Annotated in this window: 49 protein-coding genes (2 of these 49 running past the window's edge); 27 read left to right on the forward strand and 22 right to left on the reverse strand. The window is 70.5% G+C overall.

Going from position 1 to position 57,671, the window contains the following annotated elements; translation table 11 throughout:
• The 22 genes from K8640_RS08375 to K8640_RS08480 all read left to right on the forward strand — a co-directional run.
• Positions 1-641: the 3' portion of a type III secretion protein gene (locus K8640_RS08375; RefSeq protein ID WP_141333049.1), read on the forward strand. 175 nt of this gene lie to the left of the window's left edge; 641 of the gene's 816 nt are visible here — the last part of the coding sequence; the start codon falls outside the window, past its left edge; it ends in the stop codon at positions 639-641.
• Between the two features lie 75 nt (positions 642-716).
• Positions 717-3,095 carry a hypothetical protein gene (locus K8640_RS08380; RefSeq protein WP_223746591.1) on the forward strand — a complete coding sequence of 793 codons (2,379 nt, stop codon included), beginning with the start codon at positions 717-719 and terminating at the stop codon, positions 3,093-3,095.
• 24 nt (positions 3,096-3,119) lie between these two features.
• Complete coding sequence (locus K8640_RS08385; protein WP_141323013.1) at positions 3,120-3,794, forward strand: FliH/SctL family protein; 675 nt, start codon at positions 3,120-3,122, stop codon at positions 3,792-3,794.
• Between the two features lie 25 nt (positions 3,795-3,819).
• On the forward strand, positions 3,820-5,133 hold the full coding sequence (gene sctN / locus K8640_RS08390) for a type III secretion system ATPase SctN (protein ID WP_141323014.1): 1,314 nt from the start codon (positions 3,820-3,822) through the stop codon (positions 5,131-5,133).
• Between the two features lie 86 nt (positions 5,134-5,219).
• Positions 5,220-5,708: a flagellar assembly protein FliH gene (locus K8640_RS08395; RefSeq protein WP_046712706.1), complete on the forward strand. Its 489-nt coding sequence runs from the start codon at positions 5,220-5,222 to the stop codon at positions 5,706-5,708.
• 33 nt (positions 5,709-5,741) lie between these two features.
• Positions 5,742-6,638 carry a flagellar hook-length control protein FliK gene (locus K8640_RS08400; protein WP_223746592.1) on the forward strand — a complete coding sequence of 299 codons (897 nt, stop codon included), beginning with the start codon at positions 5,742-5,744 and terminating at the stop codon, positions 6,636-6,638.
• Complete coding sequence (sctQ, locus tag K8640_RS08405) at positions 6,635-8,059, forward strand: type III secretion system cytoplasmic ring protein SctQ (RefSeq protein ID WP_223746593.1); 1,425 nt, start codon at positions 6,635-6,637, stop codon at positions 8,057-8,059. Before K8640_RS08400 ends, sctQ begins: the two co-directional genes overlap by 4 nt.
• 87 nt (positions 8,060-8,146) lie before the next feature.
• A complete protein-coding gene (locus K8640_RS08410; protein WP_223746594.1) occupies positions 8,147-8,785 on the forward strand; it encodes a flagellar biosynthetic protein FliO in 639 nt (212 codons plus the stop codon).
• Positions 8,786-8,798: 13 nt separating this feature from the next.
• Positions 8,799-9,626, forward strand: a complete 828-nt coding sequence (gene sctR / locus K8640_RS08415) for a type III secretion system export apparatus subunit SctR (protein WP_223746595.1) — start codon at positions 8,799-8,801, stop codon at positions 9,624-9,626.
• 13 nt (positions 9,627-9,639) lie between these two features.
• Complete coding sequence (fliQ, locus tag K8640_RS08420) at positions 9,640-9,903, forward strand: flagellar biosynthesis protein FliQ (RefSeq protein ID WP_223746596.1); 264 nt, start codon at positions 9,640-9,642, stop codon at positions 9,901-9,903.
• Positions 9,900-10,718, forward strand: coding sequence for a flagellar biosynthetic protein FliR (locus K8640_RS08425; RefSeq protein WP_046712712.1), 819 nt, complete (start codon positions 9,900-9,902; stop codon positions 10,716-10,718). The genes fliQ and K8640_RS08425 overlap by 4 nt, the downstream gene beginning before the upstream one ends.
• 22 nt (positions 10,719-10,740) lie before the next feature.
• Positions 10,741-11,823 carry a type III secretion system export apparatus subunit SctU gene (gene sctU / locus K8640_RS08430; RefSeq protein WP_223746598.1) on the forward strand — a complete coding sequence of 361 codons (1,083 nt, stop codon included), beginning with the start codon at positions 10,741-10,743 and terminating at the stop codon, positions 11,821-11,823.
• A 46-nt stretch (positions 11,824-11,869) separates the two neighbouring features.
• Positions 11,870-12,151: an EscU/YscU/HrcU family type III secretion system export apparatus switch protein gene (locus tag K8640_RS08435; RefSeq protein WP_141323021.1), complete on the forward strand. Its 282-nt coding sequence runs from the start codon at positions 11,870-11,872 to the stop codon at positions 12,149-12,151.
• Positions 12,152-12,204: 53 nt separating this feature from the next.
• On the forward strand, positions 12,205-12,684 hold the full coding sequence (locus K8640_RS08440; RefSeq protein ID WP_141323022.1) for a hypothetical protein: 480 nt from the start codon (positions 12,205-12,207) through the stop codon (positions 12,682-12,684).
• Between the two features lie 4 nt (positions 12,685-12,688).
• Entirely contained in the window at positions 12,689-13,153 is a 465-nt protein-coding gene (locus K8640_RS08445; RefSeq protein ID WP_074957228.1) for a SycD/LcrH family type III secretion system chaperone, read from the forward strand.
• A 122-nt stretch (positions 13,154-13,275) separates the two neighbouring features.
• The gene (locus K8640_RS08450; RefSeq protein WP_223746599.1) at positions 13,276-13,869 is read left to right on the forward strand and encodes a hypothetical protein; all 594 of its coding nucleotides are present in this window, start codon (positions 13,276-13,278) and stop codon (positions 13,867-13,869) included.
• Between the two features lie 155 nt (positions 13,870-14,024).
• Positions 14,025-14,240: a hypothetical protein gene (locus K8640_RS08455; protein WP_223746600.1), complete on the forward strand. Its 216-nt coding sequence runs from the start codon at positions 14,025-14,027 to the stop codon at positions 14,238-14,240.
• 164 nt (positions 14,241-14,404) lie between these two features.
• A complete protein-coding gene (locus K8640_RS08460) occupies positions 14,405-14,863 on the forward strand; it encodes a hypothetical protein (protein WP_223746601.1) in 459 nt (152 codons plus the stop codon).
• 88 nt (positions 14,864-14,951) lie between these two features.
• Complete coding sequence (locus K8640_RS08465; protein ID WP_223746602.1) at positions 14,952-15,434, forward strand: tetratricopeptide repeat protein; 483 nt, start codon at positions 14,952-14,954, stop codon at positions 15,432-15,434.
• A 98-nt stretch (positions 15,435-15,532) separates the two neighbouring features.
• Complete coding sequence (gene sctV, locus K8640_RS08470; RefSeq protein ID WP_223746603.1) at positions 15,533-17,656, forward strand: type III secretion system export apparatus subunit SctV; 2,124 nt, start codon at positions 15,533-15,535, stop codon at positions 17,654-17,656.
• Between the two features lie 162 nt (positions 17,657-17,818).
• Positions 17,819-18,901, forward strand: a complete 1,083-nt coding sequence (locus K8640_RS08475) for a DUF1521 domain-containing protein (RefSeq protein WP_223746604.1) — start codon at positions 17,819-17,821, stop codon at positions 18,899-18,901.
• Between the two features lie 44 nt (positions 18,902-18,945).
• A complete protein-coding gene (locus K8640_RS08480) occupies positions 18,946-19,467 on the forward strand; it encodes a tetratricopeptide repeat protein (protein WP_370640324.1) in 522 nt (173 codons plus the stop codon).
• Between the two features lie 66 nt (positions 19,468-19,533).
• Here K8640_RS08480 and K8640_RS08485 read toward each other — a convergent pair whose 3' ends face one another.
• Positions 19,534-20,583, reverse strand: a complete 1,050-nt coding sequence (locus K8640_RS08485; protein WP_223746606.1) for an FHA domain-containing protein — start codon at positions 20,581-20,583, stop codon at positions 19,534-19,536.
• Between the two features lie 34 nt (positions 20,584-20,617).
• Entirely contained in the window at positions 20,618-21,679 is a 1,062-nt protein-coding gene (locus K8640_RS08490) for a tetratricopeptide repeat protein (protein WP_223746607.1), read from the reverse strand.
• A 100-nt stretch (positions 21,680-21,779) separates the two neighbouring features.
• Here K8640_RS08490 and K8640_RS08495 point away from each other — a divergent pair, with 100 nt between their 5' ends.
• Complete coding sequence (locus tag K8640_RS08495) at positions 21,780-22,298, forward strand: outer membrane beta-barrel protein (protein WP_223746608.1); 519 nt, start codon at positions 21,780-21,782, stop codon at positions 22,296-22,298.
• Here the strand turns inward: K8640_RS08495 and K8640_RS08500 are convergent.
• Positions 22,295-23,098: an RDD family protein gene (locus K8640_RS08500; RefSeq protein ID WP_370640325.1), complete on the reverse strand. Its 804-nt coding sequence runs from the start codon at positions 23,096-23,098 to the stop codon at positions 22,295-22,297. The genes K8640_RS08495 and K8640_RS08500 overlap by 4 nt on opposite strands.
• A gap of 151 nt (positions 23,099-23,249) precedes the next feature.
• Between K8640_RS08500 and K8640_RS08505 the strand changes: the two genes are divergently transcribed.
• Entirely contained in the window at positions 23,250-26,378 is a 3,129-nt protein-coding gene (locus K8640_RS08505) for a cyclic nucleotide-binding domain-containing protein (protein ID WP_223746609.1), read from the forward strand.
• A 246-nt stretch (positions 26,379-26,624) separates the two neighbouring features.
• Here K8640_RS08505 and K8640_RS08510 read toward each other — a convergent pair whose 3' ends face one another.
• A complete protein-coding gene (locus K8640_RS08510; RefSeq protein WP_370640326.1) occupies positions 26,625-28,589 on the reverse strand; it encodes a hypothetical protein in 1,965 nt (654 codons plus the stop codon).
• A gap of 204 nt (positions 28,590-28,793) precedes the next feature.
• Here K8640_RS08510 and K8640_RS08515 point away from each other — a divergent pair, with 204 nt between their 5' ends.
• On the forward strand, positions 28,794-30,353 hold the full coding sequence (locus tag K8640_RS08515; protein ID WP_223746610.1) for a bifunctional UDP-sugar hydrolase/5'-nucleotidase: 1,560 nt from the start codon (positions 28,794-28,796) through the stop codon (positions 30,351-30,353).
• 114 nt (positions 30,354-30,467) lie between these two features.
• Here K8640_RS08515 and K8640_RS08520 read toward each other — a convergent pair whose 3' ends face one another.
• Entirely contained in the window at positions 30,468-31,919 is a 1,452-nt protein-coding gene (locus K8640_RS08520; RefSeq protein ID WP_223746611.1) for a hypothetical protein, read from the reverse strand.
• A gap of 132 nt (positions 31,920-32,051) precedes the next feature.
• Between K8640_RS08520 and K8640_RS08525 the strand changes: the two genes are divergently transcribed.
• A complete protein-coding gene (locus K8640_RS08525) occupies positions 32,052-33,068 on the forward strand; it encodes a stage II sporulation protein M (protein ID WP_223746612.1) in 1,017 nt (338 codons plus the stop codon).
• Positions 33,069-33,107: 39 nt separating this feature from the next.
• On the forward strand, positions 33,108-33,548 hold the full coding sequence (locus K8640_RS08530; RefSeq protein WP_223746613.1) for an inorganic diphosphatase: 441 nt from the start codon (positions 33,108-33,110) through the stop codon (positions 33,546-33,548).
• Here the strand turns inward: K8640_RS08530 and K8640_RS08535 are convergent.
• From K8640_RS08535 to K8640_RS08615, 17 genes are all read right to left on the reverse strand, one after another.
• Complete coding sequence (locus K8640_RS08535; protein ID WP_223746614.1) at positions 33,505-34,044, reverse strand: N-acetyltransferase; 540 nt, start codon at positions 34,042-34,044, stop codon at positions 33,505-33,507. The genes K8640_RS08530 and K8640_RS08535 overlap by 44 nt on opposite strands.
• A 7-nt stretch (positions 34,045-34,051) precedes the next feature.
• A complete protein-coding gene (locus tag K8640_RS08540; RefSeq protein WP_223746615.1) occupies positions 34,052-35,359 on the reverse strand; it encodes a DUF58 domain-containing protein in 1,308 nt (435 codons plus the stop codon).
• The gene (locus tag K8640_RS08545) at positions 35,356-36,354 is read right to left on the reverse strand and encodes a MoxR family ATPase (protein WP_046712731.1); all 999 of its coding nucleotides are present in this window, start codon (positions 36,352-36,354) and stop codon (positions 35,356-35,358) included. The genes K8640_RS08540 and K8640_RS08545 overlap by 4 nt, the downstream gene beginning before the upstream one ends.
• Positions 36,351-37,634 (reverse strand): DUF4350 domain-containing protein, encoded by a 1,284-nt coding sequence (locus K8640_RS08550; protein ID WP_223746616.1) that lies wholly within the window; start codon positions 37,632-37,634, stop codon positions 36,351-36,353. The genes K8640_RS08545 and K8640_RS08550 overlap by 4 nt, the downstream gene beginning before the upstream one ends.
• A gap of 89 nt (positions 37,635-37,723) precedes the next feature.
• Entirely contained in the window at positions 37,724-39,613 is a 1,890-nt protein-coding gene (locus tag K8640_RS08555; RefSeq protein WP_223746617.1) for a DUF4129 domain-containing protein, read from the reverse strand.
• Between the two features lie 3 nt (positions 39,614-39,616).
• On the reverse strand, positions 39,617-39,886 hold the full coding sequence (locus K8640_RS08560; protein ID WP_223746618.1) for a hypothetical protein: 270 nt from the start codon (positions 39,884-39,886) through the stop codon (positions 39,617-39,619).
• A gap of 51 nt (positions 39,887-39,937) precedes the next feature.
• On the reverse strand, positions 39,938-41,497 hold the full coding sequence (gene rho, locus K8640_RS08565; protein WP_223746619.1) for a transcription termination factor Rho: 1,560 nt from the start codon (positions 41,495-41,497) through the stop codon (positions 39,938-39,940).
• A 262-nt stretch (positions 41,498-41,759) separates the two neighbouring features.
• The gene (gene sppA, locus K8640_RS08570; protein ID WP_223746620.1) at positions 41,760-44,237 is read right to left on the reverse strand and encodes a signal peptide peptidase SppA; all 2,478 of its coding nucleotides are present in this window, start codon (positions 44,235-44,237) and stop codon (positions 41,760-41,762) included.
• A 48-nt stretch (positions 44,238-44,285) separates the two neighbouring features.
• A complete protein-coding gene (locus tag K8640_RS08575) occupies positions 44,286-45,497 on the reverse strand; it encodes a PEGA domain-containing protein (RefSeq protein WP_223746621.1) in 1,212 nt (403 codons plus the stop codon).
• 56 nt (positions 45,498-45,553) lie between these two features.
• Entirely contained in the window at positions 45,554-47,077 is a 1,524-nt protein-coding gene (locus K8640_RS08580; RefSeq protein WP_223746622.1) for a PEGA domain-containing protein, read from the reverse strand.
• Positions 47,078-47,181: 104 nt separating this feature from the next.
• Complete coding sequence (locus K8640_RS08585; RefSeq protein WP_223746623.1) at positions 47,182-49,113, reverse strand: type IIA DNA topoisomerase subunit B; 1,932 nt, start codon at positions 49,111-49,113, stop codon at positions 47,182-47,184.
• A gap of 12 nt (positions 49,114-49,125) precedes the next feature.
• Positions 49,126-51,498, reverse strand: coding sequence for a DNA topoisomerase (ATP-hydrolyzing) subunit A (locus tag K8640_RS08590; protein WP_223746624.1), 2,373 nt, complete (start codon positions 51,496-51,498; stop codon positions 49,126-49,128).
• A gap of 375 nt (positions 51,499-51,873) precedes the next feature.
• Positions 51,874-55,008 (reverse strand): efflux RND transporter permease subunit, encoded by a 3,135-nt coding sequence (locus K8640_RS08595; protein ID WP_223746625.1) that lies wholly within the window; start codon positions 55,006-55,008, stop codon positions 51,874-51,876.
• A gap of 3 nt (positions 55,009-55,011) precedes the next feature.
• Positions 55,012-56,556 (reverse strand): efflux RND transporter periplasmic adaptor subunit, encoded by a 1,545-nt coding sequence (locus tag K8640_RS08600; protein ID WP_223746626.1) that lies wholly within the window; start codon positions 56,554-56,556, stop codon positions 55,012-55,014.
• The gene (locus K8640_RS08605; RefSeq protein WP_223746627.1) at positions 56,557-56,829 is read right to left on the reverse strand and encodes a hypothetical protein; all 273 of its coding nucleotides are present in this window, start codon (positions 56,827-56,829) and stop codon (positions 56,557-56,559) included.
• 159 nt (positions 56,830-56,988) lie between these two features.
• Positions 56,989-57,294 carry a hypothetical protein gene (locus K8640_RS08610; RefSeq protein ID WP_223746628.1) on the reverse strand — a complete coding sequence of 102 codons (306 nt, stop codon included), beginning with the start codon at positions 57,292-57,294 and terminating at the stop codon, positions 56,989-56,991.
• 35 nt (positions 57,295-57,329) lie between these two features.
• Positions 57,330-57,671, reverse strand: the 3' portion of a protein-coding gene (locus K8640_RS08615; RefSeq protein WP_223746629.1) for a TlpA disulfide reductase family protein. Its footprint extends 174 nt past the window's final position; 342 of the gene's 516 nt are visible here — the last part of the coding sequence; the start codon falls outside the window, past its right edge; the stop codon is at positions 57,330-57,332.

A 57,671-nucleotide genomic window follows, 5' to 3' on the forward strand; every position in this document is an offset into this window, starting at 1 on the left:
TCCGGTTCATGATCACCGTGCCCAAGACGGATGCCGCCGAGGCCGCGGAGCTGCTCAAGCTCAACTCGCTTCCGCGTCCGGTGGAGAAGGGCCTGTCCCACTTCGCCAAGGGAAGCATGGTGCCCACCGCCACGGAGGAGCGCGCCATGCTCCTCAAGGCGATGGGCGGCGAGGTCTCCAACGCGCTCAACCAGATCGACGGCGTGCTGGAGGCGCGCGCGATCGTGAGCGTCCCGGAGAACAACGACCTGACGCAGCCGGAGAACAAGCCGATGCCGTCCGCGTCGGTGTTCATCAAGTTCCGGCCCGGCGCGGAGGGCAAGCCGCCCATCGACGTCAACGCGGTGAAGGCGTTCGTCGCCACGGCGGTGCCGGAGATGAAGCCGGACGCGGTGACGGTGCTGATGACGCCCGCGCTGGGACCCAAGGCGGAGAAGACCGACGAGAACCGGCAGCAGGACGTGCTGGGTCTGCGCATGACGGCCTCCAGCGCCAGCCAGTTCAAGGTGATGATCGCCGGAGCCTTCGCGCTCATCCTGGGGATGATGGGCGTCACGGCGTGGTCCATCATGCGCGGGGGCGGCGGCAACGCCCCCACGGCGCGTGGCCCCCGCCCCCGGGTCCGCCCGCCCGAGGCCTGACCGGTTCCGCGCCCCCCTTCGAGGGGGCGCCTTCTTTCCTCCCAGCGGGCGTCGGTGGGGCCCGCGAGGTGACGTTTGGACTCGTTCTTCACCTCGCTCAACAAGCGCCAGAGCATGCTGCTGCTGACCGCCGTGACGTTCGGCGGGCAGGAGAGCCTGGGCGCGATGGAGCACCTCCCGACGGAGGAAGGTGAGCTCCTGCGCCACCGCGCGCAGGAGATCCTCCAGATTCCTCGCGACAAGCGCATCCCGGCGCTGGTCCAGGAGATCAAGCGGCTGGTGAAGGACCGCCGCGGGCAGCTGTGGACCGCGGAGCCGGAGCGGCTGGCGGCGCTGCTGCAGCGCGAGCGCGGGGCGCTGGTGGAGATCGTCCTGCGCGCGCTGCCCGCGCCCCTGGCGGAGGCCGTGCGAGGCCACCTGCCGCCGCCTCGGGTGAAGCTGACCCGCGAGGTGCGGCCCCAGGTGCTGGACATCGTCCGGTGGAAGCTCGAGGAGGCGCTGGCGCGCGAGACGGGCGACTCGCAGTCCGCGGGGTTCAAGTTCTCCGACGTGCTCCTGCTGACGCAGCGCGAGCTGTTCACGGTGTGCGACCGGTTGGGCGCGCGCGTGCTGGGGCCGGCGCTGGCGGGGCTTCCCGACGCGGAGCGCGAGGCCCTGTTCGAGCCGCTGCCTCCGGACCTGAAGCTGCTCGCCTCCAAGTCGGTGGCGGCGAACGCGCCGCGCAAGCTGCCCGAGGAGGACGCTCGCGCGCAGCTGGAGCAGCACGATGCGCTGAGGAATCCGGCGGGCTCCATCCGCAGCGCGGGCGTGCAGCGCCTGGTGCGCGCGTGCGTGGCCCAGTCCGCGGAGTTCGCCGCGCGCATGGTGGAGAAGTACCGGGGCGAGTTCGGCGGGCTCATCGCGAAGTGGCTGCGCGAGGAGCGAAACCGGCAGCCGGCGCGGGGCGATGGTGGCCGCACGGACATCGTCATGGACCTGGAGCGGCTCGCCTCGCGCGGGCTCATCGAGCGCCCGGTGCGCCTGGCCACGCCGCCCCCGCCGCGTCAGTCCGCGGTGCTGCCGCCTCCGCCCGGCGCGCGCAAGGCCGCCGCTGCCGCCGCTGCCGCACGTCCCGCCGCGCCGTCCTCGGGGCGGGATGCCGCGCCTCCCGCGGGGCGGGAGGGTGCGAGTCCGCCGCCCCGCGAGCCCGCTGCCGCGCGCCCCGCTCCGGGGGCTCCCAAGGCCGCGCCCGGACAGGGTGGGACGGTCTCTCGTCGTCCTCCTGGCGCGGCGCCCGCCGTGCGTCGCGACTTCATGGCCGAGCGCGCCGCAAGGAACGCGGGCGCCATGTCCAGCCGCGAGGGCTCGCGTGTCGCGCGCCCCAAGGACGGGGCCTCGGATGGCTCGGCGATGCATCGGCTTCCGCCGCGCCGCGACCCTGGGGCCTCCCCGGAGGCCACCGGGGACCACCGGGAAGCCCGGCGAGACCCCGCGGCCCCGGCGGCCCGCAGGGAGCCGTCCGGAGCCGACCCCCGGTCCGCTCGACCTGGAAGGGTGGATCCGGAGGGTGCCCGCATCGGACCGCCTCCGTCGCGCCTGGGACAGGGGGGGGCTCGTCCTCGTCCGTCGAGCGCTGCCGCGGGCTCGCCCGAGGCCCCGGCGCGTGCTCGCATCGGACCGCCTCCGTCGCGCCTGGGAGGCCCTCGCCCCTCGAGCGCGGCCGCTGGTGAGCCCCTGCCTCCCGGTGCCCGAGAGCGTTCCCGTGTGGCGCCCGACGCCGAGGGCTCGCGGGTGGCGCCCGCGGGGGATGGCTCGCGGGTGGCGCCCGCCGGTGATGGTTCCCGTGTGGGGCCAGCCGCCGGGGGCTCGCGGGTGGGGCCTGCCGGGGGCTCGCGCGTGGCGCCTGCCGGTGATGGCTCGCGAGTCGGGCCCGCGGGTGATGGCTCTCGTATCGGGCCCGCCGGGGGCTCGCGCGTGGCGCCTGCCGGTGATGGCTCGCGAGTGGGCCCCGCGGGAGATGGCTCTCGTATCGGGCCCGTCGGGGGCTCGCGGGTGGCGCCTGCCGGTGATGGCTCGCGAGTGGGGCCCGCCGCTGGGGGCTCCCGGGTAGCGCCCGCGGGCGATGGCTCACGCGTGGCGCCCGCGGCCGGCGGCTCGCGCATCCAGCGCCCCCCCGAGGCAGGGTCCCGCGTGCGGCCTCGTCCCGAAGCCCCCGAGGCCCAGGAGGTCTCGCGCGTGTTCCGCTCGCGCTCGTCGGTCTCCATCGCGGCGGTGCGCCCCGAGCCCCCCCGTGAGGGTGGGCCGGAGCGGCCTCCTCGGGTGCTGGTCGGGCGGGCTGGCACCTCCGCGGGGCAGGCGCCCGCGGGCGGGCAGGAGGGGACGTCCGTGCAGCGCAGGCCACGTTCACCGTCCGGGACGGACGACTCTTCGTCCTCGGGCTCGGGCGGGCGTGGACCTCGCGGCGGAACGCGCTAGCATCCGGCCCGCAAGGAGCGGCGCATGGCGATCGGCAAGGTGATCAAGGGAGACGGGACGGCCGAGCCGTCCGTCGTGTCGGAGCGGCCGGTGTTGCGGCCTCCGCGCGCGGGGGTGATGAACGCCGAGGTCTTCGAGGCGCGCCAGGGCGCCCAGGGCATCCTCGAGGAGGCGCAGCGCGAGAAGGAGCGCATCCTCGCGGAGGCGCAGCGGGAGCGTGAGGCGCTCCTCGTGAAGACGCGCGAGGAGGGACGTCAGGAGGGGCTCGCCCAGGCCACGGAGATCATCCTCCGGGCGAAGATGCAGGCGGGGGAGATCCTGGCCACCTACGAGCAGGACGTCATCGCCCTGGGGCTGCGCGTCGGGGAGAAGATCATCGGCCGGAGCCTGGAGAAGGACCCGGACCTGATGCTGGAGCTGTGCGCGGCGGCCATCGACAACCTGCGCAGCGCCCGCTCCATGGTGCTGCGGGTTCATCCCAAGACGGCGGCGGTGCTGCGCGCGAAGAAGCCGGTGTTGATGGAGCTCATCGGTCGCGCGGTGGACCTGGCCATCAAGGAGGACCCCGAGGTGGCCCCGGTGGGCTGCATCGTCCAGACGGAGTTCGGCACGGTGGACGCGCAGCTGCCCACGCAGTTGGAGATGCTCCAGAGCGTGCTCTTGCCCGACCAGAACGGCCCGAAGGAAGGCCCGGCGTAGCCGGGACGGGAAGGAGCCCACGTCCATGGCCATCGACCTCTCTCGTTATCTCGACCTCATCAAGGACGCCCAGACGGTCCGCGTCCGCGGCCGCGTCACCGAGCTGACGGGCCTCATCATCAAGGCGAGCGTCCCCAACGTCCGCGTGGGCGAGCTGGTGCTCATCAAGAGCCGCGCGCGCGGCGCCGTGAAGGCCGAGGTCGTCGGCTTCCAGGGCGACGAGGTCATGCTCATGCCCCTGGGTGAGCTGTACGGCATCGGTCCGGACAGCGAGGTGATTCCCACCGGCAAGCCGCTGAGCATCAAGTGCGGCGAGGCGCTCCTGGGCCGCGTGCTCAACGGCATCGGCGAGCCGATGGACGGCAGCCCCCTGCCGGACGAGGGGCTCATCGACTGGTCCGTGGACCGCGACTGTCCGGACCCCTTCACGCGTCAGCGCATCGAGCGGCCGCTGCCCCTGGGCGTGCGCTGCATCGACGGACTGCTCACGGTGGGCGAGGGCCAACGCGTGGGCCTCTTCGCCGGCTCCGGCGTCGGCAAGTCGACGTTGATGGGGCAGATCGCGCGCAACACCAAGGCCGACCTGTGCGTCGTCGCCCTCATCGGCGAGCGTGGTCGCGAGGTGCGCGAGTTCATCGAGGACGCCATGGGCGAGGAGGGCATGAAGCGCTCCGTGCTCGTGTGCGCCACGTCCGACCAGCCCAGCCTGGTGCGTCTGCGCGCCGCCTACGTGGCCACGGCCATCGCCGAGTACTTCCGCGAGCGCGGCGGCAACGTGCTCTTCATGCTCGACACGGTGACGCGTCTGGCGCGAGCCCAGCGTGAGATTGGCCTCGCGGTGGGCGAGCCCCCGGCGCGTCAGGGCTATCCGCCGAGCGTGTTCTCCATGCTGCCGCGCATCCTGGAGCGCACGGGCAACTCGCAGAAGGGCAAGTGCACCGCCATCTACACGTGCCTGGTGGCCGGCGGTGACATGGAGGAGCCCATCGCGGACGAGGTCCGCGGTATTCTCGACGGTCACTTCATCCTCAACCGCGCCCTGGGCGAGCGAAACCAGTGGCCCGCCATGGACGTGCTCGCCAGCCTCAGCCGCGTGATGAGCGGCATCGTCTCCAAGGAGCACAAGAAGGCCGCGGGCAAGCTGCGCGAGACGCTCTCCACGTACGAGAAGCAGCGCGACCTCATCCTGCTGGGGGCCTACCAGTACGGCACGGACCCCCGCACGGACTACGCCATCGACAAGTACGACTCCATCATCGACTTCCTCAAGCAGGACACCCACTCGAACTCGGACTTCGAGGACACGGTGGGCCAGCTGGTGGGGCTGTTCGACGAGTGAGGTCCACCCTGGAGGGTGGGCTTGGGGCCCCCTGGTCCGCTGGACGGGGGTGCACCTCCGGGAAACCGGGGTAGGATGGGGACACCATGCCCCCGTACCGGTTGCAGACCCTGCTGGACATGCGGACCCGGGCCAAGGAGGAGGCCGAGCAGGCCTTCTCCGACGCCATCAAGGCCCTGGAGCGCGAGAAGGTGGAGCTCCAGCGTCTGATGGACGAGCTGGAGCGGCGCAAGCGCGAGCGCAAGGAGAAGGTCGCCGCCTACCTCAAGGAGATCATGGCCAAGGGTGCCGGCATCAACGGCATGAACATGATGGGCCGCTTCGAGGAGCGCCTGAAGGACGAGGAGGCGCAGGTGGCGCTGGAGGTCGAGCGTCAGCGTGAGGCGGTGAAGGTGGCCGAGCGCCTGGTCGAGCAGCGGCGCCGGGAGATGGCCGAGGCGGCCAAGGAGCTCAAGGCCATCGAGAAGCACAAGGAGACCTGGCAGAAGCAGGTGAAGCATGAGCGCCAGCAGCGCGAGGAGTTGAGCCAGGAGGAGATTGGCAACGCCTTGTTCCTGGCTCGGCAGCGCAAGTAACCTGCCGCCACCCCATCCCTCGGGAAAGATGTCATGAGCCGTGTCGACGACGACCGTGAAGCAGCGCGCCTGGCCGAGCGCATCATGCAGGAGAAGAAGCTCGCCGAGGGCCAGGCCAAGAAGCGCCAGGAGGGCACGTCCGCCTTCCAGAAGCTGATGCAGCCGCAGGCGCAGCCCCAGGCGACGGCCCCCACCCAGACGCCGCAGACGCCGGGAGGCCTGGCCCGTCAGGTGCTGGCCAAGGCGACCCAGCAGGGGAAGACCTTCGGCGAGGCCCTCCAGCAGCCGCCCCAGATGGGCGGCAACCCCGCCTCCACGCTGGCCCAGACGCAGCGTCGGGCGGACACGAACACCTCGGAGGCCCGCTCCGGCTCGCGCGCCTCGGACGCCAAGGAGACCCAGCGCACCTCCGAGGGGCGGGAGAAGGACCTGGACAAGGCCGACTCGGCCCTGGGGCAGGTCAGCTCCGAGCGCGGCGCGGCCATCCGCGCGGACGCGGACGCGGGCGGCAAGGGCAGCGGCGGCGGTGGCAAGGAGGACAAGAAGGGCGGCGGTGGCACGGAGATGGGGGCGGGCTTCCGCTTCAACCCCGCGCTGATGGCGCCGGTGCCGGTGGCCAAGCCCAAGGACACCGCGGGCTCCGAGCGGCTGCGCGCCATGGCGAGCGAAATCGCGCAGAAGATCGTCGACCGCGTGCGCGTGGGGACGAACGCCGCGGGCCTGGCCGAGTTCCAGATTGATCTGCGCGGGGACGTGCTCAACGGCCTGTCCATCAAGGTCAGCGCGCGCAACGGGAAGATCTCCGCCACCTTCAGCGGCACCAACCGTGACGTGCTGAAGATGCTCGAGGAGCAGAGCGACGGGCTTCGCACCGCGCTCGGGGGCCGGGGCCTGAAGCTCGAGACGGTCCGCTTCGAGGCGAAGACATGAGCGTGGAGCCGGAGGACGAGTCTCCGGGCGTGCACGAGCGCACGATGCTCGTGGACCTGCGCAACCTCAAGCCCGTCCGTCCTCCTCCCGAGAAGGCCGGCGCGCCGGAGAATGCGGAGCCGCGTCCCGAGAAGGCCGAGCGGCCGGAGAAGGTCGCGCGGAGCGCCTGGCGTCCCTTCACGTTCAAGGGGCTGGAGAAGGTGTCGCGCGCCCAGGGGCAGCTCGCCGAGCGGCTGCGCTGGCTGACGCCCAACGAGGGGACGCTGACGGGCGTGTCCGCCCGGCTCAAGGGGCTCTTCGACGCGGAGGTCGGCCTGTCGCTGGAGTCCGTGCAGGTGCGGCCCATGGCGGAGCTGCGCCGCTTCCTGGGGGACCCGACGTTCCTCGCGGTGCTGGCGCCCGGGGCGCTGCCGGGGCGGGCGGTGCTCGAGGTGGAGCTGGCGCTGGCGCACACGGCGGTGGACCTGCTGTTGGGCGGCGCGGGCGAGACGGTGGGCTTGAGGCCCCTGACGGACATCGAGGAGGGCGTGATGGGCTACGTCATCCTGGAGGCGCTGCGGGTGCTGGTGCCCGCGCTCCAGGCCGGCGTGCCTCGCCCGAGGCTGGACGGGGTCGCCCGGGGCGTGGACGAGGTGTCCGCGCGCCTGGGGGACGACGGGCCGATGTTGACGGTGCACCTGAACGCCACGCTGGGACCGCACGGCGGCATGGTGCGGCTGGTGGTGCCGGCGGCGGTGCTGGAGGCGGCCGAGCCCGCGGTGGAGAGCGCCCAGCGGCGCGCCCGCGTCAAGGCGGACCTGGCGGCGAACGCGGGCCGGCTGTCGGCGGTGCGCGGGTGGCTGCGGGCGGAGATTGGCACGGCGGAGCTGACCGGCCAGGACCTGGCGAGCCTGCGCGTCAAGGACGTGGTCCTGGTGGACGTGCTGTCGGCGCGGCCGGACCGGGGCGAGCCGGGCACGGCGCAGCTGCGGCTGGGCGCGGGGCGCTCGGGGCACGCCGAGGCCGAGGTCTTCGTCGAGGACGGGCGCTACCAGGCGCGCATCACCCGCATCATCCCCGGGGAGTCGGGGAACCCGCGTTCGGCCACCGAGGAGGGTGGGGGGCGGGACGAGGAAGAGGATTTCACCAACCCGGAGCTGGACGTTCCTCCGGAGCTCGAAGGGGCGCCCTTGGACGACGTGAACAAGCCGGACGGAAGCGACCTGCTGGGCGACGTGCCGCTGCAGATCGCCGTGGAGCTGGCGCGCATCCCGGTCACCGCCGAGCAGGTGGTGGGCATGCGGGCCGGTCAGGTCATCGAGCTGAGCCGGGGCCCCGGCGAGCCGGTGGAGCTGTCCATCAACGGCAAGGTGGTGGCCCGCGGTGAGCTGGTGGAGATGGAAGGCCAGCTCGGCGTCCGCGTCACCACGTTGGCGAGCTGAGCACCTTCGCGAGGACTGGAAGCAAGCGGGCTGCCAGACGGGGCCCGTGGCGGTCCTCCGGCCTTTGAACTAGCCTCGCCCCCAGCCATGGCAGTCCTCCGCAACCCCCTCCCGCGCCTGACCCTGGGCGTCACGCTGCTGCTCGCGCCCGCGTCCGTGTGGGCGCAGGCGCCCGCGCCGAGCCCCTCGCCCGTTCCCGCCGCGCCCACTGGGGCCGCGGTCAGGGACGCCGTGGCGCCGCCACAGGCAGGGCAGGGCGCCCCGGCCGCGCCTTCTCCTGCCTCGCCCCCCGTCTGGGAGGACCCGTCCATCAACGCCGCCGCGGCTGCGGAGGCGGAGCCGGAGAGCATGGGCTGGATGCTCGTGCGCACCCTGATGGTCCTGGGCGCGGTGGTGGCGTCCATCTACCTGACGTTGAACGTGGGCCTTCGCCGGCTGATGGGCCTGCAGTCCACCTCGACGGGGCGGCAGACGGTGGTCTCCGTGGTGGAGCGGCTCCCCCTGGACCCCAAGCGCGCGCTCTTCGTGGTGAAGGCCGCGGACGAATACCTGTTGGTGGGCGGCGGCGAGGCGGGCCTGCAGTTGCTGTCGAAGCTGGATGCGGAAGCCGTCGAGCGCATCCGGGCACAGCGCCCGCAGACGAACGTGGTTCCCCTCAGCCCTTTCCTCCAGAAGCTCCTTTCCCGTCGCTCCGGGGGCTCGTCGTCCGAGCCCCCTGGCGCCTGATGGCCCCCTTCCCGTGAACGCCCTGACACCCGCCCTCCCTCGTCTTCCGCGCGTCGCGCCCTGGCTGTTCGCGGCCGTGGTGTCGCTGCATCCCTTCATCGCGCTCGCGCAGAAGAAGCGCCCGGGCGGCATCCCCGACTCCGTCGCCAACGAAGCGGTGAGCGCCGACACCTTCACCTCGCGCCCCCTCGTCCTCATCCTCGCGCTCGCCGCCATGGGCCTGGTGCCCTTCGCGCTGATGATGGTGACGAGCTTCGTGAAGATCTCCGTCGTCCTCTCCATCGTCCGCTCGGCGCTGGGCACCCAGCAGATTCCGCCCACCCAGGTGATTACGGGCCTGGCCGTCATCCTCACCGTCTACATCATGGCCCCGGTGGGCACCTCCATGTACCGGGCCTCCGAGGTGGACATCTGGGACACCGGCGGCGCGGGCAACTTCTCCTCCGCCAAGGTGGGCACGCTCCTGGAGGGCGCCGACCGCGCCAAGGAGCCCCTGCGCGCGTGGCTGATGAAGAAGGTCACCGTGAAGGACCGCTCGCTCTTCTACAACCTCGCCAAGAAGATGCGCACGGGTGAGGACCGCGACTCGGTGAAGAGCGAGGACTTCATGGTCATCATCCCCGCCTTCGTCGTGTCCGAACTGAAGGAGGCCTTCCAGATTGGCTTCCTGCTCTTCGTCCCGTTCATCGTCATCGACATGGTGGTGGCCAACATCCTGCTGGCGCTCGGCATGCACATGCTGTCGCCGACCACCATCTCCATGCCCTTCAAGCTGCTCCTGTTCGTGCTCGTGGACGGCTGGTACCTCATCGCCAAGGGCCTGGTCGTCGGCTACCTGTAAGAGGAAGGCACCCATGAACCAGCTCACGTTCATCACCCAGGAAGCGCTGTTCCTGGTGCTCGTGGTCTCGGCCCCGCCGGTGTTGATGAGCCTGTTGGTGGGCTTCATGATCTCCCTGTTCCAGGCGACCACGCAGATCCAGGAGCAGACGCTCACCTTCGCCCCCAAGGTCATCATCGTCTTCGGGGTGCTCGCCATGACGGGCCCGTGGATCGGCGGCCAGCTGGTGCGCTTCACGTTCCACGTCTTCGACCGGTTCCCCGCCCTCATCAAATGAACGCCGCGGAACTCGTGTCCGAGCTGGCTGCCCGGACCAACTTCTCCGCCGCCATCTTCACGGTCGCCCTGCTCATGTGCCGGGTGATGCCCGTGCTCATCTTCAGTCCGTTCCTGGGCGGTGAGGTGGTGCCCACGGAGATGAAGATGGGCATCGGCCTGACGCTGGCCATCGTCCTGTATCCGTCCATCGCGCACTCGGTGACGACCATCCCCCTGAGCGCGCTGCCGTACATCGCGCTGATGGCCAAGGAGATCTTCATCGGCTTCTCCATGGCCTTCGTCGTCAACGGCGTGTTCGAGGCCGCGCGCATCGCCGGCACGCTCGCGGACACCATGTCCGGCAGCAACAACGCCCAGCTCTACGTGCCGCAGCTGGGGCAGCAGGTCTCGCTCTTCTCCAACCTGAAGGTGCAGCTGTCCGTGGTGCTCTTCCTCACCCTGGACGGCCACCACCTGGTCATCCGTGCCCTGGCGGACAGCCTCACCACGGTGCCGCTGGATGGCTTCCCGCGCTTCAGCCAGGGCTCGTGGACCTTCTTCGACGTGCTCATCCGCGTCTTCGCGGACATGCTGCGCGTCAGCCTGGCCCTGGCGGCCCCCGCCACGCTGGCCGCGTTCCTCACCGACGTGGCGCTGGGCGCCATCAACCGCGTGGCGCCGCAGATCCAGGTGTTCTTCATCTCCATGGCCATCAAGCCGCTCGTCGGCGTGCTCATCACCTTCCTGGTGTTGGGGACGTTGATCGGCCGCATCCAGGACGAGCTGGCCCACATGCTGAAGGTGCTCCACGACGCCCTTCGGCTGCTGGCCTAGCGCCCACGGGAACCTCGCGCCCATGTCGGACGATAGTGGAGACAAGACAGAGGAGCCGTCGCAGAAGAAGCTCGACGACTCTCGCAAGAAGGGGCAGGTCTGGAAGAGCAAGGACCTGAGCGGCGTGGCGGTGCTCGTGGTGGGCCTGGCCGCCGTGAAGGCGACCTGGGACAACCTCGAGAAGGAGATCTCCAGTCTCTTCCTCTTCAGCTTCGACCACGTGGCGCGGGGCGGAGACCTGGCCGACGCGACGGGCCAACTGCTCTACCTGGGCGTGCGGGCGCTGCTGCTGGTGACGCTGCCGGTGCTCCTGGGGGGCGCGGTGATTGGCGGGCTGATGGAGTTCCTGCAGGTGGGCTCCCTGTTCACCATGGACCCGCTGATGCCCAAGCTGGACAAGCTCAACCCGCTGGCCGGGTTGAAGAACATGTTCAGCAAGAAGTCGCTGGTGGAGCTGCTCAAGAACCTCATCAAGATTTCCGTCACCGCCTACGTCGTCTACGGCGTGGTGCGCGACGCGATGCCCATGGTGCTGGAGACGGTGCGCCAGGACACTCACACCATCATGGTCATCATGGGGGAGCTGGTGACACGCGTGGCCGCGCGCGTGGCGCTGCTCTTCGTCATCTTCGCCATCTTCGACGTCTGGTGGCAGCGCAAGTCCTTCATGAAGGACATGATGATGTCCAAGGACGATGTGAAGAAGGAGTACAAGGAGAGCGAGGGCGACCCGCATCACAAGGCCAAGCGCAAGGAGTTCCACCAGGAGATCATGGAGGGCCAGCAGATGGAGGCCGTGCGGGACGCGGACGTCATCGTCACCAACCCCGACCACGTGGCCGTCGCCCTCAAGTACGACCGGGAGAAGGACGGCGCCCCTCGCGTGCTCGCCAAGGGCGTGGACCACAAGGCCGAGCGCATCAAGGGCATCGCCCGCGAGCAGGAGGTCCCCACGCTGCGCAACGTGCCGCTGGCGCACGCGCTCCTGCGGGTGGAGGTGGGCCACGAGGTCCCGGAGGAGCTGTACGACGCGGTCGCCGAGGTCCTCAACTTCGTCTACGAGCTGAAGAACGGCGCCCCCCAGGCCCCCGCGGCCCGCGCATGACGGGGTGGGGTGGGGCTACAATCGCCGGGACTTCGCGGAGCTGCCCATGAGTGACGACGCCGAAATCGCCATCGCGCTGAAGTACGACAAGGAGAAGGACGGCGCTCCGCGCGTGGTGGCCAAGGGCCTGCGGCTCAAGGCGGAGAAGATTCGCGCCATCGCCAAGGAGCATGGCATCCCCGTGATGCGCAACATCCCCCTGGCCAACGCGCTGTACCGGGTGGACGTGGGCCAGGAGGTGCCCGAGGAGCTGTACGACGCGGTGGCCGAGGTCCTCAACTTCATCTACGAGCTCCAGCGGGAACAGGCCGCCTCGGGCGGCAGGTAGGCGAGGGGGGCTGGACGGCCCCCCCCTGTCTGGGGTGTGCTCCGGAATCGACGATGGCCAGAATCAACAATCAGCCCCCCGGTGGACCCCAGTGGCCCTGGGGGGGACCCCGCAGCGTCCGTGAGCGGCTGGTCGACCCGTCCCAGGTCGACCGCAAGAAGCTGCGCAAGACGGGCAACCCCAAGAACCCGGCGCTCGCGTCCGCGGCGCTGCTGGACTTCATCGGTCCGGCGCACTCCTCGGAGGAGCTCCGCCTGCCCCTGCCGCCGCACCCCGGCGGACACGAGGCGGACCTGGAGGGCTTCAGTGACAGGCCCCACCTGGCCAGCGTGGCGGGGCGGGGGAGCGACGAGTCGCGCCACCTGCTGGAGCGCGGCCTGTCGCGCATCAACGCCTCGCCGGACCGCCTGGAGCGCCTCAAGGCCCTGCTCCAGCGCGAGGCCTCCATGCTCACCCTGGTGGACCAGGTGAACGAGGAGACCAAGGAGATCATCCGCCGGATGTGGGCGGAGCAGAAGGACGAGGGTTACTAGCGCCATGCCGGAGGACCCTCAGGACGAGGCGCAGCTGGCGGCACGGCTGCAGCGTTGGGCGGACGGCAAGTCCACGCTGCGCGAGGTGCGCGGCTACTCCAACGACGAGCTCTACGCCATCGCCAAGACGGCGTACTTCTTCTTCTACCAGGGGCGCATCAACGAGGCGCGCACGCTCTTCCAGGGCCTGTACGCCGTCAACCCCACGGACGGCTACTTCGCCAAGGCCCTGGGCGTGGTGGAGATGGCCGCCGGGAACGGGCAGGGCGCCCTGGCCGCCTTCGACGTGGCCGCCAAGCTGTCCCCGCAGGACCCCTCCGTCTACGTGGGCCGCGCCGAGGTGAAGCTGGCCCTGGGTCAGAAGCAGCAGGCGCTGGAGGACCTTCGCCGCGCCGCGGCGATGACGCCCCAGGATGATCCCGTGGTGCGCAAGGCCGGCGCCATGGTGACGGCGCTCACCCGACGTTGAGTCCAGCACGCTCCGGCGTCCGGCTTCGGCCAGACGCCGGGTAGGTGAGCCTGGAACAGTCTGCTAGGCTCGCCGGGTTCACTCACCCCAACCCTCTTTGTGGAGAGGTGGAGAGTCATTCGATGAGCACGCAGAAGGCGAAGATGGGCGCGCTGCCGCCAGAGCCCGCGGCGCTGGTGGAGAAGCGCGAGAAGCTGCTGGCGGAGCTGGAGACGCAGTCGAAGACGGCCCAGGGCACCTTCCTCCAGGTCGTCCGCACCATGAAGATGCTGGTGTCGTCCACCACGCCGGGCGCCCCGTTCGACGAGCGCCTCTACGGCGACGTGTCCAGCGCGCTCGAGCGCTTCATGGCCGACCCCATCCTCCCGGTGCCTCCCGCGTTGGGCATGGTGGTGACGTACCTGTCGGAGCGCCTGAACACCTACGGGATGACCATCCAGAACGCCGTCAAGGAGGCGAACCCGGAGATGCACGCGAAGCTCGCGTTCACGCCTCCGAGCGCCCAGCCGGCCCCCGCACCGGCGGCTCCGGCCGCCGCGGCCCGCGCCCCCGCCGCCAAGGATGGCTTCGAGAGCGGCTCTTCTCGCCGGGCCCTGGCGCTGGACCCCGAGGCCAACCCCCCTCCGCCCGCGGCGGACCCGAAGCAGGAGCAGCAGAAGCTGGAGGGTTTCAAGGCCTGGATGAAGAACCCGAGCCTTGGAAAGATCAAGGGTTAGGCCTGTTTCCGGAGGGGACCCGGGACGGGCGGATAAGCCGGAAATGATCCGGATAATTCGCAGGAAACTTCTGGCCCCCTCCCCCGATAATCTTTTTGTAGCCGCCGCTGCACTTCACCTCGCAGCACTCACGAATTAATCACAGGAGAACGTCCATGAGCATCTCTGCCAACTTCAACGCCGCTGCGAGCAGCATCCTGGCCGGTTCCAAGGCCTCCAACGACATGATCGCGGCGGCCCCGAAGGATCAGCAGCCGTTCCTCCGCGCGCAGGAGCAGATGCAGCGCGAGGCGAAGCTGGTGGAGCTCATCTCCAACTCGATGAAGGCCATCGAGAAGATGCAGAGCGCCATCACCAGCAACATGCGCTAATTCGGTTCAGCGCTGGTCGCAGCACCCTGGCCTCGCAACAGCTCTCCGAGCTGCTGCGGGGCCGGTTCATTTCTGGCCGCCGGTGGACACGCGGCCCTCGAGCGTCCGAAACTTTCCGCGCCGCTCCACGAGAATTCCTTCAACCCTACCTTTTGGAGAAATCCATGGTCGCTCCCGTCAATGGCGGTCCCCGCTATACCTCCTCGACGCAGAAGACCGCGTCCGAGTCTTCCACCCAGACGCCGTCGGATCCGGCCGCGGAGCGGGCCAAGCAGCAGGCCACCATGGATGGAATCCGCAAGAAGGACCCGAGCAAGCTGACCGGCGCGGACCGCGACAACTACGCGAGCGCCCTGGGCACGGACAAGATCCTGGAGAACAAGGCGTTCCTCGGCTTCTTCCCCGACTCCGTGTCGGAGACCATCGCCAAGAAGCTGGACGAGGACGTCGCCAGCTTCATGAAGCAGAACCCCAACGCGTCCCTGAAGGACATCGACAAGCACGTCGACGACCGCTTCAAGGCGCAGATGTTCAGCGCGGTGGTGGCCCAGAAGGGCGTGGACATGGCCATCGCCAACCTGAAGAAGCAGTTGCAGAAGACGCGCGACGGCTTCGACGATTAGCTCGCTCGGCGTCTCCTGACTGGTGGGCCTGCTGGAGGCGGGCTAGACTCCAGGCCGCCTCCATGTTCCGCCCCGGGAATGAGTCCAGATGACGACGACCCAAGCCAAGGCGCCGGTCTCCGAGAATGATGTGAAGCCGCTGTCCGGTCCGGCGCTGCTGGAGCGGGCCACGCAGGGCTTCGACCTGTTCCAGGAAGGCCGCTTCCAGGAGTCGCTGGCCCTCTTCGAGGAGCTGGCCGCGATGGATGGCTCGGAGGCGTACTTCCAGACCGCCCTCGGGGCCTGCCACCTGGCGCTGGAGAACCTGGACCAGGCGGAGGCCTTCTTCAACCGGGCCATCGAGCTGGACCCCTCGGACCTGACGCCGTTCGTCAACCGGGGTGAGGTCCATCTGCGCCAGGGCAAGGTGATGGAGGCGGCGCGTGACTTCAACCACGCGGTGTCCCTGGACCCCGAGGGCAAGGACCCCTTGAGCGCTCGCGCGCGGATGCTGGCGGCCGCCGCCCTGGAGAGCGTGGAGGAGGCCCAGTCCGGCGCCCCCGAGCGCGACTCCGGCTCCGAGCGTCCCTGAAGTCCCCCCGTCTCCCCCCTGGACGGAACACCCCCGCCCGGCTCGTGAGGCCCCCCTTGGGCCCGGGGCCGGGCGCGGACTAGGATGGGTATCCTCTGATGTCCGCCTCCAATCCGAACAGCTTCCTCTCGAAGTACTCCGACATCGTCCTGGCTGTTGTCGTGGTGGCCATCGTCGGGATGATGATCGTCCCGCTGCCGCCGCTGCTGCTGGACGTGCTGCTGACGCTGAACATCAGCATCTCGGTGGTGCTGCTGCTGGTGTCCCTCTACGTGCCAGCGGCGCTGCACCTGTCGGTGTTCCCGACGCTCCTGCTCATCACCACGATGTTCCGGCTGTCGCTGACCATCTCCACCACGCGGCTCATCCTGCTGACGGGAGATCCGGGTGAGGTGGTGGTCGCCTTCGGAAACTTCGTGGTGCAGGGCAACTTCGTCGTCGGCGCCATCCTGTTCCTCATCCTGGTCATCGTGAACTTCATCGTCATCTCCAAGGGCTCGGAGCGCGTCGCCGAAGTGGCCGCGCGCTTCACCCTGGACGCGATGCCGGGCAAGCAGATGTCCATCGACGCGGACCTGCGCGCGGGCTCCATCGACCAGGACCAGGGCAAGAAGAAGCGCCGCGACCTGGAGCGCGAGAGCCAGCTGTTCGGCGCCATGGACGGCGCCATGAAGTTCGTCAAGGGCGACGCCATCGCCAGCATCATCATCACCGTCGTCAACATCGTCGGTGGCCTCATCATCGGCGTGACGCAGAAGGGCATGTCCGCGGCCGACGCGGCCCAGAAGTACACGCTGCTCACCATCGGTGACGGCCTGGTCGGCATGATTCCCGCCATCCTCATCTCCACCTGCGCCGGCATCATCGTGACGCGCGTCGGCGGCGAGGAGGAGGGGGCCCACCTGGGCAAGGACATGGGCAGCCAGCTCACCGCCTACCCGAAGGCCATCGCCATCGCCGCGGGCATGCTCATCATCCTGGGCCTGGTGCCGGGTCTGCCGAAGATTCCCTTCTTCCTGTTGGGCTTCGGCGCGGGCTTCGGCGCGTGGACGATGCTCAAGAAGCAGAAGGAAGCGCAGATGGTGGAGGAGGCCGGGCCGGCCATGGAGTCGGACCTGGGCACGCCGATGTCGTCGGAGCCGGCGCCCAAGGAGCCGATGAACCCGGACTCCGAGCTCTTCATCCCCGTCGTCACGCCCATCGTCCTGGAGGTCTCCGACGCGCTGGTGCCGTACGTGGACTCGCGTCAGGACAACGGCAAGTTCCTCTTCGAGCTCATCCCGTTCATGCGCGATGGCCTCTTCGTGGAGCTGGGAGTCCGCTTCCCGGGCGTGCGCGCGCGCGGCAACTCGTCGCTGCCGCCGGGGGCGTACCAGATTCAAATCAACGAGGTGCCCGTCGTCACCGGGCAGGCCACGCTGGGCCACGTGCTCGTCAACGACACGGTGGACCGCCTGCGCCTGATGAACATCCAGGGCTTCGAGGCCATCAACCCCGCCACCCGCCAGCCGGCCGCGTGGGTGCCCGAGCAGCACCGCGACACGCTGGAGGCCGCGGGCCTGACGACGTGGGACGTGCCCGGCTACATCATCCTCCACGTGGCGGCCATCCTCCGGCGCAACGCGCGGGAGTTCGTCGGCGTGCAGGAGACGCAGACGATGCTGGAGCAACTGGAGAAGGCCTTCCCCGCCATCGTCAAGGAGGTCATCCCGAAGGTCGTCAACGTCCTGAAGCTCACGGACATCCTCCAGCGCTTGGTGGAGGAGGAGATCTCCATCCGTGACCTGCGCGGCATCCTCCAGGCCCTGTCGGAGTACGGCCAGGTGGAGGCGGACAACGTGATGCTCACCGAGCACGTCCGCGCCTCGCAGCGCCGCTACATCTCCCACAAGTACGCGCGCGGCAGCGGCACGCTGGTGGTCTACCTGCTGGACCCCAACATCGAGGAGGCCATCCGCGGCTCCATCAAGCGCACCTCGGCGGGCGCGCACCTGGCGCTCGAGCCGGAGCTGGCGCAGGAGATCGTCCAGGCCGTGCGCTCGGAGTGTGGCCACCTGCCGCCGTCCGCCCAGCGCCCCGTCATCCTCACCGCCATGGACATCCGGCGCTACGTGCGCAAGCTGCTGGAGTACGAGTTCAACCCCTCGTTCTCCGTGCTGAGCTACCAGGAGCTGTCCCCCGAGCTGAACATCCAGCCGGTGGCCCGCATCTCCACCCGGTAGTCCCGGGGCAGGGCAGGGCGCGGGGGCGTCACTTCCGACCCCCGCCGTCGTGATCGGAATCCTCGCGTTTCAACGCAACTCGCGAGGCAGGACACCGACAATGGAAGGAAGGCGGGAGTGCGTGCTCTCCAGCGCGGATTCCCCGAGATTCGGGAGGAAGTCATGACGAGTGTCAATCAGGCCGGCAACGCTTCCCGCACCCTCAGCACTGGCAGCACGAAGGTCGGGCTGAGCGATGCGGAGCTGACGAAGAACCTCGGTCTCATCGAGAAGACGGTGGAGAGCGCGTTCGCGGACATCGAGTCCGCGGTGAAGGCGCTCAACCAGCTCAGCGAGAACTCGTTCTCGACCGAGCCGGTCCGGGTGAGCGACCTGACCGCGACGGTGGACTCCGGCAACGTGTTCCCCACGGAGAAGCCGCTCATCGACGAGAACACCTTCCGCCCGGCGGACAAGCTGAAGGTGGACGACAAGGGCACCATCACCACGCCGGGCGGCTACAAGATCGAGCAGCTGGGCCAGTTCGAGTGGAAGATCTCCGGTCCGGACGGCAAGAGCACCCGCATCTGGGGCGACCCGCACGTCGACGAGAGCGACGGCGGCAAGTTCGACTTCAAGCGCAACACCACGTTCCAGCTGCCGGACGGGACGGAGATCAACTGCACCACCGTGCCCTGGGGCAACAACGGGATGACGGTGACGGGCAAGCTGGACATCACCAACGGCGCGGACCACATCGCCGTCACGGACATCGACAAGGGCAAGGGCAAGGTCGGTGAGCTGACCAAGGACGGCTACGAGACGACCGTCGCCTTCCAGTGGAACGATACCTTCCAGAACAACAGCCGGGACCTGCTCGTCATGGGCAAGGACTCCGACGACTGGGCCAACCAGGGCAAGGAAGTCCTGGGCGACGAGGGCGGCGGCGCCACCTTCAAGCACGGCAAGGACCTGGAGTTCCAGTACAAGGACACCCCCTCGGTGCTCAACCTGCTGCCCGAGCCGGCCAAGGACAAGAAGGACACGTCCAAGGCGGGGGACGTCACCCAGCAGCGCGACGCGCTGATGCAGAAGGTGAACGACCACATCACCCAGGCCCTCGCCGTGCTGGGCAAGCCGAAGGAGTCCGAGAAGGAGCAGCCCCTCGAGGACCGCTTCAAGTCCGTCGCCGACATGTTCAAGGCGCTGGATGAGATCAACTCGCTGAATGATATGGTCAAGCCGCGCAGCAACATCTTCATCTGACCCATGGCAACAAGAGGGGCCCTGCCCGAAGGGCCTCTCGCGAGGTGGTCTTGAGCGGCAAACCGGAGAGCGGTGGAACGCCGGACGTGCGGATTCCGAAGGCCCTGGTGGACAAGCTCGTCAAGGGCGAGCTCCAGCTGGGCCAGTTCCTGGGAATGACACGTGAGCGGCTCTTCGAGTACGCCGCCGTGGGCCACAAGATGCTCCAGGCCGGCCGCACCCGGCTGGCGCTGGACATCTTCCAGGGCCTGACGGCGGCCGCGCCCCAGGAGCCCGCCTTCCACACCCAGCTGGCCGCCACGCTGCTGACGATGGAGCGCGTGGACGCCGCGTTCGACGCCTACCAGCGCGCGCTCGCGTTGGATGGCTCGCACGGCGACGCGCTGGTGGGCCGCGGCGAAATCCTGCTGCGCCGGGGCAACGTCCCGGAGGGCCTCAAGGACCTGAGTCGGGCCATCGAGCTGGACCCGGGCCTGAAGAAGCGCTCCACCCAGCGCGCCAAGGGCACGCTGCTCGCGCTGAAGAAGCAGGCCGAGACGCTCAAGGCCGCCCGGCCGAAGCGCTGACGTGACGCCGTCCCCGCGGTGAGTGCGTGCGGGCGCGCATGTCGCGCCCGCGCCTCCCGTGCCCCCTCAGGCGCCGGCGACCACGGCGATGAGCAGCACCAGGAACACCAGCCCCACCACGCCCATGACGACGAGCGGGACGAGCTTCTGCTTGTCCTTGAGCATCGCCATGGCGCCGCCCGGAGCGACCTCGTCCGGGACGGAGTTCTCCTGGGAGGACTGGATGGGCTCCTCGATGGGGCCGGGCTCGGGCTCGGGTTCCGGCTCAGGGGGCGCGGGCTCCGGTTCCGGCTCCGGGGGAGCGGGCTCGGGCTCCGGCTCCGGAGGCTTCTCCTTGCGCACCGGCGCGGGGCGCGAGGGCGACGGAGGCGGGGCCTTCTTCACGTCGGTGGCGAGCTGGACGGGCTCCTCGGCGGGCTCGGCCGGATCGACGTAGAGGAAGCGCGTGCCGCCCACCTCCACCTCGTCGTTGTCCTTGAGCGCCTTGCGGTTCACCCGCTTCTTGTTGACCTTGATGCCGTTGCGGCTGCCCAGGTCCTCCACGTGGGTTCCGGACCAGTCGCGGCGGATCTTCGCGTGCTTGCGCGAGGTGAGGTCGTCCTTGAGGACGATGTCCACCTCCTTCTCGTCCCGGCCGATGACCAGCTCGGACGCGTCCGCGATTTCGATGCGCTCGCCCTCGCGGGGGCCGTTCATGATGCGCAGGTAGCGCTCCTCCGAGGAGGACAGTCCGCGCATCACGTCCTTCAGGTTGTCGCGCGCGATGAAGGACGTCTTCTCCGACGTGGCGTCCCCGTTGATGAGCTCCGTCACCTTGTCGAAGCGCACGTCGTACTGCGCGATGGCGATGACGTCGCCGTTGCGCAAGAGGCGCTTCTCGCCCTTGGGCAGGGGCTTGCCGTTGACCTGGGTGCCATAGGCGCTGCCCAGGTCCTCCAGGAAGAAGAGCGTGCCCTCCTGGCAGATGCGCGCGTGGTTGCGCGACACCGCCTGCTGGGCCAGCACCACCTGGCAGGACTTGTCTCGCCCCAGCGTGATGACCGATTCGGTGAGGACGTGCTCGGTGCCCTTGGCTCCGGCCTCGCTGCGCTGCGTGACGGTGAGACGGACGCTCATCGAGGGGGTGGTGCTTGCAGGGAACTGCGGGGCATCAGAACGTCGCGTTGCTCAGGTACTTCTCGCACGTCTGATACTCGGTGGGGAACTCTTCGGAAGTCGCATACTTCAGGAAGTTCTTGCAGGCCACCTCGGCGTGCTCGTGCTTGTTGGCGTCCTGGAAGAGCTCGAAGAGTCCGAAGTGGCAGGGGGCGTACTTCCCATCCAGCTTCACGCACTTCTTGTAGGTGGTCTCCTCCTCGGCCAGAAGCCCCTTCTCGCGGAAGGTGCGGGCGAGGGTGAAGAGCGCGGGGGCGGAGTTCTCCGCCTGCTGGGTGTCCTTGACCTCACGCAGGCCCGCGTCCGTGAGCGCCGCCTTGCGCTGGGCCAGGGCGAGGTTGTTGACGCAGCTGGTCAGCTTGGCGTCCAGCTGGATGCAGTTGGCGAAGGCCTCGCGCGCGTCGACGAAGCGGCCCAGCTCCATCAGCGTGTTGCCGTAGTCGTGCCAGACGTCGGGGTTGTTCGGGTCCGTCGCGGCGGACTGGGCCATGTGCTCGGCGGCCTCTTCGTACTGGTCCTCCTCGAAGGCGATGATGCCCAGCGAGTGGTGGGCGGCGGCCAGGTTCGGATTGATGGCGAGCAGGGTGCGGAACTCCTTCTTCGCCTCCGTGTACTTCTTCATCTTCATCATCGTGACGGCGAGGCTGTAGCGCGTGTCCAGGTTGTCCGGGTTCACCTTCAGGGCGCGCCGGTAGTTGTCGTGCGCCTTCCCGTAGGCTCCCTCCTCCGCGTAGAGGTAGCCCAGGTTCTGGTAGGACTGGAGGTGCTCCTGGTTGTAGCGCAGGGCCTTGATGAAGTGCTTCTTCGCGTCCTCCTTGCGGCCGGCCATCATCGCGATGATGCCCTTGTTGGCCCACAGGTCCGCGTACTGCGGCGAGAACTCCAGGCCCAGGTCGCAGTAGACCTCCGCCTTCACCAGGTTCTGGGCGTGCAGCTCCTGGGCGCAGAGCTCGTTGTTGATGAGCGCGCGCTCATGCGGCGGCGGCGTGGACAGACAGCCGGCGAGCGGAAGCGTGCAGACCAGGGAAAGCGCGGTGACGAGGCGGGCAAGACGCATGGCCGACCGAGTGTAGGAGAGCGCCTCCTTTGGCGCAACGCCTCGGCGGGGCCTGAATCCGGGCTGATTTCGGTGGGTTGCACGATTAGAGTGGCCGCCCATGCGTACCTTGCTCTGTGCTTTCACCTTCGCGCTGGCCCTGCTCGGGGCGGCCCCGGCTCACGCCCAGTTCGCCAATCGCAGCCTCGGGTTGTCGCTGGGTTACATGGACTTCAACCGCACCAAGGGGTTGGACGACGCCTTCTTCCTGGGCATCGACGCGAGCCTCTATATCGAGAACGGCTTCGAGCTGGTGTCCCTGTCGAAGGTGGCCTTCCCCCGCGACACGACGGACCCGGCGCGCAAGCGCGTGGTGGGCCTGGCCCCGTCGCTGGGCATCCGCTACCTGCTGATGGAGGAGAGCATCCGCCCCTACCTCGGCTCCGACATCAGCTACCTCATCGTCTTCAAGGAGAGCATGAGCAACTTCGTCGGCATCGGGCCCAATGCCGGCGTGGACTTCTTCATGTCGGACTCGGTGAGCGTGGGGCTCAGGGCGCAGTACAACTTCTACATCGCGCTCAACGAGAAGACGCAGAACTCGCTGACGTTGTCAGCGGGCGTGGCGGCGTACTTCTAGCGCTTGGGCAGGAGGGCCGCGGCGACGAGCAGCGTCCATTTCTCGTCGGACAGGTGGGCGGGCTTCTCCATCGCCAGCGCGTCCTGCAGCCGTGCGCCGAGCGCGGCGAACAGGCGCAGGCGGGCCTCCATGCGCAGCTCGTCCCGGCGGAGGACGGCGGTGAGCACCAGCTCCCGCTCCTCCGTGGACAGCCGCTTCACGCGTGAGACGAAGAGCGGATCCGCCAGCAGGCCCTCCTCGCCGGAGGCGTTGATGGCGGAGGGCACCTTCAGCCGCCGCTCCCGCACGACGATGGTGCCGGCGAGCATGTCCCCCAGCCGCTGCTGCGAGCCGGAGACGAGCGCCGTCACGCCACCCACCAGGTACAGCAGGGGGAGCCGGTCCACGGGACGGGCCAGGTTGCGCAGCGCCGCGTGGTAGAAGCCGATGCGCACGCCGCTCTCCTGGATGACCCGCAGGGACAGGGCGCGCTTGCCCACCGTCTGGCCGCTCCAGAGCGTCTCCAGGGTGATGCCGTAGCCCCAGTCCACCAGGAAGTACACGACGATGCCCAGCGCGCTCGCGACGCCGGGGAAGGCGGCCATGACCAGGCTCAGCCCCAGGATGACGGCGAGGCTGATGACCACGACGATGACCGAGTCCAGGAGCCACGCCAGGAAGCGCGAGTACAGGCCCGCGAGCGTGAAGCGGAACTCCACGTACTCCGGTGTGAGCACCGTGTGGGTGCCGTCCAGCAAGGTGTCGGTGGCCGTTGTCACGGCGGGCAGTGTAGCCGGCTCTCCGGGCATGCGGGGGAGCATGGGGGGATGCGGGTATTCCCAGGTGAGCCCTTCGGGGGCCCTGCCTGGCCGACCACCCGGCGAGTGCCCCGTGGGGGGCGCGGGCGGACGGGCGTCTGTGTTAATCATGGCTGTCGGGGTGGTGGGGTAGCCTCGCCGCCCCTCGCGCAACGTGCCCCCCTCCGCCACCTCATCCTGGAACCGCCGCCTCTTGCCGGCGGCCGCCTTTCAGTTCGCGCTCATCGCTGGGGTGACGCAGCTCAAGACGGCGGCCAACGCGCTGGTGTTGTCGCGTTTCGACTCGCAGGCGCTGCCCTACCTGTACCTGTTGGGTGCCCTCATCACCGCGGCGCTGACGGTGCTGCCGCGCTTCAAGCCGGGCTCGCCGTTCGAGTCGCCGGGCGTGCTGACGGGGCTGGGCGGTGTGGTGTCGATGGGGCTGGCGGTGGCGCTGTCGGTGGGCGTGAGCACGTCGGCGCTGGCGCTGTACCTGTTCGCGGACACGTTCTCGACGTTCGTTTCGTTCCGGTTCTGGGCGCGCATGGCGTCCGCCTTCGATGCGCGCGAGGCCCGGCGCGCCTTCACCGCGCTCAATGGCTTCGCCATGGGCGGCGGCATCGTCGGAGGTCTGCTGGTCCAGGGGCTGGCGGAGCGGCTGGGCACGCCGGCCATGGTGGTGAGCGGCGGGCTGGGGCTGTTGGCCGCGGGCGCCATCTTCCACCACCTGTATCGCGGTGAGCCGCCGCCTCCGCCCCGGGGGCGTCCGGCGCCCACGTCGTTCATGGCGTTCAGCTACCTGGCGGAGAGCCCCTACGCGCAGGTGCTCGCGGCGCTGGGCATCTCGTTCGCGGTGCTGTCGTCCTTCGTCGACTACCTGTTCCGCATCCGGCTGGAGGGCCAGCTCAGCGAGGACGCGCTGGCGGCGCTCTTCGGTTCGCTGCAGCTGTGGATTGGACTGTTCTGCGTCGCGTTCCAGCTGTTGTTGACGCAGCGGCTGCTCAAGCGCCTGGGGCTCCTGCGCTACGTGGCGCTGGTGCCGCTGGTGCTCGCGCCGTTGGCGGGGGCGACGCTGGTGACGCCCGACCTGTGGCCGGTGCACCTGTTGCGGCTGGTGGAGACGGCGGTGAGCTACTCCATCCTGCCGGTGGGCATCCAGCTGCTCTACGCGGCGGTGCCGGATGACCAGCGCGAGGGGCTGCGCGCGGCGGTGGATGGGCTCTTGCGCAAGAGCGGCGTGGTGGTGGCCGGTCTGCTGCTCATCGGCGCGGGGCGCGCGGCCACGGGCATGTCGATGGCGGTGGCCGTGGTGGCCATGTGCGCGGCGCTCGGGTTGCTCCTGGTGCGGCTCAAGCCCGCCTACGTCGCGGCGCTGGGTGAGCAGGTGGGCGCGCACGAGGAAGAGGAGGTGGAGCTGGAGGGGGAGGAGGAGCAGCGCCTGTTGACGGAGGCGTTGTCGGCCCCCATGCCGGACCGCGTGCTGCGCGCCGTGGATTTGATGGAGCAGGCGGATGTGTCGCTGCGGCAGCACCTGCCGGCGTTGCTGCGACATCCGCATGAGCGCGTGCTGGAGCGGGGCGTGGCCCTGGCGCTGGAGCTGGAGGCTCGCGAGCTGGCGCCGGTGCTGGAGCGATTGGTGGAGGAGGGGCCTCGTCGGCCTCGGGACCAGGCCGTGTGGGCGCTGGCGCGGCTGTCTCCGGAGCGGGCGGAGCGGCTGTTGCCGGCGCTGCTCAACCACCCGGACGTGGGGCTGCGGTGCGCGGCCATCGGCGCCCTGGTGAAGTCGACGGGGAGCGCGGCGGCGCTGGCGTCGCTGGAGGAGCTGCTCGCGCGCGGTGAAGGGGCTCCGGTGATGGAGCGCCGTGAGGTGGCGAAGCTGCTGGGGCGGCTCCAGGACGCGCGCTTCGCGGGGCCGCTCGCCCGGTATCTGGATGATGGGGACACCACCGTGCGGCGCGTGACGCTGGCCGCGGTGGGGGAGGGCGGCTACGTGGAGCTCGCGCCCCGGCTGTTGCCCTTCCTGACGTGGCGCGAGGAGCGCAAGACGGCCCGCGAGGCGCTCATCGCGCTGGGCGACGCGGTGACGCCGCTGGTGGAGGAGCACCTCAACAACAAGAAGGCGCCGCTGGCGATGCGGCTGCAACTGCCTCGCGTGCTGCGGGGCATCGGTACGCCCGCGGCGCTGGATGCGCTGCTGTTCTCCAACGTGCGGGATGATGCCTCGCTGCACTTCCGCATCGGCGCGCAGCTGTCGCGGCTTCGCGACGAGCACCCCGAGCATCCGGTGGACGTGGACCGCGTGCGCGAGGCGCTGGGCCGCCGTCGGGACACGTATCGGGCGCTGGTGGGGGCCTATCGCGACGTGCGCGCGGCGTTGGGAGATGGCTCGTTGCTCACCCGCGCGGTGGGCGACCGGCTGGACCAGGCGCTCGAGCTGTCGTTCTTCCTGCTGGGGTTGTTGGACTCGTCGCACCGCATGCGCGGCATCCACTACAACCTGGTGGGGCAGGATGCGCGGCGGCGGGCGCTGGCGTTGGAGTTGTTGGACAACCTGCTCTCCGAGGAGGACCGGGAGCTGGTGATGGAGCAGGTGGAGGCGCACCACCGGGAGCTGCCTCCCGGGGCGTCGGGGCGGCTGTGGCGCAGGCTGGCGGCGCTGGTGCAGAGCGAGGACGTGGTGCTGCGCGCGTGCGCCCGCCACATCGCGCGGGTGAACGGGCTGGACGTGCTCCCGCAGGAGGGTGAATTGAGCGACCGCATTGTCCAACGGATGTTCGAGCTGGAGGGCGTGAGCGTCTTCTCCCAGAGCGACGTGGATGACATCGCGGCCATCGCCGCGGTGGCCCGCGAGGGCTTCTTCCGCGCCGGTGAGCGCATCTATGCGCAGGGCGACCCGGGGGACGCGCTCTACGTCATCGTCGACGGCGCCATCGATGCGTTCCACGACGGCGAGCACGTGCTGCGCTTCCAGGGCAAGCAGGCCTTCGGCGAGGTGAGCCTGCTGGATGGCGCGCCGCGTCCCACGGACATGGTGGCCGCGGTGGACACGCGGGTGCTCATCATCGACCGGCGTGACTTCCTGGACCTGCTCGCGGACCGGCCCGAGCTGCTCACGGGGTTCTTCCGCGCGGTGAGCCTGCAGCTCCAGGCGCTCATCGCGCTGCCGGACTCGCGCGAGACGGGCGAGCGGCTGGAGATGACCGCGCCCGCGGCTCCCACCGCGCCGCCGCTGCCCACGGGCCCCGCGCCCGAGGGCTCGGAGCCGCCGACGACGGAGAAGCGCACCCGGGGTGGAGACGCCTGAGCGGCTCGGCGTGCTCGGGTTGACCGAGGGCTTCGAGCCGACGGGTTCGTGTCGCTGTCCGCGGGGGCCGTGTCCGAGGGCTTGGGGCCGATGACGTAGACATGCTCCCGGGGCGGCGACACCTGAGTGGCTCGCCGCGCTCCGGCTTCTCTGGGACCAGGTGCCGACTGCTTCGTGCGGCTGCCCGTGAGGGTGATGCCTGAGTGGCGGCGTCGTTCGTAGAGCCCCGTGACGAGGCGCGCGCTCTCAGGAGTCCTTGGCGGGGTGGTCCTGGTCCGGGCTGGTGGCGGTGAGCCGGCGGGTACGCTCGTGCTGGAGGATGTGTGCGGAGGCCACCGGGATGAGCGGCCGCACGAAGAACTTCAGCGGAGCGAAGGAGCCCACGAAGCGGACCAGCGACAGCCCCGCATACGCCCAGGGGTGGCGCTCCACCGAGGCGACGGGCGCGTAGACCTCGCTCGTGCGCTGGGTCCACATGGCGCCGTAGCGCTGGAGAATCCCCCACCGCAGGCCCGGCACGCGGGTGGTGAGCGTCGTCCACGCGCGCAGGAACCAAGGAGGCCGCTGGCCCGCCACCTCATCCCAGGCGCGGCAGCTCTTGGCGGCGGTGAACACCATCAGCCACCACATGCCCCACAGCGAGGTGATCGCCGTGAGCAACGGGCCGCTCAGGCCCGTGCAGAACAAGGGCGAGGCGACGAAGACCGCGGCCGGGACTCCCACCGCGAACAGGAGCATCGCGCGCACCCGACGCTGGACCTTCTTGCGCAGCCACTGCACGTTCAGCCGGACGTGCGGCGTGAAGGCCTCGTCCTCCGGCTCGATGCGCGTGAGCAGGCTCGCGTCGCGCGAGATGACGTCGTGGTAGTCGCGTGAGAGCGCGATGATGACCCACTGCGCGAGCTGCATCGCCGCGAACAGGGCGATCCAGAACGGCAGGCTGAGCAACGAGAAGCCCTTGTACGAGAGGAAGGGCAGGGCGTCCTCCTCCGGCGGAGGGGGATGGACCTTCTTCCGGGGCTCGCTCGACGAGGGGGCTCCCGCGACGCCGCCGTCAGAGGGGGCCTCGGCGCCGCCCTGCTGGACCTCCGTCGTGATCGCCTCGGCGATGAGCGCTCCCAGCGCACTCGCGAGAGACGGTCCCCCGTCGCCCTGTCCGTTCGCCGCGGCCTCGACGTCGCGAACCCGCTGCTCGAGGGCCTTGTCGCGCGCGGCCTCGGCCTCCAGGGCCTGCTGCATGGCGGCGCTCGCGGCCTTGAGGCTCTCGCGCACGTCGGGGGGCAGAGAGTCCACGTCATCCAGCACGGCCTCGGTGCTCGCCGGGGCCTTGAGGGTGTCGTCCGCGATGGCTCCTGACCCCATCGGACGCGCGCCCGGGATGGCGGTCTCCGCGAGCCCTGCCCCCGCAGGGGCCTGGGAATCTCGCGCCGAGTTCTCGGAGGCCGGACGCTCATCCGCCGGCTCCGCCGCTGCCGCGAGTTTCTCGGAAGGTCGAGCCTTGTTCTCGGAGGCCGGGGGTTCGTCCGGCTTCGTGGCTTGAGGGGCCGCGTGCTTCTCGGAGGCCGGTGCCTGGCGCTCCCCTCCACGGGTTTCGTCTCCTGGCTTCGCGGACTTCTCTGCCGACGCGGTCTCGGTCGTTCCAGCTGAGGACATCGAGCCAGGCTTCTTCGCGACGTGCGTTGGCGCCACCGTCCCGGAGGCTTGCTCCTGTCCAGCGGCCTCCTCTTCGTCACCCGGCGCCGCCCGCGCTTCCGTGGGCTCGTCCCCGTCACCCTGCTCGGCGGCCTCGGCCTCTGCGACGGCCGTGCCCCGCGCCACGGAGGTCTCCTCCCCGGCCTGGGGGCCCGCGGAGGCCTCCTGCTTCTCACGCTCCCGGGCGGCGATGCGTCGTCGGCGCCGCTCGCGCAGGCGCTCCATCACCTCCGGGTCGAAGTCCTTCGCCTTGTCCTCCGCCATGGCGTGCGCGGCCGCCTGGATGACCCGGGAGACCTCCGCCTCGACGGCCGCGTCCCGTCGCTCGTCCACCGCGTTCGCGGCCTTCTTCGCTGACCCCATGCACGTCAGCGCGAGCGCCAGGGCGACCATCGTCTGCATCATCCCCACACGCAGGTACCGGGAGCGCGCGGCGGAGTCCGCCAACAAGGCCCGGGCGATGTGGAACGGCAGGCTCATCCCATGCGCGAACTGCCTCAGCCGACCCTGCTGGCCCACACCGGAGCCATGCTCCTGGAAGTGGGTGGCTCCCTTTTGCAGTTCTTCCCAGAAATGCTGGGTCGAGGTACGACCGGAAGGGTTCTCCCCGCGCGCCGCGTCCTGACTCTGCTCTCCTCGGCGTGAGGGTGGGGCTTCAGGGGCCGAATGATCCGACACGCCGGCCACCGTATCACGTCCGGAGTTGTGCTAAACGGCGCTGCTGTGAACTCGACCCCCTGCTATCGCTTCCGTCCCTCCCGCCAGTCGCGCCTGTCTGGCGTGCTGGTCCTCGCGCTCGGCGCTCTGGCCGGCTGCGAGAAGAGCAGTCCTCCCCCCGCCGCGCCCGCCACCGAACAGCCAGACGCGGCTCCCGCGAAGCCCGCGGTGCCCAGCGAGGTCACGCTGCTGGTCACCGGCGGCACCTTCGGCCAGCTCCAGCCCGTCGAGGGCAAGGGCGGCGCCGCCGAGCTGCTCGGGCAATGGGTGAACAACGAGAAGCACTGTCCGGGCCCCGTGAAGGATGGCCAGGCCACGTGCGCGGACTCGGGCACCCTGGCGCTCGCCACCGGTGACCACTGGAACGGGCCCGCCCTGTCGTCCTTCTTCCTGGGCGCCCCCACGGCCGAGGTCATGGGCCGCATGGGCTACGCCGCCTCCGCCATGGGCAACCACGAGCTGGCGTTCGGCAAGGAGGCCTTCCTCAAGAACCGCGCCTCCGGCGGCTTCCCCTTCCTCGCCGCCAACCTGCGCGTGAAGGACCCGGCGCTCGCGGGTGACATGTCCCTGCCCGCGTTCCAGGTGTTCGACCGTCGCGGCCTGAAGATCGGCGTGGTGGGCCTGGCCTCCGAGAAGACCGTGCGCACGGCGATGGCCGGCCGCGCCGACGGGCTCGAGGTCACCGGTTACGAGGAGGCGCTCGCCAGCGCCGTCCCCGAGGCCCGCAAGGCCGGCGCGGACACCGTCGTCGTCGTGGCCGACACGTGCGTCACCGAGCTTCAGCCGGTGGTCGCCAAGCACCCCGAGTGGAAGCTTGCGCTCGTGGCCGGCGGCCGCTGCCCCGCGCAGGTGTACTCGAAGGAGAACGGCACCATCTTCGCGTCGCTGGACCGCGGCTTCTCCAAGTACCTGCGCGCGCACATCACCTTCGACCCGGCGAAGCCCGCGGGCGAGAAGGTCACCCAGTTCGAGGGCAAGCTCGTCGACGTGGCCGGTGGCACGCCCGACGCCGAGACCGCGCAGCTGGTCGCCAAGTGGAAGGCGCAGCTCGACGAGGTGCTGGGCCAGCAGATCGGCTTCACCAAGACGGGCATCCCCCAGGCCTCGCCGCAGATGGCGAAGTGGGTCGCGGGCGCGGTGCGCGAGTCGCTCGGCACCGACGCGGCCATCCTCAACAAGGGCGGCATCCGCGGCGACCTGCCGGCGGGCCCGGTGACTCGCGGCAGCATCTACACGGTGATGCCGTTCGAGAACTCGCTGCTCGTCGTGAAGCTCAAGGGCGAGGACCTGGCCAAGCAGCTGGCCAACCCCAACGCGCTCATCTCCGGCTTCACCGCCGCGGGCAAGGGCAAGTTCAAGGACGCCAAGGGCAAGGCGCTGGACCCCGCGAAGGAGTACACGGTCGCCACCGTCGAATACCTGTACTTCGGCGGTGACGGCTTCGAGTTCGAGAAGCTGGCCCCCGAGCCCACCGAGACGGGCATGGCGTGGCAGACGCCCGTGGTGGACTGGACCAAGCAGCTCGACTCCAACGAGAAGAAGCCGCTGGAGAAGCAGCTGAAGTAACCCGCGCCCACGCGCGGCTCCACGAGGCGCCGGACGAGCTCCCACCTGGGCTCCTCCGGCGCTTCGTCGTTGCGGGCCCCAGGGGACGTGGCCCCGGGGGCCTGGGCTGCGCGGCTACTCGCCGCCGATGGGCGAGGTCGCCGAAGGTGCGGCGCCGCACACGGCCTCATAGCGGGCCAGCGTGTCGTGCACCGTCTGGCTCAGCCGCACCGGCGTGCCCTCGTAGAGGACCTCCACCGCGAGCTGCTGCGTGGCGAGCGCCTCCTGGCACCGGCCGAGCTGGAAGAGGATGGTGGAGTACGTGTCCAGCACGCTCGCGTTCCCCGGCGCGAGGGCGAGGGCCCGCTGCGCCGCCGCCAGTCCCCGCTCGGGCTGGGCCGTGCGCGCGTAGTAGCGGGCGAGCCCCTCCTGCGCGGCGACGTTGTCGGGAATCAACTCCACCGCGCGCAGCCTCGCGGCCTCCTGTTCCTCCGTCGCGTAGCCCGCGGCATCCAGCGCCTGGGCGAGCGCGTCCCACGCCCTGCCGCTCTCGGGCCTGCGGCCCACCAGCTCCCTCGCGAGCTCCAGTTGCTCCTCCGGCTCGGCCGTGTTGCGGATGCGCAGCAGGGCCACGGTGAGGTTGCCCGGGTCCTCCTTCAGCGCCTGGGCCATCTCGAACTCGGCCTTCTCCAGCCGCTCCTCGGGGGTGGCGCCTCCCGGCGTCATCAGGAAGAGGCGCGCGCGGATGGCGTGCACCTCCGCGGGCTCCAGGGGCCGGATGTCGATGTCCCCGGAGACGGGCAGCAGCGGCGCGGTGATGGTCGGGGAGCGCATGGGCACCGTGCCCAGGGCGTAGGCGTGGACCTGTCCGGCCAGGTCCTTCACTCCGTGGAACGCCGCATCCCAGGCGACGCGCGGGTCCTCCCCGCCCATCAGCCGCTTCTGGAAGCGCTCGAAGCGCTCGGCGTGCTGGCTGATGAAGAAGTGCACCCAGAGCCACGCGGACACGTAGTACTGCTGGGACTCGGCGCTGCTCATCGGCCCGCGGCGGTCCCACTCCCACAGCTCGTCCAGCGTGCGCCAGCCCTGGCGCCGGGCGATGTCCAGGAAGGGGCCGTGCTTCGCCCCCAGCACCACCTCCTGCTTCTCCGGCTTGAGGGCGATGGTCTCCAGGTAGGTGGCCAGCCCCTCGGACAGCCAGCGGGGCTGACGCACCAGCGCGAACTGGGAGAGGTAGTGCGTCAGCTCGTGGGCCTGCGTGGAGATGTCCGCGCCCTCCTCGCTGAGCGCGTAGCTGTGGCCCGCCATCACCAGCACGGGGCCCTCGGCCATCGTCGCGGAGAAGCCCTCGATGCTGACCTGGGTGAACTCGGAGAGCTCCCGGCGGTTGCGCAGGACGATGACCTCCACCGTGCCCGGCGGGTCGAAGCTGCCGCCCCAGGCCTGCAGCAGGCCCTGGCGCATCAGCTCCAGCTCCCGCGCGGCCTCGGCGGACGTCTCCGCGTCCAGGTTCGTGCGGACGGTGAAGTGCGGGCTCTTCACCTCCACCCAGGGGCGGCCGCCCTCGAGGGGGCACAGTGCTCGCATGGAGCTGCACCCCGTCACACAGGCCAGAAGGCACCCCAGCAACGCCAGCCGACACGTCATGTTCCTGTTTTCCCACAACTGACGCCCGTAGGGCAGGGTGGGCATCCCTCCTCGCTGGGCTAGAGTGTCGTCATGGAGATGGCGGAGTTCATCGCGTCGCGCCGGCCTCGCTGGGAGAAGCTCGAACGGCTGCTGGACCAGTCGGAGACCCGGGGCCTCCGGGGCCTGAGCCTGGAGGACGCGCGGACGCTGGGGAAGCTCTACCGCGCCGTGTCGAGCGACCTGCTCTGGGTCCGGGCGCGCAGCGGTTCGGCGGACGTGAGCGCGTACCTCAATGATTTGGTGGGCCGGGCCTATGCGCTGACCTACCCGGGGCGGCGTCCCCGGTTCGCGGACGTGTGGGGCTTCGTGGCCCGGGGCTTCCCGGCGCTCTTCCACCGCGAGGTGCGCATGTACCTCGCCGCGGTGCTGCTGTTCCTCGCGGGCGGGGGCTTCGGCTACCTGGGGATGCTGGTGGACCCGGAGGCGGCGCACTACCTGGTGCCCGCCGAGCACCTGGACCTGGACCCCGTCCAGCGCGCCGCCGACGAGGCGAAGGGCGAGGGGATGACGGCCGACCAGCAGGCCCATTTCTCATCGTACCTCTTCACGCACAACATCCAGGTGGCCTTCCTGGCCTTCGCCCTGGGCGTGACGCTGGGGTTGGGCACGGCCATCATGCTGTTCGTCAATGGACTGTTCCTGGGGGCGCTGGCGCAGGTGTACGCGGCGAAGGGCATGGCCGGCTGGTTCTGGGCGTGGATCCTCCCGCACGGCATCCCCGAGGTGACGGCCATCTGCATCGCGGGCGCGGCGGGGCTCGTCATCGCGCGCGGGCTGGTGGCCCCCAAGGGTCTCACCCGGGGACAGGCGCTGCGCCTGGAGGCGGTGACGGCGGTGAAGCTGCTGTTCGGGACGCTCGCGCTGTTCGTGCTCGCGGGCTTCATCGAGGGCACCGTGTCGCAGATCCATCCGCCCAGGCTGTCGGTGGCCTTCAAGGTGACGTTCGCCCTGGTGGTGGGCTCGGGCGTCTATGCGTACCTGTTCTCGGACTGGCTCCGAGACTCCCACCCGGCCGGGCCGGGCCCGGACGCTCCCCCGGCGTCCTGACGGGCATCGTGGGCGACGGGGCCGTGCTACACGGGGCGGGTGCTGCTCCTGCCCCCGCTGCCGCCCCTGCCCGAGGTCCTCATCGAGTGCCCCCGCTTCTCGTTCGTGAAGCGGCGGGCGGATGGCTCGGTGGACTTCGTGTCGCCGGTGCCGTGTCCGTACAACTACGGCAGCATCCCGGGGCTCGTGGCGGATGATGGAGACCCGCTCGACGCGGTGGTGCTGGGCGCGCGGCTCGCTCGCGGGCAGCGGGTGCGGCTGCCGGTGGTGGGCGTGCTGGGCTTCGTCGACTCGGGGCGGGGCGACCCGAAGGTGATTTGCGGCGCGGCCCCGATGAGCGCCGCCGAGCGCGCGGGACTGGAGTCCTTCTTCCGCGTCTACGCGCTCTTCAAGCGGGGCCTGCACCTGGTGCGCGGCAACGACACCGACACCCGCTTCACGGGGTGGCTGCCGGTTCCGTCAGTGTCTTCCGCATCCTGAGGACGCGGTAGCTCAGCTCGCCCAGCGCCATCGGCCCCACCCACGTCTCCGGCTGGAAGCCCTCGCGCGTCCAGAAGCGCAGCGCCGCCGGGTTGGGCTCGGCCACGCCCACGCGCAGCACGTGCTGGCCCGAGGCGCGCAGCCAGTCCTCGTAGCCCGCGAGCAACCCCGCGCCCAGCCCGTGTCCCCGCGCCCCGGGCTCCAGGAGCAGCAGGCCGAGGTACGCCTCGCCTCGCGTCGGGAAGTCCTGGAGCCCCTCGAAGAGGCCCACCCACGCGCCCGTCGGGTCCACGAGGGCGAGCAGGTGCCCCTCCTCGGGCGTCACGCCAGGAGGACGCTCCAGGGTGAGTCGAAGGGCCTCGTCCGCACGCGCGGGGCGGCCGTAGCACAGACGGAAGAAGTCCTCGCAGCGCTCCATCAGCGGCTGGAAGCGCTCGGCCTCGGCGTCGCCGATGCGGTGCGCGGCGACGTCGCCGGATTGAAAGAGCGGGTGCATGGCGGGGTTAGAGGACGCCCCGGGCCTTGATGTCGAGGTAGCGGTTGACGGCCGCGAGGCTCAGGTCATCCGGCTGCACGTCGAGCATCTGCACGCCACCCTGGCTCACCCGCGCCTTGAGCACCTCGCGGTCCGTGAGCAGCTCCGAGGCCACCGCGTGCTGGAAAGACTCCTCGGGGCCCGGAGGCGGTGTGCGCAGGAGCTTCTGCAGCGCGGTGTCCTTGACCGACAGGCACAGGGGCACGTGCCGCCGCGCGAGCCGGTGGAGCGGGGCCACCATGGTGGACGCCTGCTCCTCGTCGAGGAAGTCCGTGAAGACGCACAGCAGGCTGCGCCGCGTGAGGCGGACGTTCAGCTCCTTGAAGAGGGCGAGGTAGTCCACGTACGTGAGGCTGGGCGTCGTGGAGTAGAGCGCGTCCACCATCTTCCGGTACTGCGTGCGCCCCGCCGCGGGAGGCAGGTACGTCTTCACGCCATCCGCGAAGACGGCGAGCCCCACCCGGTCTCCGTTGCGCACGGCGACGAAGGCGAGGAAGAGCGCGGCGTTCACCGCGTGGTCCAGCTTGGTGAGCCCGTCCACCTGCGCGGCCATGGAGCGGCCCGCGTCCACGCAGATGAGGATGGACTGCGAGCGCTCCGACTCCAGTACCCGCGTCACCGGCCGTCCGCGACGGGCCGTGGCCTTCCAGTCCACGTCGCGCGCGCTGTCTCCCTGCGCGTAGTCGCGCAGTCGCGCGAACTCACTGCCGCGTCCGTCACGGCGAAGTTGCCGCAGGCCCAGGTTCACCAGGTCCAGCGCGGCGCCGGACAGGAGCAGTCGGCTGGCGCCTCGCAGGTCCGGGTACACCGAGAGGGTCTGCGTGGTGGGGAACACGCGCTCGTGGAGGACGAGCCCCAGCGGGCCCGACACGCGCGCGGTCACCTCCGTGAAGTCGAAGCGGCCTCGCCTCGCGGGCGTCACCCGGTACACCCAGCGCGTCTCGCTGTCCGGGGGCAGCTCCAGCGTGGCCTCGTCGGGCACGGCGGTGAAGGACTCCGGCACGCCGTCCTTGACGCGCACCCGGGCCGTCCGGCCGCCCCGGTGCACCAGCCGCAGCTCCACCTTGTTGGGCACGCCCACGTTGAGCCGCTGCGGCAACACGCGCCGCGCCTCCAGCCGCACCGCGCGCGCCCACAGGAAGTCCAGCACGGCGAGCGCCAGGGCCAGCGCGTCCAACGCCAGCACGGCGCCGCCCAGGCCGGGGAAGAACCCCGCGGCCATCATGGGCACGGCCAGCAGCGCGAACAGCGCCCAGAGGCGCCCGGTCGGAATCACCGGGGGACCTCCACCGCCTGCACCACCTCGCGCAGCACGTCCGACGGCGTGGCTCCGTCCAGCTCCGCGTCCGGCGACAGCAGCAGCCGGTGCTTCAGCACGGGGCCCGCCAGGAAGCGCACGTCGTCCGGCGTGACGAAGTTGCGCCCGCGCAGGGCGGCCAGGGCCTTGGACGCGAGCAAGAGGTGCACGCCCGCGCGAGGACCCGCGCCCAGGCGGATGCGACTGGAGGTCCGCGTCGCCGCCACCAGCTTGCGGATGTAGCCCAGCACCGGCGGCTCCACGTTGACCTCGTTGAGCGCGGCGCGCGCACCCAGGAGGCCCTCCTTCGTCACCGCCGGGCGCACCCCCGCGCGCGCCAGGTCGCCGGCGTCGAAGCCGCGGTGCACGGAGGCGAGGATGGCGTCCTCCTCCTCGGGCGCGGGGTAGCCCACGTCGATCTTCAGGAGGAAGCGGTCCAGCTGCGCCTCGGGCAGCGGGTACGTGCCCTCCGACTCCACCGGGTTCTGCGTGGCGAACACCGTGAAGAGGGGGGACAGCGGCAGGTTTCGGCCCTCGAGCGAGACGCCGCGCTCCTGCATGGCCTCCAGCAGCGCGGACTGCGTCTTGGCCGGGGCGCGGTTGATTTCATCGGCCAGCAGCAGGTCCGTGAAGATGGGGCCCTTCACGAGCACGAAGCCCTGGGACTTCAAGTCGAACACGCTGGTGCCCAGGATGTCCGCGGGCATCAGGTCCGGGGTGAACTGGATGCGCTTGAAGTCCGAGCCGATGCTGCGCGCGAGCGCCTTGGCCATCAGCGTCTTGGCCACGCCGGGCACGCCCTCCAGCAGCACGTGGCCGCCGGCGATGAGGCCGCAGAGCATCAGCTCCAGCACCTCGTCCTGGCCCACCACGGCCTTGCGCACCTCGCGCAGCACGCCCTCGCGGATGGCATGGGCGGCCTGCACGGCGGAGCCGGTCTGGACGAGCGGGGAGGCGGGGTCGTTCGCGTTCATGGGGTACCGGAAGTGCTGCGCCGGGCCTGGCCGGCGGGGTGGAGACCTTGCCGCAGCGTGGCCGCTCGCGCGGTGAGCTGCTGGAGGTCGGAGTCGTTGTTCACCGTGTCGGCCCGGCCGACCACTTCGCGCAGGCCGCGCGCGAGGTCCTCCCGGCCGCGCTCCTGCAGCGCCTCCGAGACGGCCTTGGGCGCCGCGTGCGCGGGCAGGCCCGCGTGCAGCGCGAACTCCTGGGTGAGCCCTCGGGCGACCAGCTTCGCCGCGAAGCCGTGGTGGCGTCCCTCGCGGTACAGCCGCGCCATGGCGAACAGGGCATCGGTGGCGCCCACGCGCACGGACTCGGGCGGAGGGCGGGGGCGGCCGAAGCGCTTGAGCGCCACGGACCACAGCGCCACGCCCGCGAGCAGCTGGAGCACCGCGAAGTGCAGGCCGTAGCGGCGCGCGAAGTCGACGACGGAGCGCTCGTTGGTGAAGCCGTGGTGGAACTCGTCGAACTCGTACGGGCCGGGGCCCAGCGCCGCCAGGGCGGAGAGCCAGAACTGCGCGTTGTCCGCGCGCGACAGCGCCACGTTCATCGCCAGCTCCGGTGCGCCCAGCACCAGCACCCGGCCCTGGCCGTGAGGCACTACCGCCGCCACCATGCGTCCCAGGCGCTCGTCCTCGAGGACCGGCACCGCGGTCGTCGGCAGCTCCAGGTACGCCTGCACCTTCACCTCCACCCGCTCCACGCCGAGCGTGTAGGGGGAGGGGAAGGGGGGCACCAGCGTGCGCATGGGCAGCGTCGTGTCGGCCTTGATGAGCTTCACGCTCAAGGCGTCGAGCAGCGGGTTCTCCCGCGAGCCCCAGGGGACGTAGACGGCGGAGCCGCCCGCGGACACGTGCGTGAGCAGCTCCGTCACCTCGCGGTCGTCGAGTGCGCTGGCGCGGAAGGTGTTGAAGCCCGTGTGCGGCACGTCCTCGTCACCCAGACCGGCGTCCGGCTCGGCGGCGAGCTGCGTCTGCTCCAGGTCATCCTCGCGAGCGCCCTGCACCTCCACCGCGAGCAGCACCGGTGTCGTCGAGCCCGTCGTGCCGATGCGCAGGTCCGCCATGCGGCGAGTCACCGGCAGGCCGCTCTCCTCCGCCAGGAGGTACAGCGCGCGCGCGCCATCTTCCTGCGCGCGGTAGGTGGACAGCGTGTCGGCGAACTCGCCACGACGCGCGCTCGAGATCAGCATCGAACCGAGCACCACGGTGAGCACCAGGCCGCCCACCGCGAGCAATGGGAGGCGGTCACGCACCGGCGGCCTCCCGGCGAGGGCGCGCGGTGCGCATCGACGTACTGACCACGGCGAGCACCCCATGGCCCACCATCAGCTCGAGGCGGCGGTCACGCACCGGCGGCCTCCTGGGGCGTGGGGGCGGCGAGCATCGGCGCGCTGAGGGCGCGGAACTCCTGGTAGCCGCTGCTGCCCACCGGCGTGTTGCCGTACCACGCGAAGTCGAAGCGCAGCGTCAGCTCCCGGAAGCGGGGCTTCCACTCCATGCGCCCCTTGAACTGGCTCAGGTAGTCCCAGTTGGACAGCGTCACGTCGTAGAGGATCGCGCCGTCGCGGTGCAGTCGGGACAGCAGTGCCAGGTAGAGGCTGCGCACCGCCTCGCGATACTCGCCCTTCGCGGCCAGCTCGTCCGCGAGCTGCGCCCAGCCCTCCGGCGGACGCGACAGCGCATGGCCCGCGTCCCCCGCGAGCGTCGAGGCGTCCAGGGTGGACACCTCCAGCCCCTCGCCCGCCTTGCGGCGCACGTTCTTCTTCAGCGCGCTCCAGAGCACATACAGCAGCACCGCCACCGTCAGCGTCGCGATGACCACCACCAGCGTGTTGGCCACGGCGCCACCGGACACGACGGGCGGCGTGAAGTTCCGCGTGGGCGGCGCCTCGTCCCGCTCGAAGAGCTTCTTGAGGAACTCCCCCAGCCAGGTCGTGAAGCGGCGCCACCAGTCGGGAGGCTGGGTTGGCTCCGGGGGCTCCTCGGCGGCCTTCTCCACCGGCGGCGCCACCGCGAACTCCGGCCGCGCCAGGATGTCCCGCGCCCGCGCCGAGGCCTGTCGCGCATCCACGGCCGCCTGCGCCTGCACCGTCCGCGAGCCCTGCTCCAGCCCCTGCTCCAGCGTGCCGAGCGCCGAGTCACAGTCCTCGTCGTCGTAGGCCTGCCGCTCCACCGCGCGCACCAGCCGGTCCAGCTTGCCGCGCTCACCCGTCCCCAGCGCCCCCAGCTTCTCGAAGCGCGCGTCCTCCTCCGGACCCGCGCCCTCGCACACCGTGGCCACCTGGCCCAGCCGACGCACGGCCTCGCGGCTCGACGTCACCGGCGCGCGAGGCGCGTCCTCCTGCGCCCGCGCCGGCGTGCCCGTCAGCAGCCCCAGCCCCAACACCACCGCGAGCATCGCCGCGCTCCGCTGTCCCAGGGGCTTGCCCGTGGAGCGCGGGGGCAGCTGCTGCGCCGCGGCCAGCAGGTCCAACCCCTCCTGGCGCACGCGCCCGTCGACGAGCAGCAGCGTGGCCGTCGCGGCGCGCACGGGCTCGAACAGCGTGAAGGTGAGGGCGGCCAGGAACAGCAGCCACGGCATGTTGTCCAGCGAGGCGTAACGCTCCGCGAACGTCAGGTCCACGCCCAACAGCTTGCGCGCCATCATGAGCAGGAAGTTCAGGCCGATGTGCAGGTTGAAGAACACCAGCACCTGCACGGACATGAGGAAGCGCACCTTCAGCGCCGTGCCTCGCGCCGGGCCCAGGAGCCGCGAGCACTGCCCGTACAGCCGCAGCACCGAGCCGCGCCCCTCCATCACCGCCGCGTAGCCCACGCTCTGCGCCGACACGACGAAGAACGCGATGCCCAGCGTCAGGTTGAACAGCAGCCAGTTGAAGACGAAGAGGTACGCCACCGCGACGAAGACCGAGGGCAGCCTCGCCAGCACCGCCTTCAGCGAAGCCCACGTGGTGGGCTCCGCCGGGCCCAGCAACACCGCCTGCACATGGTGCGCGGCCGCGCTCTGGCCCACGCCCCGCGCGAACCACGCGAGGGTGAACGCCAGCGACGGCAGCACCAGCGAGTGCCCCATCCGCGCCGCCTCCGCCAGGTACAGCACGGACGCGATGACGGCGGCGCCCCCCGGCAGCGTGAGGGCCCAGACGCCCGTGCTCCGGGCGCACAGGCGCAGCGCCGCGTCCATCACCGCGATGGCGTTCCGGGGCCGCAACTCGAGCGCGGAGACGGCCATGGCTCAGCCCATCACCAGGTGGAGCGTCATGTAGACCGCCCCCCAGACGATGCCCAGGCCCGCCACGGCGAGCAGGCCGCTGCCGACCGTCCACTCGCGTCGCTCGGCGGGGCCCTCGAGCGCCTGGAGGCGTCGCCCCAGGCAGCTCGCGCAGCGGTTGATGCCCTCGAACTGCGTGGTGCACTCCCGGCAGATGACCCGCCGGCACTCCACGCAGACACCGAGGCCGGCGCGCTCCGGGTGGTAGTGGCAGCGGCCCGAGCCCTGAATCATGCCGCCACCTTAAGCAGAGCCGGGCCCGCCACACCACCCCCAGCGCGCGGCTCAGAGCTCGTCGAGGAACTCGTCGTTGTAGGTGTAGCGCGACAGCCGCTTCACCAGGGCCTCCATCGCCTCCACGGGCTTCACCGCGAAGAGCATCTGCCGCAGCTTCTTCACCTTCTCGTACTCGCGCTGGGTGAAGAGCTTCTCCTCCTTGCGCGTGCCGGACTGGGCGATGTTGACCGCGGGGAAGACGCGCTTCTCGGCGAGCAGGCGGTCCAGGGTGACCTCGGAGTTACCCGTGCCCTTGAACTCCTCGAAGATGACCTCGTCCATGCGGCTGCCGGTGTCGATGAGCGCCGTGCCGATGATGGTGAGCGAGCCCGCCTCCTCGGTCGCCCGCGCGGCGCCGAAGATGCGCTTGGGGCGCTCCAGCGCGCGGCTGTCCACGCCGCCGGACATGGTGCGGCCGGAGTTGTCGACCTCCTTGTTGAAGGCGCGCGCCAGCCGTGTAATCGAGTCCAGCAGGATGACCACGTCCTTGCCCGTCTCCACCAGGCGCCGGGCGCGCTCCAGCGCCAGCTCCGCCACCTTGAGGTGGTCCCCGGTGGGCCGGTCCGAGCTGGACGCGAGCACCTCCGCCTTGATGCTGCGGCGCATGTCCGTCACTTCCTCGGGCCGCTCGTCGATGAGCACCACCATGACGTGCGCCTCCGGGTGGTTGGAGATGACCGCCTGGGCGATGCGCTGGAGCATGATGGTCTTGCCCGTCTTCGGGGGCGCGACGATGAGCGCGCGCTGTCCCTTGCCGATGGGCGAGATGAGGTCCAGCACCCGGGTCACCATCTCCTTGTGACCGTTCTCCAGCTTGAGCCGCTCGGTGGGGTCCACCGACGTCAGGTCCGCGAAGTGCGGCAGCCGGGACACGCCCTCCAGCGGGCGGCCGTCCACCGTGTCCACCTTCTGGATGATGCCCTTGTTGCCGCGCATCTGCGCGAAGGCCGTCAGGTACTGGCCCTGACGCAGCCGCAGCTTCTGCACCAGGTTCTTGGGCAGCTCCGGGTCGTCCGGCGCCGCCAGCAGGTTGCGCTTGAGCTGGCGCAGGAACGCGTTGGGCCCCTTGACCTCGGTGTCCAGCACGCCCTCCACCGGCGCCAGGTTGGACTGCTGCTGCGCCTGACCCTGGCCGCCGTGGTGCTGGCGCTGATGCTGCTGGCCGCCGCCGTGGCCCTGATGCTGCTGCTGTTGCTGGGGCTGCTGCTGGCCCTGCTGTTGCTGCTGCGCCTGGCGCTGCTTGTACTGCTCCAGCTCCTGCGGCGTCAGGAAGACCTGGACCTGCTGGCCGTCCGGGCCCGCCGTCATGCGGTACGCCTGACCCTCCGGCGTGAAGAGCACCTGCGCGCCACGACGACGACGGCGCCGACGGCGGCGGCGTCCCCCGGGCTGACCGGGCTGGCCGGGCTGGCCGCCCGACGCGGAGGCGCCTCCGCCTTCGCCCTCGTCGCCACCCTCGTCGTCGCCTTCGTCGCCGTCGTCATCCGCCTCGGGAGGAGGGACGGGACGGGCAGCCGCGGGCGGCGGGGTGGCATCACGGGGGTCGCGGTTATCGGAGTTTTCGCTCATGAGGTTTCCAGACCGTGTGCGCCCCTCACGGGCCATCCCGAGGGGAGGGCGGGGGGACGCAGGGTGACTCAGGCTGTGGGACAGGAAGCCGGGCGCGGGGCCTTCGAGATACGCGAAAGGCCGAACCGCCGGTCCCTGGAACACCCTGGTGGCCCAAGGCCGACCGGGGTGCGGAGACAACACTAACAGAGGAGCCTCGCGGCGCTCCCGGTTTTTTCACCCGGTGTTGGCGGGCCGACCCCGCGGCCCGCCTGGGGGTTGCTCAGCGGACGGTGAGGGTGAAGGGCATCATCGCCTTCATCCCCGGGCGCAGCATCTCCAGGTCCACGCCCGCCTGCCGCGCCAGCTCCCGCAGGGCGGACGGGAAGGGCTCCACCGGAGCGGGCAGCAGGGCGAGCGCCGCCTGCACGCCCGGCTCCCCACCCAGGCTGGAGAAGAAGCCGCGCGCCTCGCCCATCAGCACCAGGTCCAGCTCCTCCGACGCCGGGACGCCCGCGTGGCGGCGGGCCGACTCCACCGCGTCCTGCAGGCCGCCCAGCCGGTCCACCAGCCCGCGCGCCAGGGCGTCATTGCCGCTCCACACCCGGCCGCGCGCCACGGCGTCCACCTCCGCCTTGTCCTTCTTGCGCACCTTGGCGACCTCGGTGATGAACATGTCATAGGACGTGTCCACCCACTGCTGCACCGCGGCCTGCTGCTCGGGCGTCCACGCCTTCCACATGCCGAAGACGTCCGCCATGGGCGAGCGCGAGAGGGTCTGCTGGCTCACGCCGAGCTTCTCGCCCAACAGGCCCTCCAGCGCGGGCTTGAAGTAGAAGACGCCGATGCTGCCGGTGATCGTCGTGGGCAGCGCGAGCACCTCCGTGGCGCCCATGGCCGCGTAGTAGCCGCCGGAGGCCGCCGCGTCGCCCATGGAGGCGATGACGGGCTTCACCTTCGCCGCGTCCACCACCGCCTGGTACATCAGGTACGAGGCCAGCACCTCGCCGCCGCCCGAGTCCACGCGCAGCACGATGGCCACCACGGACGGGTCCGACTTCGCCGCCTCCAGCGCCCGCACCACCGTCTCCGCCCCGGCGATGCGGCTGAAGCCCAGCGGGTCCTCGCGGCTCTTGCCGCCGGCAATCGTCCCCAGCACCGGCACCACCGCGACGCGGCGGCGCGTGCCCCAGCGGCCCTCGCGCTCGTCGCGCGGCGCGTACGTGGCGCTGAAGCGCCCGCCCGGCACCAGCTCGCGCACCTTGCCGTCCAGCTCCGAGGGAAGGATGAGGCCGTCCAGGAAGCCCAGCTTCAGCGCCAGCTGCGGCGTGGCAAGCCCCGCGGCCCACAGCTCGTGCAGCTTCTCCACCGGCACGTTGCGAGCCTGGGTGACGGCGCGCTCGTACCAGGCCACCTCGTTGTCCAGGTAGGCGTTCACCACCTCGCGCGAGGCCTCGCTCGGCTCGGTGAGGGTGAGCTGCTCGGGCGCCGTCTTGTACTTGCCCACCCGCGCCACGTCCCACGTCACGCCCAGCTTCTGCATCGTCCCGCCGTACGTCTGCAGGCTCGCGGCCAGGCCGTTGATGGGCAGCGACGACTCGGGGAGCGCGTAGACGCGCTCGGCGGCGGACGCCACGAAGTAGCCCAGGTCATCCGCCGACAGCAGCACCGCCATCACCCGCTTGCCGGACGCGCGCAGCCGCAGCACCGCCTGGCGCAGCTCCTCCGCCTTGCCCCAGTCCACGCCGGGCAGGCCCTCCATCTTCAGCACCACGCCCGACAGCCGCTCGTCCTTCGCCGCCAGGTCCAGCCACCGCGACAGCCGGAGGAACGGGTCCGCCTCGCTCACGCCCAAGAGCGACAGCAGCGGACTGCCGCCGCCCGCCAGCACGTCGTTGAGGTCCAGCATCGTCACCACGCCGCCGGGCGGCCGCAGCGAGCGGTAGTTCTCCGTGGACAGGCGCACCTGCGCCACGTGGTTCGTGCCGTTCTCCCCGCCGCCCGCCGCGTAGGTGAGGCCCAGGTGGCCGGTGTCCACCGTGACGGCCAGCTGGAGCGCCAGGGGCACCGCGTCGACGAAGCCGTGGGACACGCCGCCGCCCAGCCGCAGGCCCGGAATCACCTCCGCCTGCAGCGTGTACGTGGCCTGCCCCTGGCGGAAGGCCCCCTCCGAGAAGAGCCAGTCCACGCCCAGGGTGAAGCGCTCGCCCAGCGGGCGTAGGCCCAGGCCGAAGTCGTACGCGCGCTCAATCTTGAAGGCGCCCTCCCGTGGGGCGTTGAGGTTCCTGGCCACCGCCGCCAGCGACAGGTAGCGGGCGGGCCGGGCGGTGAGGCCCACGTCGAAGGTGTCCAGCGAGTCCACGTCCTCGTCGTCCGAGCCGAACGTGTGCCAGGACGCGCCCAACTGCAGCGTGGGGGCACCCAGGGACAGTCCCAGTGACGTGCGCCGGTAGTCCGGCCCGTGGCGGGGGCGCATCCACTCCATCGACGCGCCCAGGCCCAGGCCCAACAGCTTCGCGCCCAGGAAGACGCCGTCGGCGGTGCTGTCCTGCTCGAGGTTGCGCTCGTGCAGGTAGAACAATTGACCGGAGCGCACGAAGCCCAGGCCCGCGGGGTTGAGCGACAGGGCCGTGGCTTCGTCCACCAGCGCGGCGCCGGTGGGTGGCAACGTCAGCCCCCGTGAGGGCAGGGGGGCCTGGACGATGGAGCTCGTCTGGGCGAGCGCGAGCGATGGGAGCAGCAGGAGGGCGAGCAGGCGCATAGAGCCCCGGACTCTAGGCATCGCCCGTCCGGGGACAAGCGCCTCGTGTCACCAGTCCTCGGTTCCAGACACCCCGTCGAGCGGATCATCCCCGGGCTTCTTCGCCTTCTCCTGCTTGCGCGTCCGGCCGCCGCGGTCCTCGGCGCCCCAGTCCTCGGTGCCGCCCCGGTTGTCGAGCGGATCCGAGCTGCGCACCACCTTCTCCCCGCCGCCCTCGCTGGTGTTCACCAGCTGATTCACCATGCGCTCCATCTCCGACTTGAGCTGACCGAACTCGTCGCCCTGGAGCACCACGCGCCGGCCGCCCAGCTTCCGGCCGTTGCGCAGGTCGTAGTAGCCCAGGATGAGCTCGGTGCCCTCGCCGTGGCTCCTCACCGTGCCCACCATGGCCCGCTCCAGGCCCAGCGACTTGCCCAGCCCCGCGACGCCGTTGGCCTGGCTGATGCCGCGCGACACCTCGCTGGCCACCCGGTCCAGCTGCGCGTCATAGGCCTTGTACGCGGCCGTGGGCACCAGCTCCGTGCTCACCTCCACGTCATCCGGCGTCACCTCCATGAGCTGGCCGTACTGGCGGAAGCCGGGCCGCTCGACGCGCAGCAGGTGCTTGCCCACCGTCAGCGCGGGAATCGTCACCGGCGTGTACCCGGCCATCTCCCCGTCCACGTAGACGCGGGCGCCGGCGGGGCGCGACTTCACCGTGGCGCTGCCGCGCAGCTGGGACGTGCGCCCGGTGGCCACCTGCACGCGCAGGGCGATGAAGTCCCGGCTGAAGCGCTTGGGGTTGAGCTCGAAGGTGGGGGACACGGCGATGAGGTCGATGAGGACCAGCTTCGCCTCCTCCACGTCACCGCGCAGGTGCAACAGCGCCGCGTACAGCGCCAGCGACTCGCACAGAGGCGAGCAGCCGCGCATGGCCGCCGGAGCGTTCTGCAGCTCCTTGAGCGTGGCGCGCACCTTCGTCTCCGCGTCGTCGTACTCCTTCTTGTCGAAGGCGGCGGCGCTCTCCGAGTAGCCCTTGCGCGCGCGCTCCATCGCCGACTGGGCGTTGGGGTCGGCGGGCAGGCCGAAGATCTCCTCGGATTTGCGGACGGTGAACCCGGCGAAGTTCCCCAGCGCCTCGTTCATGTAGCCCTCCATCTTCACGCTGCCGGACTCGGCCGCGGGGTCCATGGGGATGAGGAGGCTGGTGGCGCGCCGCGCGGGTGCGGGGGACGCCGCCAGGGCGAGCGAGGGAAGCAGGGCGAGGACGAGGGCTCTCATGGGGTAACCTCAGAAACGAGCGACGCGAGCGGGCGAACCGTCATTCAACCCGGAGCTCAGAAGCCTGTTCCTCCGGTGATGGGGTTGAACGGGCGGCCCTTGTCCTGGGTCGCCACGAAGACGGCGCCCGCCGTGACGGCCGCGGCGCCTCCGACGACGGCCCAGAACCAGGGCCGCTTGAGCAGGGACTGGCCGGACGCGCCGCTCTCGGCGACGCGCGGGGAGATGGCGCCCTGGATGAAGTCGCGCGCCTGCTGGGCGGCGGCCTCCGGGCTCTGGTCGCGCTCGCGGCCCGACAGGTCGATGTCCACGCCGCGCAGCCGCGCCTGGGTGCGCACGTCCCACGCCTGGAGCTCCGCCTTGAGCCGGCCCTTCTTGTCCTGCGACACGGCGGCCACCACCACGTAGCGCGCATCCAGCCGGTCGGCGATGGCGGCGGTGTCCGGCGGCAAGGTCTCGCTGTCGAAGGCGGCCTGGGAACCTGCGCGCACGGAGGCGTCGCGGATGGCCGTCAGGCCCGGCCCGGGGCTGAGCTCCGCCTTCACCTGCGCGCTCGCGCCGGACTTCACCTCCGTGTACTCGGCGTGGGGCGTGTGGCCCGGCAGCGTCACCACCACGGCGTGGTGGCCGGCGGGGACCGTCACGCCCCTCAGCGGCGTCACGCCCAGCTCCTGGCCGCGCACGCTCACCTTGGCGCCCGCGGGCTTGGACTCCACCACCAGCGTGCCGGCGGGGCGCGCGCCCACCTCGGCGCGGGCGTCCTCGAAGGCCTTCTGCACGTCCTGGCCGAAGAGCGCCTTGTCCGGACGGGTGGAGGGCTCGGCCACCGCGGCGCGCACGAACGCCGCCTTCGCGCCCGCGGCGTCGCCGTTGAGCAGCCTGGCGGCGCCCAGGAAGAGGTACGTCTCACCCAGCCGCTCCGGGCGGAAATCGCCGGGGGACTTCTCGTACGCCTCCGCGGCGGCGCGGAACTTCGTCTCCGCGGCCTCCGGGTCCAGGTTGTCGTACGCGGCCCGGCCCTCGTCGTAGAGGCCATCCGCCTGCGTCAGCGGCGTCGGCTCCGGGGGAGGGAAGGCCGTGCCCAGGTCCACGAACGGGATGTCCCCGCCGCGCTGCAGGTGCCTCGTCAGCTCCCCCTCCAGGCGGGCAGCGGCGTCGGAGGCGGCCGGCGTGCGGGCCACCGAGAACAGCGCCACCGTGCCGGACGCCACCGCGGGGGTGTTCGCCAGCGAGGGCCGCGCGTTGGGATTGACGGGCTCGTGGGGCTTCGTCGCCGGAGGCGGCACGGGCGTGGCCACCGTGGGCTTGTCCGTGCCGACGGGCTTCTCCGGGGGCGTGGGCTGCTCGGGCTCACCGAAGACGAGCGGCTGCGGCGACTCGACGTCCTGGACGTCCGTCGGCTCGGCGGTGACCGGGCTCTTCTGGCCCTTGATGCCGGGCTTCTTCTTCTTCGCCTTCACCACCTTGCTGGAAGGGGTGGCCTTCTTGCGCGCGGCCTTCTTGCGCGTCGTCTGGGCGTGGGCGGGGAGGACGGCCAACAGCAGCGTGAGCAGCAGGGCGAGTCGGCGAAAGGTGTTCACGGCGTCGGAATCTAGCCGAGCTAGAAAGGGCCGTCACGAGCCCCCGCCTCGGCCCTCGGGGCAACACCCGGGGTGGCGGGGACTCGCGGCAGGATGACGGATGGCTAGACGTCCAGCGCCTCGACCTCGCCGGCGCGCTCCATGATGAACCGGAAGCGGGCGCTCACGTCCCGGCCCATCAGGTCATTGATGACGCGGTCCGTCTCGATGGGGTTGTCGATGGTGACCCGCAGGCTCATCCGGTTCTTCACGTCCAGGGTGGTCTGCTTGAGCTCGTCGGCCGTCATCTCGCCCAGACCCTTGAACCGCATGATGTTGGGCTTGGCGTTGCCCTTGACCTTCTCGCGGATGATGCGGTCGCGGTCCGCCTCGTCCAGCGCCCAGTACGTCTCCTTGCCGATGTCCACGCGGAACAGGGGCGGCTGGGCGATGTGGATGGCGCCGCTCTCGATGAGCGGGCGCAGGTGGCGGTAGAAGAAGGTGAGCAGCAGCGTGGCGATGTGGTGGCCGTCGCTGTCGGCGTCCATCAGCAGGAACACGCGGCCGTATCTCAGCTTGGAGATGTCGAAGTCCGCCCCGATGCCGCAGCCCAGCGCGCTGACGATGTCCTGGAGCTCCTTGTTGCCGGCGACCTTGTCCGTGGACGCCTGCTCCGCGTTGAGCACCTTGCCGCGCAGCGGGAGGATGGCCTGGGTGCGCCTGTCCCGGCCCTGCTTGGCGGAGCCGCCTGCGGAGTCACCCTCGACCAGGAACAGCTCGCTGACGTTGGGGTCCGTGGACGAGCAGTCCGCCAGCTTGCCCGGCAGGTTGAGCCGGTGGCTGACGGCCGTCTTGCGGCTGACGGCCTGGGACGCGGCGCGGCTGGCCTCGCGGGCGCGGGCGGCCAGGATGATGCGGGCCACCACCGCCTCGGCGACGCTCTTGTTGTCGTTGAGCCACTTCTCCAGGGCGGGGCGCAGCACGCCGTCCACCTGGGCCGTCACCTCGGGGTTGTTCAGACGCGACTTCGTCTGCCCCTGGAACTGCGGCTCCACCACGTAGACGGACAGAATCGCGGTGATGCCCTCGCGGATGTCCTCCGCGGTGAGCGACACGCCCTTGGGCGTCAGGTCGTGCGTCTCGATGTAGTTGCGCACCGCCTTGACGACGGCGCCGCGCAGGCCCGCCTCGTGGGTGCCGCCCATGTTGGTGGGGATGCCGTTGACGTACGAGCGGATGTGCTCGTCGGTGGCCTCCGTCCAGCCCAGCGACGCCTCCAGCCGCACGCCGTTGTCGCGCGAGTGGTAGAACGTGGCGCTGCCCGCCGGCACCAGGGGCTTCTGCCGCTCGGCCACCACCTTGGTGAGGTACTCGGCGATGCCGCCGTCGTGCTTGTACGTGACGGACGTCGCGGGGCTGGCGGTCTCATCCTTCCAGATGACCGTCATCCCCTTGTGCAGGTAGCTCTTGGCCTCCAGCCGCTCGCGCACCAGCTCCGCGTCGAACTTCAGCTTCTCGCCGAAGATCTCCGGGTCCGGCTCGAAGGTGATGGAGGTGCCGGTGCCGCGGGCGGCGCCGTCCACCTTCAGCTGGCTGGTGGCCTTGCCGCGCGCGTACGTCTGGACGTACTTCTTGCCGTCGCGCTTGATTTCAATCGTCAGCTTGCGCGCGAGCGCGTTGACCACCGAGCTGCCCACGCCGTGCAGACCGCCGGAGTGGATGTAGTTGCCCTGCTCGAACTTGCCGCCCGCGTGCAGCGTCGTGAGGATGACCTCCACGGCGGGCTTCTTGAGCTTGGGCATGATGTCCACGGGGATGCCGCGCCCGTTGTCCACCACGGTGATGCTGCGGCCATCCTTGTGGAGCACGACCTCGACGGTGGTGGCGTGGCTGTTGATGACCTCGTCCACCGAGTTGTCGAGGATCTCCCACAGCAGGTGGTGATAACCGGTGCTGTCGGTGCCGCCGATGTACATGGCCGGGCGCTTGCGCACCGGCTCCAGGCCCTCGAGGACCTGGATGTCCGCGCCTGTGTAGCTTTCCTTCTTCGTCGCCATGGCGTCCTCTGGCTAATCCTTCTTCTCGGGCAACGGGATGAAGACGACGGGCCGGGCCACGTCCTCCACCGCGTCGCGCTTGGACATCTCGTGGCCCTTGCCGCCGCGGCCCGTCACCCCGTACTTGGCGGGAGCGAGCTGCAGCTTGCGGCCCTTCTGCGTGTCGAAATCGATCTTCGCGTCCTTCTGGTTGGGCGCGCTGACCAGGAACTCCACCACCTGGTCGTCGTCATCCACCTTGATGACGGTGACGCCCTTGCCGGGGCCGGCCAGCTCGTTGACCTCCGCCACCTTGCACACCAGGGCGTTGGTCTTCTTGGTCAGCACCGCGAGCAGGTCCTTCTCGCCCGCCTCGCGCACGCCGATGATCTCATCGCCCTCGCCCGTCTTCGCGTAGCGACGGCCGGCGCGCGTGGAGACCTCCAGGTGCGGCTCCAGGAGGAAGCGCATGCCCATGCCCTGCTTCGTCACGCCGACCAGCTTCGCCGGGGCCTCGAGCCGGGCGTCCAGCGACCAGGCGGCCACCACGCGCTCGCCGTCGTCGAACTTGAACAGCTTCTGCACCGGGTCGCCGTAGCCGGTGGACGCCGGGATGTCGTTGAAGCGGGTGACGTACGCGGTGCCGAAGTTGCTGAACAGCACCAGGTTGGCCTTGAGGCTGCCGGCCAGCACCGCCATCACCGCGTCGCCCTCGCGCAGACGGGTGGAGGACGGGTCCTTCACCTCGCGCACGCGCTTGACCCAGCCGTCGCGGGTGAGGACCACGTGGGCGTCCTCGTCCGCGATGAACGCGTCCGCGTTGAACTCCACCTCCTCGGAGCCCGCGCCGCCGATCTTCGTGCGGCGCTTGTCGTTGTACTGGCCCTTGATCTCCCCGAGCTCGTCCTTGACGGTGGACCAGACCTTCTTCTTGTCCTTGAGGATGCCCTCGATGCGCTTGATCTCCGCGCGCTTCTCCTTGAGCTCCTTCTGGACGACCAGGATCTCCAGGCGGGCCAGCTTGTAGAGCTTCATCTCCAGGATGGCGTCCACCTGGAGCTCGTCCAGCTGGAAGCGCTTCATCAGCTTCTGGGCCGCGTCCTGCTTGCCCTCGGACTGGCGGATGATGCGGATGATCTCATCCAGCGCGTCGTAGGCCTTCTCGAAGCCCTCGAGCAGGTGCACGCGCTTCTGCAGCTCGCCCAGCTCGTGCTGGAAGCGGCGCGTGACGACGGCGAAGCGGAAGTCCAGGAAGTGCTGGAGGATGTCCTTGAGGTTGAGCCGGCGCGGCGTGCCGACCTCCGGGTTGTCCTCGCTGGGGACCAGACACGTCAGGTTCACGCCGAACGTCGTCTGCAGCGGCGTGTGCTTGTAGAGGTACGCCATCACCAGCTCGGCGTTGGCGTCCTTCTTGAGCTCCAGGACGATGCGCACGTCCTTGGTGGACTCGTCGCGCACGTCCACGATGAGCGGCAGCTTCCGCTCGCGCACCAGGTCGCCGATCTTCGAGACCAGGGTGGACTTGTTCACCGTGTACGGGATGGACGTGATGATGATCTGCGTCCCGCCGCGCTTGAGCTCCTCGGTGTCCCACTCGCCGCGGATGCGGACGCTGCCCTGGCCCGTCTCGTAGATCTCCCGCAGCTCCTTCTTGTCGTTGAGGATCTGCCCGCCGGTGGGGAAGTCCGGTCCCTTGACCCACTTGAGCAGGTCCTTGGTGAGCAGCGTCGGGGTCTCGATGAGGGCCACGAGCGCGTCCACCAGCTCGCCCAGGTGGTGGGGCGGGATGTTGGTCGCCATGCCCACGGCGATGCCCGTGGTGCCGTTCATCAGCAGCTGGGGCACGCGTGCGGGGATGACGATGGGCTCGTTGCGGGTGCCGTCGTAGGTGGGCCGGAAGTCCACCGTCTTGCGCTCGAGCTCCCCGAGCATCTCGGTGGCGAGCTTGTCCAGGCGGCACTCGGTGTAGCGGTAGGCGGCGGCGGAGTCGCCGTCCAGCGAGCCGAAGTTGCCGTGGCCGTCCACCAGCGGGTAGCGCAGGGAGAAGTCCTGCGCCATGCGCACGAGCGCGTCGTAGATGGAGGCGTCGCCGTGCGGGTGGTAGCGACCCATGATGGCGCCGACGACCTGGGCGCACTTCTGGTACTTCGTGTCGAACGACAGGTTCAGGTCGTTCCACATGCCGTACAGGATGCGGCGCTGCACGGGCTTGAGGCCGTCGCGCACGTCCGGCAGGGCGCGCGAGGTGATGACCGACAGCGCGTAGTTGATGTACCGGCGACGCGCCTCGTCGGCCAGCGAGGCCGGGACGAACCCATCACCCCCACCACCGGAGCCCGCGGCACCACCCCCGCCGCCCGAGCCCCCCTGCTTCTTTCGCGTCTTCAATTCGGCTTCTGCGCGCATGCTCTTCGAACCCAGGTGAGAACGTCTCGTACCCGAACGCGGTGCGTGACTCGCGCACTCCGCGCCATGGACTCTGAAATCTTCAACAAAGCGGCGGGACTACCATGCCCCCCTGACAAAGGGAACGAATTCGGGGGGTTGCACGTACTCCGAGGCATCCCACCTGAATCTCCGTCCAGGCCCGCCTCCGAGTGGAACATCTCTGTAACCCCCTGAAATTCCGGCGGCCGGGGCACGCGAGACTCCCCAGCGGACGGGACGGTGGGTGCGGGTAGGATGGGCCGGCGAGGGAGGCTTTGGACCCCGTGGGGTAGGGCGACCGGGGAGCGTTCGGCCGCCCGGCTGCCCCATGATGTGCCGCGTCACGGGCCTTCGTCAGGACGCGGCGCGGGCCTGTTCTTCCGGGTTCGGAAGGTGCTCGGCGGGGGGCGTCCGCTCGCCTCCGTGGCTGCTTCCCCGGCCCGCGCCGAGCACCGAGTAGAGCGCCGGGAGCACCAGCAGCGTCAGCAGGGTCGAGGACAGGACGCCGCCCACCACCACGGTGGCCAGCGGTCGTTGGACCTCCGCGCCGATGCCCGTGTTGAGTGCCATGGGGAGGAAGCCGAGCGCCGCCACCGAGGCCGTCATCAGCACCGGACGCAGGCGGGAGACGGCGGCCTCGCGGAGGGCTTCGGGGAGCGCGCGTCCCTGGCCGAGCAGCTGCCGCAGCCGGGACACCAGCACCATGTCCCCGAGCACGGACACGCCGCTGACGGCGATGAAGCCCACCGCGGCGGAGATGGAGAACGGCAGCCCGCGCGCGAGCAGCGCCAGCACGCCGCCCATCAGCGCGAAGGGGACGCCCGCGAAGATTCGCAGCGTGTCCACCCAGCGGCGGTACGTGAGGTGGAGCAGCAGGAGGATGAGTCCCAGCGCGATGGGCACCACGAGGGCCAGCCGCGCCTGGGCCCGCTCCAGGTTCTGGAACTGGCCGCCGTAGCGGAGGTGGTAGCCCGGCGGCAGCTCCACCTTCGCCAGCGCGGCGCGCACGTGGGTGACGAAGCCGCCCAGGTCGCCGTCGCTCACATTGGCCTGGATGACGATGCGCCGCTGGCCCCACTCGCGCTGCAGGGTGGTGGGGCCGGACACCTCGCGAATCGTCGCCAGCCGACCCAGGGGCACACGCTCACCTCCGGGCGCTGTGATGGGCACGGTGGCCAGCCTCGTGGGCTCATTGCGGTACGCCTCGGCCAGCCGCACCGCCAGGTCGAAGCGGCGCTCGCCCTCACGGACCTCGCCCACCACGCGTGTGCCCACCGCCTCCACCACGTCGAGCACCTCGCGCGCGGCGATGCCATGCCGCGCGATGGCGACCCGGTCCACGGTGACCTCCAGCACGGGCTGACCCGTGAGCTGCTCCAGCGTCACGTCCGTGGCGCCGGGGACCGCGCGCACCAGCGCCTCCAGCTCGCGCGCCTTGGCCTTGAGCACGTCCAGGTCATCGCCGAACAGCTTGATGCCCACGTCCCCGCGCACGCCGGCGATCATCTCGTTGACGCGCATCTCGATGGGCTGGAGGAACGCCATGCGCATGCCGGGCAGGTCCGCCAGCTCCGCCTTCATCTCCGCCACCAGCTCCTCCTGCGTCGCGGCGCGCTTCCACTGCTCGCGGGGATGGAGCGTGACGAACACGTCGGACAGCTCGATGCCCATCGGGTCCGTCGCCACCTCGGCCGTCCCGGTGCGCGTCCACACGCGCGCCACCTCGTCGGGGAACCGGCTCCGGAGCACCTTCTCCACCTGCCCGCCGTAGCGCACCGACTCGGTGAGGGACACCTCGGCCAGGCGCACGGTGTTGATGACGAGGGTTCCCTCGGACAGCCTCGGGACGAACTCGCGACCGAGCCCCGTGGCCGCCAGCCCCGTGCCCACCACCAGCAGCCCCGCCACGATGAGGACCGTGCGCGCATGGGACACGCTCCACTCCAGCAGCGGCCGGTAGCCCCGCTGCAGCCAGCGCACGAGGCGCGGCTCGGGGTGTCCTCGCCTGCCTCGCTCCAACGCGAACGACGCGAGCACCGGCATCAACGTCATGGACAGCAGCACGCTGCCCAGCAGGGCCAGGATGACGGTGAGCGCCATGGGACGGAACAGCCGCCCCTCCACGCCCTCCAATGCGAGCACGGGCAGGTACACCACCATGATGATGAGCTCACCGAAGAGCGTGGGCTTGCGGACCTCCACGGCCGCGTCCCGCACCACCTGCTTCAGGCTCCGTCCATCGCGGGCGCCGGCCAGGTGCCGCTCCGCGTTCTCCACGAGGATGACGGACGAGTCCACCACCAGCCCGAAGTCGATGGCGCCCAGGGACATGAGGGTGCCGGCGATGCCGAAGCGCAGCATGCCGCTGAAAGCGAACAGCAGGGACAGGGGAATGGCGGAGGCGACGATGAGCCCCGCGCGCCAGTTGCCCAGGAAGAGGAAGAGGACGGCGATGACCAGCAGCGCGCCTTCGAGCAGGTTGGTGCGCACCGTGCGCAGCACCAGGTCCACCAGCTCCGTGCGCTCGTAGACGACGTCCACCTGCACATCGTCGGGCAGGCGCTGCTTCACCTCGTCCATGCGCCGAGCGAGCGCCCGTGTCACCACGTGCGAGCTCTCGCCCAGGAGCATGAAGCCCAGGCCCAGGACGACCTCACCCTCGCCGTCCGCGGTGGTCGCGCCTCGACGAATCTCGTGCCCCACCTCCACCTGGGCCACGTCGCGCACGCGCACGGGCACGCCGTCTCGCGCGGCCACCACCACGTCGCCCACGGCCCGGCCATCCTCCAGCACACCGATGCCGAGCACCAGGCTCGCTCCACCACCGCGCTCCACCATGCCGCCGCCCACGTTCGCGTTGTTCGCCTCCAGGGCCCGGTACAGGTCGCCCAGGGACAGGTCGAACTGTCGGAGTCGCTGCGGCTCCACCACCACGTGCCACTGCTTCTCGCGGCCTCCCCACGCATTCACCTCGGCCACACCGGGCACCGCGCGGAGCTGGGGCGCGATGACCTGGTCGTGCAGCGTGCGCAGCTCCTCCAGGCTCCGGCTCCTGCTCTTGACCAGGTAGTGGAAGACCTCGCCCAGCCCCGTCGCCACGGGCCCGAGCGTGGGTGCCTCGATTCCCGGAGGCATCTTCACGCGGCCCATCCGCTCCGAGACCTGCTGCCGCGCGAACCACACATCCGTGCCGTCGCGGAACTGGAGCGTCACCTGCGACAGCCCGAACTTGGAGATGGAGCGCAGTTCTTCCAGCTGCGGCAGTCCCGCGAGCTGCTGCTCGAGCGGAATGGTGAGCTGCCGCTCCACCTCGACGGGCGAGAGCGCGGGCGCCACCGTGTTGACCTGCACCTGCGTGGGGGTCGTGTCGGGGAAGGCATCGAGCGGCAGGGCCCGGAACGCGAGCAGCCCCGAGATGACGAGCGCCACGGTGCCCAGCAGCACCGCGCCACGGTGCTCCAGTGACCCATCGATGATGCGCGTGAGCATGGGCTACGGGCCTCCTTCCTCGCAGCAGCCCGCGCCGATGGAGTCCTTGAGCACCTCGGTCTTCAGCAGGAAGGCGCCCGTGGTGACGACCTCCATGCCGGGCCGCAGGCCCTTGACCACCTCGACCTCGTCACGCGTGCCCGCGCCCAGCTCCACGGGGACAGGCTCGTAGAGTGTCTCGTCCTTCTTCACGAAGACGAGCACCTGTCCCTTGGCGCGCTGGATGGCGGAGTGGGGCACCATCAACGCCTCGTGCTCCTCGGCCACTTGAATCCGCGCGCGCAGGAACATGCCGGCCTTGAGGGCGCGGTCGGGGTTGGGCAGCTCGACGCGGGCGCGCACCGTGCGGGTGGCGCGGTCCACGGAGGCACCCACGCGGGTGAGCGTGGCCTCACGGACCTCTCCGGGAAGACCCTCGAGGCTCAGGGTGACCTGCTGCCCCGTGCGCACCTGGGCCGAGTCCGCCTCGGGAATCTCGAGCAGGGCCCAGAGCGTGGAGAGGTCGGCGACCTCGAGCAACGTCTGTCCCGCGGCGACATGTCGGCCGGACACCGCGTCGCGAGCCACCACCGTCCCGGCGAAGGGCGCGGAGAGATTGTAGAGACCCTCGCTGCTCCCCTGTGACGCGCCCGCCGCGCTGAGGGACGCGCGCGCCGCTTCACGCTCGCCCTCGGCCGCGGCGAGCTCGGCCCGGGCCTGCTCCAAGTCCTTGCGAGGGCTGATGCCGCGCTCCACCAGTTCCTGCTCTCGCGCGAGCGCCGCGCGTGCCGTCTCCAGTCGCGCGAGGGCCGCGGACAGCCGCCCCTTGTCCTGTCCGACGGAAGGAGAGGTGAGCGCGAGCAGGGGCTGGCCTGCCTTGACGTCGTCGCCCTCGTCCACGCGCACCTCGCTCACCAGCGCGTCGCCTCGCGCGGACAGTCGCGCCAGGCGGTTCTGGTTGAAGGTGAGCTGGCCCACCACCTCCAGCGAGCGCGCGAAGTGCCTGCGTTGGAGTCGATGTGTCTGGAGCCCCGCCTCCCGCGCGGTGTCGGCGGAGGCCAGTCGGATGCGTGTGCCGGGCGTGGGGAACAGCGGCATCTCGGCGCCCGCGGCCTTCACGAGCTCCGGGTGACAGAAGGGGCAGACCGACTCCGGGAAGCCGTGCTCGCGGCAGTAGTCACCCGCGGCGATGAAGTCGGCCACCAGCTTCGGGTTGCATTGGGTGCACTTCGATTCGGGCACCGCGTGCTCCTTGCACCAGTCGGCGGGCGTGGCCGGGGCGGTGAAGGAGAGCGATGGGTTGCATTGACGGCAGTGGGACTCGGGCAGCCCGTGCTCGTCGCACCAGTCGTCCTGGGCCTTGTAGACATCGACGAGGTCGGGGTCGCACTTCGTGCACAGCTCCGAGGGCACGCCGTGCTCGCACAGCGTGACGGCGCGAGCCTCGGGGGACGGGGGCCCCGCATCGGAGGTGGTGCTCTTCGCGACCTCGGGCTGGGACGACTTCGTGCACGAAGCGCCCAGGACGAGCAGTCCCGCCAGCGCCAGGAGACCGATGCGGGGGCCCATCTACTTCACGCCCTTCTTGGCGAGGTCCGGGTGGCAGAGCGAGCACTGGGACTCGGGGCGCTCGTGCTCGGCGCACCAGTCGTTCTTGGCCTTGAAGACCGCCGCGAGCTTCGGATTGCAGCGCGTGCACAGCGACTTCTGCACGCCGTGCTCACACTTGGGCTTCTCGGCGGCCTGCGACTGCTGCGCGGGCTTGGGCTCCTCGGCCGACGCGGCGAGGACGGGGAAGGACACGAGGGACACGACGAGCACGAAGGTCTGGAGGGAACGCATGACATGACTCCGGCCAGGGCGGTACCCCGGCGGCGTATGTCCGCGCGGGAGTGCGCGGAGGGTGGCTTCAGCTTCAGCGGGGCAGCACGGTGACGTGCGCGTCCGCGCGAGACCCGGGAAGGGGACTCGCTGGACACACGTCTCCCGTGAGGGGCGGAATCACCCTCTGGGAGGCTGGAAGATGTCGCGTCCCACGCCGTTTGGGAGCAGCACGTCCGGGTGGACGTGGATGGTGGGCCGGACGAGCGGCTCCTCCACCTGGCTCACGAAGGGCAGGGGCGCGGGCGCGGCCCTCAGCGGACAGCAGAGGCACAGCGCACAATCCGTGGCGCAGTCCGAGCAGTCCCCCGACCCGGTTTCCTCTTCGCAGTCCGCGTGCGTGTCCGATGCGAAGGCGAGCGTCTGGAAGACGCCACCCGTCATCAGCACGAGGAGGAGCGCGAGGGTGCGCAGGAGGAACCGCATCGACCCGAAGGCTTACTGGAGGTCTCCGCGGAGAGTCAACGCGACGGGGCCGACACTGGTACGGGGTGCTCGCGGATCAACTTCTCCAGCAGGCGGCGCATGGCTCGTGAATCCCACGCTCGAGGCCCCGAGAATCGAGCGACCAGGCGCCCGTCCACCACCAGGACGCTCTGGGGCAGGGTGTCCACGCCGAACGCGCGGGCGACCTGGTGTCCCTCGTCCAGGCGCAGATGCAGCGCGGCGTGGTGCGGCCCTTCGAAGAAGGTCTCCACCGCCTTCGGGTCCGTGTCGTGGCTGAAGACGACGACACGCAGCGCGTCAGGGGGCGCTTCGGCCAGCGACACGAGCTGCGGCGTCTCGGCGCGGCAGGGCGGACA

This window comes from Myxococcus sp. XM-1-1-1 (assembly GCF_020037095.1).
Lineage (GTDB): Bacteria > Myxococcota > Myxococcia > Myxococcales > Myxococcaceae > Myxococcus > Myxococcus fulvus.

Bases quoted from the DNA above. Each gene is read 5' to 3' on its own strand.
- K8640_RS08385 (WP_141323013.1), top strand. From the start codon at position 3,120: ATGGCGATCGGCAAGGTGATCAAGGGAGACGGGACGGCCGAGCCGTCC.
- sctN (WP_141323014.1), top strand. From the start codon at position 3,820: ATGGCCATCGACCTCTCTCGTTATCTCGACCTCATCAAGGACGCCCAG.
- K8640_RS08395 (WP_046712706.1), top strand. From the start codon at position 5,220: ATGCCCCCGTACCGGTTGCAGACCCTGCTGGACATGCGGACCCGGGCC.
- K8640_RS08400 (WP_223746592.1), top strand. From the start codon at position 5,742: ATGAGCCGTGTCGACGACGACCGTGAAGCAGCGCGCCTGGCCGAGCGC.
- sctQ (WP_223746593.1), top strand. From the start codon at position 6,635: ATGAGCGTGGAGCCGGAGGACGAGTCTCCGGGCGTGCACGAGCGCACG.
- K8640_RS08410 (WP_223746594.1), top strand. From the start codon at position 8,147: ATGGCAGTCCTCCGCAACCCCCTCCCGCGCCTGACCCTGGGCGTCACG.
- fliQ (WP_223746596.1), top strand. From the start codon at position 9,640: ATGAACCAGCTCACGTTCATCACCCAGGAAGCGCTGTTCCTGGTGCTC.
- K8640_RS08425 (WP_046712712.1), top strand. From the start codon at position 9,900: ATGAACGCCGCGGAACTCGTGTCCGAGCTGGCTGCCCGGACCAACTTC.
- sctU (WP_223746598.1), top strand. From the start codon at position 10,741: ATGTCGGACGATAGTGGAGACAAGACAGAGGAGCCGTCGCAGAAGAAG.
- K8640_RS08435 (WP_141323021.1), top strand. From the start codon at position 11,870: ATGAGTGACGACGCCGAAATCGCCATCGCGCTGAAGTACGACAAGGAG.
- K8640_RS08440 (WP_141323022.1), top strand. From the start codon at position 12,205: ATGGCCAGAATCAACAATCAGCCCCCCGGTGGACCCCAGTGGCCCTGG.
- K8640_RS08445 (WP_074957228.1), top strand. From the start codon at position 12,689: ATGCCGGAGGACCCTCAGGACGAGGCGCAGCTGGCGGCACGGCTGCAG.
- K8640_RS08450 (WP_223746599.1), top strand. From the start codon at position 13,276: ATGAGCACGCAGAAGGCGAAGATGGGCGCGCTGCCGCCAGAGCCCGCG.
- K8640_RS08455 (WP_223746600.1), top strand. From the start codon at position 14,025: ATGAGCATCTCTGCCAACTTCAACGCCGCTGCGAGCAGCATCCTGGCC.
- K8640_RS08460 (WP_223746601.1), top strand. From the start codon at position 14,405: ATGGTCGCTCCCGTCAATGGCGGTCCCCGCTATACCTCCTCGACGCAG.
- K8640_RS08465 (WP_223746602.1), top strand. From the start codon at position 14,952: ATGACGACGACCCAAGCCAAGGCGCCGGTCTCCGAGAATGATGTGAAG.
- sctV (WP_223746603.1), top strand. From the start codon at position 15,533: ATGTCCGCCTCCAATCCGAACAGCTTCCTCTCGAAGTACTCCGACATC.
- K8640_RS08475 (WP_223746604.1), top strand. From the start codon at position 17,819: ATGACGAGTGTCAATCAGGCCGGCAACGCTTCCCGCACCCTCAGCACT.
- K8640_RS08485 (WP_223746606.1), bottom strand. From the start codon at position 20,583: ATGAGCGTCCGTCTCACCGTCACGCAGCGCAGCGAGGCCGGAGCCAAG.
- K8640_RS08490 (WP_223746607.1), bottom strand. From the start codon at position 21,679: ATGCGTCTTGCCCGCCTCGTCACCGCGCTTTCCCTGGTCTGCACGCTT.
- K8640_RS08495 (WP_223746608.1), top strand. From the start codon at position 21,780: ATGCGTACCTTGCTCTGTGCTTTCACCTTCGCGCTGGCCCTGCTCGGG.
- K8640_RS08500 (WP_370640325.1), bottom strand. From the start codon at position 23,098: ATGCTCCCCCGCATGCCCGGAGAGCCGGCTACACTGCCCGCCGTGACA.
- K8640_RS08520 (WP_223746611.1), bottom strand. From the start codon at position 31,919: ATGCGAGCACTGTGCCCCCTCGAGGGCGGCCGCCCCTGGGTGGAGGTG.
- K8640_RS08525 (WP_223746612.1), top strand. From the start codon at position 32,052: ATGGAGATGGCGGAGTTCATCGCGTCGCGCCGGCCTCGCTGGGAGAAG.
- K8640_RS08535 (WP_223746614.1), bottom strand. From the start codon at position 34,044: ATGCACCCGCTCTTTCAATCCGGCGACGTCGCCGCGCACCGCATCGGC.
- K8640_RS08545 (WP_046712731.1), bottom strand. From the start codon at position 36,354: ATGAACGCGAACGACCCCGCCTCCCCGCTCGTCCAGACCGGCTCCGCC.
- K8640_RS08555 (WP_223746617.1), bottom strand. From the start codon at position 39,613: ATGGCCGTCTCCGCGCTCGAGTTGCGGCCCCGGAACGCCATCGCGGTG.
- K8640_RS08560 (WP_223746618.1), bottom strand. From the start codon at position 39,886: ATGATTCAGGGCTCGGGCCGCTGCCACTACCACCCGGAGCGCGCCGGC.
- rho (WP_223746619.1), bottom strand. From the start codon at position 41,497: ATGAGCGAAAACTCCGATAACCGCGACCCCCGTGATGCCACCCCGCCG.
- sppA (WP_223746620.1), bottom strand. From the start codon at position 44,237: ATGCGCCTGCTCGCCCTCCTGCTGCTCCCATCGCTCGCGCTCGCCCAG.
- K8640_RS08575 (WP_223746621.1), bottom strand. From the start codon at position 45,497: ATGAGAGCCCTCGTCCTCGCCCTGCTTCCCTCGCTCGCCCTGGCGGCG.
- K8640_RS08585 (WP_223746623.1), bottom strand. From the start codon at position 49,113: ATGGCGACGAAGAAGGAAAGCTACACAGGCGCGGACATCCAGGTCCTC.
- K8640_RS08590 (WP_223746624.1), bottom strand. From the start codon at position 51,498: ATGCGCGCAGAAGCCGAATTGAAGACGCGAAAGAAGCAGGGGGGCTCG.
- K8640_RS08595 (WP_223746625.1), bottom strand. From the start codon at position 55,008: ATGCTCACGCGCATCATCGATGGGTCACTGGAGCACCGTGGCGCGGTG.
- K8640_RS08600 (WP_223746626.1), bottom strand. From the start codon at position 56,556: ATGGGCCCCCGCATCGGTCTCCTGGCGCTGGCGGGACTGCTCGTCCTG.
- K8640_RS08605 (WP_223746627.1), bottom strand. From the start codon at position 56,829: ATGCGTTCCCTCCAGACCTTCGTGCTCGTCGTGTCCCTCGTGTCCTTC.
- K8640_RS08610 (WP_223746628.1), bottom strand. From the start codon at position 57,294: ATGCGGTTCCTCCTGCGCACCCTCGCGCTCCTCCTCGTGCTGATGACG.